Here is a 56,749-nt window from a genome sequence, read left to right on the forward strand (position 1 = left end):
CAGGGCGCTGGCCTACGAGCCCCTCTCCATTCGCCACCAGCTGGGCACCACGGTCATCCGGCGTCTGCCGCAGCGTGTGGCGGCGCTGGAGATGAACGAGGTGGACTTTCTCGACCAGCTGGGGGTGCCCGTCGCGGGCATGGTGAAGGACTATGTGCCGCATTTCCTGGCCAGGTACAAGGGCGACGCCAAGGTGCAGGACCTCGGTGCCATCGTGCAGCCCAATCTGGAGCGTGTGCACGCGCTGCGGCCGGATCTCATCCTGATGACCTCGCTGCAGGCCGGTCACTACGCCGATCTGACCGAAATTGCACCGGCGCTGTACTACGAAGTGGACTTCAAGAACAGCGAGAAGGGCCATCTCGAGGTGGTCCGCAACCACCTGCTGATCTTGGGCCGCATCTTCCAGAAGGATGCGCTTGCACAGACCAGGGCTGACGCGCTGGATGCCGAGGTCCAGCAGCTGCGGCGCACCACGCAAGGCCGGCCCGAGAAGGCGCTGATCGTGCTGCACAACAACGGCGCGTTCAGCTCCTTCGGCCCGCAATCGCGCTACGGCTTTGTGTTCAGCGCGCTGGGCGTGAAGCCCGCAAGCGCTGCGTTGGAAACCAGTCTGCATGGGCAGCCCATCTCCAGCGAGTTCATCCAGCAGGCGGATCCGGACATCCTGTACGTGGTGGACCGCACCGCGGTGATGGAGCGCCGCCCCGTTCTGCAGGCCGATGGCATTGCCAACCCGCTGCTGCGCCAGACCAAGGCGTGGAAGAACGGGCGCGTGGTGTTTGCCGACGCAGACGCCTGGTACACCACCGGCGCCAGTCCCACATCGCTGAGCCTGCTGATGCGCGATGTGCTCAAGGGCTATCTGCGCTGAGCACGCGACTTCCTCTTTATTTCTTTCTTTCTCATCCGTAGCCAGGTTCGCGCCCAGCCAGACCACACAACTGAAGACATGAACGCACCGTCGTTGCATGCACATTCACAAGGAAATTGGCATGGCCAAACATCTCCCTCCACCCTGCGCTGCCAGCGCGGCCTCTCTGGCCCTGCCACGCCCTCTGCCATTTGCGCTGCGGCGCAGCGTGGTGGCCCCATCCACCCTGCTTGGCGTGGGCATGGGGGTGTTGCTGGCAGGCGTCGCGCATGCCCAGGCGCAGAAGGCACCCGGCACCGATGCCGAGGCGGCACTCCCCCAGGTGACCGTGCAGGAAAAGGCCAACGGGGCCGTGGTGCCCTACGCCGGGGGGCAGGTCACCACGGGCGGTCGCCTGGGCATGCTGGGTGAGAAGGACTTCATGGACACGCCCTTCAACACCATCAGCTACACCGACCAGTTCGTACAGGACCGCCAGGCGCAAACGATCACCGATGTGATTGCGGCAACCGATCCCACCGTGTTCAGCAACGGCGTATCGGGGGCGTGGAGCGAGAATTATTCGATCCGCGGCTTCTCGTCGAACACCTACGACATGACCCTGGGCGGCCTGTATGGCATGGCGCCGTACTACCGCACCACGCCGGAAATGTTTGAGCGCATCGATGTGCTCAAAGGCCCCTCGGCCTTGCTCAACGGCATGCCTCCGGGCGGCTCGGTGGGCGGTACCGTGAATCTGGTGCCCAAGCGTGCAACCAACGAGCCCATCAACCGCCTGACGACCACCTATATGTCGGACGCCCAGTGGGGCGGACACATCGATCTGGGGCGCCGGTTTGGTGCTGACAAGCAGTTCGGCATCCGCTTCAACGGCGTGTACCGCAACGGGGATGGCGCGGTGAAAGACCAGGAGAAGAAGTCGCAGCTGGCGTCGCTGGGTCTGGACTGGCGCGGTGACGGTGTGCGCCTGTCCGCAGATTTCTACAGCAGCGATGACCGCGTCAACGGCGTGACCCGCGGCATCGGCCTGGCACCCGGTGTGGCCATTCCCAAGGCGCCGCGTGCAGACACCTTGCTGAACCCCGACTGGTCCCATGTGCGCAACAAGGACAAGGCCGCCATGGTCCGTGGCGAAATCGACCTGAATGACCAGCTCATGGCCTATGCCGCATTCGGCACGAGCAAAACGAACTACCAGTACAACGGTGCGATGTCGTCCCAGGTGCTGAATGCCGCAGGTGATTTCAAGACGACGATGGGGCAGCTGGCGTTCGAGCAGAAGAAGCAGTCCGCCGAGATCGGGCTCCAAGGCAAGCTGCAGACCGGTGCTGTCCGGCACCAATGGACCTTGAATGCCACGCACTATACGCACAAGCAGGATGACTATGGCCGCCGCAGCGTACCCGGCGCGGACTGGATCACGAATATCTACCACCCGGTGTGGGGGCCTGCCGCGCCGTTTGTGGCGCCCCATATCTCGCACACCGAGCTGAGCATGACCAGCTATGGGCTGGCCGACACCATGTCCTTTGCCGAAGACCGGGTGCAGCTCACCCTGGGTCTGCGCCGCCAGCAGGTGGTCAGCGATACGTACAGCGTCGCGACGGGCGCGCGGACCGCCCGCTACGATTCCGGCGCTACTTCCCCTGCTGCGGCGCTGCTGGTCAAGGCCACCCAGCATGTCTCGCTCTATGCCAACTACATCGAAGGCTTGAGCCAGGGCGCCACAGCCCCCCTGACAGCAGACAACCGGGGCGAGGTCTTCCCTCCGTACAAGACCAAGCAAAAGGAGATCGGTGCCAAGTTCGATCTGGGCGAGTTCGCACACACCGTCAGCCTGTTTGAAATCACACGCCCCAGCAGTTATACGGACCCGGTCACCAATATCTATTCGTTTGGTGGCGAGCAGCGCAACCGGGGTGTGGAGTGGAGCTTCTGGGGCTCCCCCCTGCGCGGTGTGCGTCTGATGGGCGGTATTGCCTATACCACGCCCAAGCTGACGCAAACCCAAGGTGGGGTGAACCAGGGCAAGCTTGCAACCGGGGTGCCCAGGCTGCAAGGCAAGCTGGGTGCGGAATGGGATGTGCCTGCCGTGCAGGGCTTGACGCTGTCGGGCAATGCGACGGCGGTGTCCAAGCAGTACATCAGCGCAGACAACAGCCTCTGGGTGTCAGGCCGCGTGACCTATGACCTGGGTGCGCGCTATGCCACCCGCATTTCCAGCAGGCCCGTCACCTTCCGTGCGACGGTGCTCAACGTGACCAACAAGGCCTACTGGGGCATGCCCCTGCTGTCCAGCCTGGCCCTGGGCGCGCCTCGGACTCTGGCCTTGTCAGCCACCATGGACTTCTGAGCCCAGACCTGCGCCGGGCGCAGCGGTTGCCACCCGATCGCTGCGCCCGCAGGGGGAGGCCTGCTCCAGAAGGCGGGAGGCGCCAGGAAATGGCGGGCTTCACCCTCCACGGGCGGCGGCCATGTGCCGGCGCACCACGGGCTGTGGGGTGGATTCAACACTAATGAGATTTATTCTCATTTTTTGATACAGTCGCCCCTTTCTTCCGCCGCAGAGGTCGTGTGCGCCGTCACCAATGCCCCCACCCTGGCGGCATGCCCCGCCAGCGGGCCGAGGTGTTTCCTGTGGTTGCGCACTATTACGCAGAACTCATCAGTTTCTTTGCCCGCTCGCTCAGAGACCGGGATGCCGCGGCCGACGTCGTGCAGGAAAGCTACGCCAGGGTGCTGGCACTGCAGGCGCGGGAGGTGGCCGTGCGCGATCTGCGCGCCCTGTTGTTCCGTACCGGGAAAAACATCGTGATCGATGATGCCCGCCGTCGCCAGGCCGAGGCCCACATGCTGCAGACGCTGGCCGTGGTGGGAAGTGACGAGGCACCATCGGCCGAGCGGCAGGTGGCAGGGCGCCAGCAGCTGGAGCTGCTGTCACGGCGTCTGCACGCCATGCCGCGAAAGCGCCGTGAAGTGTTCGTGCTGGTGCGCATCTATGGTTTCAGTCACGCCGAAGCGGCGGTGCACATGGGCATCAGCGAAGCGGCCATTGAAAAGCATGTCGTGCGTGCCGTGTGCGATGGCATGGGGTTGCAACCATGACTCCGACACAGAGCGCCGTCCATGCTGCCACGCCGCCGGAGCGCAAGCGCCTGGAGCATGCGCTGCTGCTGATCGCACGCCAGCACGGCGGCAATGCACAGACGGCCCAGGTCGCGGCCGAAGACCTGGCCCGCTGGCGCCGGCAGGAGCCCGCCAACGAGCAGGCCGCGCTGGCTGCGCTGGCCGGATGGTCCGCCACCGATGCAGTGGCGCTGCGGGGGGCTGTGCCCTTGCCGAGCAGCCAGAACGAGCGTGCGCGCACCACCCGCAGGCGGGCGCTGTCGGTGCTGGGGGTGGCCGGGCTGGCCGGCATGCTGGGACGCTGGCATTGGCAGCAGCCGCTGGAAAAGCTGGCATTGCACACCGGACACGGGCAGCAACTGGGGCAGGATCTGTCCGATGGCAGCCGGATCGATCTGGCACCTGCCACCGAAGTGCTGGTGGTGCTCTACCGCCAGCGCCGTGAAGTACACCTGTCCCAGGGCGAAGTCCGCCTGGAGGTCACCCACGATGCCGCCCGCCCCCTGGACGTTGTGACGCCGCGAGGGCGTGTGCGGGTGCTGGGCACCGTGTTCTCGGTCGCACTGCACGGCAGCGATCTGGTGGTGCGCGTGGCCAAGGGGAGGGTGGCGGTCTGGGCGCCAGAGGCCGCCGCGGATGCGCCTGCGGAATGCGTGCTTGGGGCTGGCGAGGCCGTGCGCCTGACGGCCGAAACCGGTGCACAGCCATTTTCCATCAACCCCCAGGACGTGGGTGCCTGGCGGGAAGGCTGGCTGGTGTTCGACCAGACCCCGCTGGCGGAGGTGGTGGCCCGGTGGAACGACTATCTGGCCCGGCCGATGCAGCTGGCGGGGGACAGCCGCCTGCACGCCATGCGGCTGACGGGGAGCTTCAAGCTGCGCGAGCCCGCCACGTTTCTGGCCAGCCTGCCGCGTTCGTTGCCGGTGAGGGTGGAGCCCTTGCCCAATGGCAGCCTGCTCATCCACCGGCGTTGAGGCGTGCTGAATCCGGCATAAAAAAATGTCCGGTATTTCGCGCCTGGTGCGTCTTCACTGTGAAAAAGCATTTGGATAGGCAGTTCACAGGACGCATTGGCATGAAACGTTATCACTCTCATTTTTTATCACTGGGTTTATCACTGCGCCAAGGTGCGGCACGGCCTCACGCCGTGGCTCTGGCATGTGCCATGGCGCTGGGGCTGGTGGCCGTGGCACCGGTCCGGGCCCAGTCGGAGGCAGGGCAGGCCGCCATGGTGCGTGCGCACAGCCTGAGCCTGCCCGCCCAGCCATTGGGCCAGGCGTTGAATGCGCTGGCCCGCACCTGGGGGGTGGCCATCTCGGTGGATGCCGCGTTGGTGGAAGGGCGCATGGCGCCGGCCTTGCAGGGGGCGCTGCGGCTGAATGACGCTCTGGACCGGATCCTGGACGGCAGCGGGCTGGAGGCCCGGGCGTCCGGCTCCGCCATCACGGTGCAGCGCCGCAGCAGCCGCTCCACGACGCTGGGCGAAGTGACGGTCAAAGCGCAGGCGCAGCGCGCCGAAGCCACCGAGGGGAGCGGCTCCTACGCAGCCTCGCGGGTGTCCCTGGGCAAAGGCCAGGACGTGCGCGAAGTGCCCCAGTCCATTTCGATCGTGACGCGCCAGCGCATTGAAGACCAGGCCTTGGGTTCCGTGGGCGAGGTGATGCAGCAAACCACCGGGGTGACGGTGGACTATGGCGGCGCAGGCGGACTGGGAGGGGCGGCCACCAGCTTTCTGTCGCGGGGTTTCCAGATCAGCAACGTGCAGATTGACGGCGCCAGTGTGGACGCTTTCAGCCAGCAGCTGTTCGATCCGAACCTGGCCATGTACGACAGCGTGCAGGTGGTACGGGGTGCCAACGGGCTGTTCAGCGGCAACGGCGAGCCGGGCGGGGCCATCAACCTGGTGCGCAAGCGCCCCACGGAGCAAAAGCAATTGCTGGCATCGGCGGCCCTGGGCAGCTGGAACCGCAAGCAGCTGGAGTTGGATGTCGCGGGCCCGCTGAATGCCGATGGCAGCGTGCGTGGCCGGGCCGTGGTGGCACACACTAGCAAGGATTTCTTCTATCGTGGTGCGGACTCCAAGGACAGTCTGCTGTACGGGATTGTGGAGGCCGATGTGAGCCGTTCCACGATGGTCACGCTGGGCGCGAGCTACGACAAGCTCCAATCCACGCCCTGGCGTGAAGGTATTCCCCGCGCGCCCAACGGAGACGATCTGGGGTTGCCCCGCAGCACGGCGCTGATGGCCGGCTGGAGCCACTATGACAAGAACGTCAAGGAGGTGTTTGCGCAGGTCGACCAGCAGCTGGCGGGCGACTGGAAAGCCAAGGTTCAGCTGAATTACCAGAAGGTGGACAGCGATTCGCGGCTGGCCAACCTGGGCGGCGCTGTCGATCCCGCCACAGGGCTGGGCATGGAATGGACCGGGTTCTCCAACGACTTCCGTTCAGAGAAGAAAAGCCTCGACGTCCATGCCAGCGGCCCCTTTTCCCTGCTGGGGCGCAAGCACCAGTTGCTGATCGGTGCCGACTGGACGAAGGTGAGTGACGACCAGGACACCTATTACTCCGAGATGGGGTCGTCGCTTCCGCCGGTCAATGTGTATGACTTCGATCCGTCCAAGGTGCCGTTGGCGCAGAGCGTGCGCAAGACGCGCAGCTATCCGGGCTATGGCGCCACGCAAAAAGGCCTCTATGGCCGCGTGAACCTGAGCCTGACAGACAGCCTCACGGCCATTGCCGGAGGCCGCTATGCCAGCTACGCCTACAACACCCCCTACATCAACTACAACGCCGATGGCAGCATCCGCGCCAGCGGTCGCGAGTACTACAGCGAAAACGGCATCTTCACGCCCTATGTCGGCTTGGTGTACGACCTCGACCCGCAGTGGACCGCCTATGGCAGCGTGACCGAAATCCACAAATCGCAGGCGAACATGCTGGCGGGTCCCCAGCCGGGTACGGCGCTGGACCCCATCAAGGGCCGCAGCCTGGAGCTGGGCATGAAGGGCGAGCTGGCAGATGGCAAGCTCCAGACGGCGTTTGCGCTGTATCGCATTGAGCGCAAGGGGGAGGCCGCACTGGATCCGCGCTACCCCGAAGCTGCCGTGGGCAACCTGGGCCTGACCTGCTGCTATGTGGCACAGGGCAAGATCGTCAGCCAGGGCGTGGACATGGAGGTGTCGGGCCAGTTGGCGCGCGGTTGGCAGCTGTTTGCGGGCTATACCTACAACCACAACCGCAACAAGACCGATCCGCAGAAGCTGGTCTACAGCTCCATCACGCCCAAGCACCTGTTCAAGCTGTGGAGCACCTACCAGCTGCCGGGCGATCTCTCTCCCTGGACGCTGGGTGGCGGCATGACGCTGCAAAGCACCACCTACGTCAGCGGAACGGTCAACGCATTCAACCCTGGATCCGGCCAGTTCGATGGGCCGAGCACGCCTTTCCGCTTCACGCAGGCCGGGTATGCCGTCTGGAATGCCAGCGTGCAGTACCGCATCAACCGCAACTGGTCCGCCACGCTGAATCTCAACAACGTGTTTGACAAGACCTACTACAAGACGGTGGGAACCTCGAACGGTGGCAACTGGTATGGGGACCCGCGCAATGTCCTGCTAACGCTGCGCGGGGCATTCTGAACTGGTGGCATGACGTTGTTGCTGAGTCGCTGTAGCTCCGTCCCCACCGCAGCGCATGCCGGCTGCGGTGGGGATGCAGATCGGGCGCGCGCGCCTTGGCGCGGTGTGCGCCGGTGGCACACTGCCATGGAGGGCGGCGGTGGCGCATAGGGACCCTTCCTCTCCCGGCCTGCGCCAGACCATGTCATGGCTGCACACCTGGTGCGGGCTGGTGTGCGGCTGGCTGCTGTGCGCCATTTTTCTGACCGGCACCCTCAGTGTGTTCCGCGGGCCCATCACGCGCTGGATGGAAGCCGCTCCGGTGACGCACGAGGCCACGCGCATGCTGGCACCCACAGAGCGCTGGCAGGCGTTGCGCGTTGCGCAAGCGCATCTCGTGCAGCATGCGCCGGATGGCGGCTTGTGGCGCATCAGCCTGCCCTTCAGCGGGGCGGAACCCTTGCAGGTTTTTTTCCGCACCGGTGACGCGGAGCGGCTGGTCACCTTGCACCCTGTCACCGGGGAGGCCGTGGCCGGTGCGGAGCATCGCAGCACCGAGGGCGGGCGCCATTTCATGTCCTTCCACTACTCCCTGCAGGGCGGCATGGCGGGGTTCTGGGTGGTGGGGCTGGTGTCCATGTGCATGCTGGTGGCGCTGGTGTCAGGCGTCATCGTGCACCGGCGCATCTTCCAGGATTTCTTCACCTTTCGGCCCGGCAAGGGCCAGCGTTCCTGGCTGGATGCCCACAACGCATCAGCGGTGCTCACGCTGCCTTTTCTTTTCATGATCGTCTACACCGGGTTGGCCCATTTCTATACGAGCTACATGCCGTGGCCGTTGGATTCGGTGTACGGGCAGGACAAAGCGGCCTACAGCCGCTATCAGGCCGAGTTGAATGCCGCGCCCGGCACCCAGCCGGCGGGCGATGAAGCTGCCGCGGCAGGTCGTGATCTGGTCGGCCTGGTACAGCATGCCCAGCAGTGGCTGCAGGAGCCTGTGGCCGGTGTGGTGGTGCAGCGACCGGAACAGGGGGCCGCGATCGTGCGTGTCACGGCACGCAGCCCGGATACCGGGGAGAGCCGCCGCATGCTCAACAGCGCAGAGTCCATGACCCTGGATGCGGTCACCGGCCGCGTGCTGCAGGCGCCCCACCGGGAGGCGACGGGCAGCGTGGCGAGCAAGGTCCATCCGGTGATCAGCGCCCTGCATCTCGTCACCTATGGGGGCTGGACTGCCAAGTGGCTGTACTTTGTTTGTGGTCTGATCGGTACGGCCATGGTGGCCACCGGCTTGCTGCTGTTTTCCATCAAGCGCAGGACCCGCAGCGGCCAAGAATGGGGAGCGGCCACGCCGCAGATGTACCGCTGCATCGATGCGCTGAATGTGGCCGCGCTTGCGGGCACGGCGCTGGCATCCATCGGCTATCTGTATGGAAACCGTTTGCTGCCGCAAAGCCTGGAAGCGCGCAGCGCATGGGAAATCCGCGTCTTCTTTGCCCTGTGGGCCGTCAGCCTGCTGCACGCGCTGCTGCGCGCGCCGCACCAGGCCTGGCGTGAGCAGCTGTGGGCCGTGGCCTTTCTGTGTCTGGCGCTGCCGTGCTTGAACATCGCCACCACCGGCCAGCATCTGGGCCAGTACCTCGCCCACGGCGATGGTCAGCGCGCAGGGGTCGAGCTGACGTGTGCGGCCATGGGCCTGCTGGCGTGGTGGGCCGCATGGCGCCATGTGCAATCCGGCCGGAAAACTGCACGCCCCTCCCGGCGTGCCTTGCCCGGAGGCACGCCATGAAATCAGGCGCCATGACCGCGGTGCAGACCAGAAGATACCGCTGGTGCGTGCTCCTGCGCGTGGTGTTGGCCGGAGCCGGCGGGTATGCCATCACGGCACTGGCGTGTGCCGCCATGGCCCATGGGCTGGTGGCCCTGGGGGTGATGGACCGTGCGCAAGCGGTGCTGCTGGCGACGCTGCTCAGCTTTGTGTTCTACACCGCCCTGGCGCTCTGGGTGTTCCATGTGCGCAGTGTGTGGCGTGTCGCTGTCGTACAGGCCGCCAGCGCGGCGCTGCTGGGGGCGGTGTGGCTGGCGCTGAAAGGCTGGACATGACCGCGGTCTGGAGCGTGATGTCGTGCGCTCTGGCGCTGTGCCTGGCGGCCATGCTGCTGTTGAGCCGGGCCATGGACCGGCATTGCGCGCAAATCCTTCCGCGGGGTGAGCCCGGCCCGGTGCTGAGCGGCGTGCTGCGGGGGGCGGGCCTGGTGTGCCTGTCCCTGGCGCTGTGGCAGTGCATACGCTGGTGGGGGCCTGCGGTCGGCACCGTGCTGTGGCTGGGCTGGCTGAGTGCGGCGGCGCTGCTGGTGGCCGCTCTGCTGACCTATGCCCCGCGCAGTGGAGCGGCCGCGGTGGCGGTGGCAGGGCTGTTCGCTCTGGCGTGGACACTGGCGCACGGCGTGGCGGCCTAGCCTGGAGCGTGGGTCGGCCCATGGTGCGCCAGAAAAGGCGCTCTGCCCAGGGGAATCGGTGGCGTGTGTGGAGGCAAAGTCAACATATTGAAATCAATTTTCGATAGTTTGGCCGTGTTTCCCGCCGGGTAAGGCATCTGCACCCAGGCGTCCGGTCATCCCGCAGGCCGCTCTGCCATGGGGCTGGCGGCGGGCTGGTTGGACAGCCTGGAACAGGGCGTCGCAGGGACGAAAGTGCCGTGACCGTGCTGTTGCATCGGAGATAGCCCTTCTTTTCAAGCAACCTTGGCACTTGAAAGCTTCCGATTTCGCCTTATTATTAGCACTCGTAGGGGTTGAGTGCTAACAAGCCCGGTCCCTCGCCTGTTTAGCCACGCTGACCTTGCGCAGCGTGGAACGGATAAATCCACTTTGTTGATTTCTAGGAGAAGTGAATGAACCTGCGTCCTCTGCACGACCGCGTGATCGTCAAGCGCCTTGAGAACGAAACCAAGACGGCTTCGGGCATTTATATCCCTGACAACGCCGCCGAAAAGCCTGACCAAGGCGAAGTGCTGGCAGTGGGCCCTGGCAAGCGCAACGACAAGGGCGAACAGATCGCTCTGAACGTGAAGGTCGGCGACCGCGTGCTGTTCGGCAAGTACTCCGGCCAGACCGTCAAGATCGACGGCAACGAGCTGCTGGTGATGAAGGAAGACGACCTGTTCGCAGTCGTCGAGAAGTAAATCACCCAGTGATTTACCGGTGCCGAAGGCCCGCGCCCCAGGCACCCGTTCCCCAGCATCCAAACTTTCAAATTCATAGCTGTCTCAGCCCACAGGATGCGCTGAGGCAGCCACATTGAACCCATTTGTAGGAGCCAAACATGGCAGCAAAAGACGTAGTTTTCGGTGGTGAAGCACGTGCACGCATGGTCGAAGGCGTGAACATTCTGGCCAATGCCGTCAAAGTGACCCTGGGCCCCAAGGGCCGCAACGTGGTGCTGGAGCGCTCCTTTGGCGCCCCCACCGTGACCAAGGACGGCGTGTCCGTGGCCAAGGAAGTGGAACTGAAGGACAAGCTGCAGAACATGGGCGCCCAGCTCGTGAAGGAAGTGGCTTCCAAGACCAACGACATCGCCGGTGACGGCACCACCACCGCCACCGTGCTGGCCCAGGCCATCGTGCGCGAAGGCTCCAAGTACGTCGCCGCCGGTCTGAACCCCATGGATCTGAAGCGCGGTATCGACAAGGCTGTCGCTGCCCTGGTGGAAGAGCTGAAGAAGCAATCCAAGGCCACCACCACTTCCAAGGAAATTGCCCAAGTCGGCACCATTTCCGCCAACTCCGACTCCGACGTGGGCGAAATCATTGCCCAAGCCATGGACAAGGTCGGCAAGGAAGGCGTGATCACCGTGGAAGAGGGCAAGTCCCTGGCCAACGAACTGGATGTCGTGGAAGGCATGCAATTCGACCGCGGCTACCTGTCGCCCTACTTCATCAACAACCCCGAAAAGCAAGCTGCGATTCTGGACAACCCCTTCGTGCTGCTGTTCGACAAGAAGATCAGCAACATCCGTGACCTGCTGCCCACGCTGGAGCAAGTTGCCAAGGCTGGCCGTCCCCTGCTGATCATTGCCGAAGACGTCGAAGGCGAAGCCCTGGCGACCCTGGTGGTGAACACCATCCGCGGCATCCTGAAGGTTGTGGCTGTGAAGGCTCCTGGCTTCGGCGACCGCCGCAAGGCCATGCTGGAAGACATCGCCATCCTGACGGGCGGCAAGGTGATCGCCGAGGAAGTCGGCCTGACCCTGGACAAGGTGACCCTGGAAGACCTGGGCCAAGCCCAACGCGTCGAAATCGGCAAGGAAAACACCACCATCATCGACGGTGCTGGCCAAGCTGCTGAAATCGAAGCCCGCGTCAAGCAAATCCGCCTGCAGATCGAAGAAGCGACCAGCGACTACGACCGTGAAAAGCTGCAAGAACGCGTGGCCAAGCTGGCCGGCGGCGTGGCAGTGATCAAGGTCGGCGCTGCGACCGAAGTCGAAATGAAGGAAAAGAAGGCCCGCGTGGAAGACGCCCTGCACGCTACCCGCGCTGCTGTGGAAGAAGGCATCGTGGCTGGTGGCGGCGTGGCCCTGCTGCGCGCCAAGCAAGCCGTGGGCGCTCTGTCCACCGGCAATGCCGAGCAAGACGCCGGTATCAAGCTGGTGCTGAAGGCTGTGGAAGCCCCTCTGCGCGAAATCGTGTCCAACGCCGGTGGCGAACCTTCGGTGGTGGTGGACTCGGTGCTGAAGGGCCAAGGCAACTTCGGTTTCAACGCTGCCAACGACACCTACGGCGACATGCTGGAAATGGGTATCCTGGATCCCACCAAGGTGACCCGTACCGCGCTGCAAAACGCTGCTTCCGTGGCTTCGCTGCTGCTGACCACCGAGTGCATGATCGCTGACGCCCCCAAGGCCGAAGGCGCTGGTGCTCCCGACATGGGCGGCATGGGCGGCATGGGTGGCATGGGCGGCATGGGCATGTAATTGCCTGTTGGCCGCTGTGACAAGGGTGGAGCCCAGGCTCTGCCCGCTCCCAGACCGACACAACCCGCACGCCGCAAGGCCTGCGGGTTTTTTCATGTCCGCACGCGACCATCGCCTCTGCCGTGGGTGTACCACCCGGTCCGCGATGCCTCGGCCTGCCGGCTGCCCTACACTTGGGCGCAGACCTTTCCCGACTTCTGACTTTCTGCCCGCATGACCTCCGCTGCCCCGCTTGTCCCTTTCGCCTCTGCCACGGCCGACCAGGCCACCGTGCACATTGATCTTGGAGAGCGCAGCTACCCGATCCGCATTGCCGCCGGTCTGCTGGGCGATGCCGCCACCTATGCCGCGCTGCCCAAGGCGGCCAGTGCGCTGGTTGTGACCAACACCACCGTGGCGCCGCTGTACCTGCAGCAGGTGCGTGCCGCGCTGGCGGGCCGCTACCCGCAGGTGCATGTGGTGGAGCTGCCGGATGGCGAGGCCTACAAGGACTGGCAGACGCTGAACCTGATTTTTGACGCCCTGCTGCAGCATGGCTGCGACCGCAAGACCGTGCTGTTTGCCTTGGGCGGCGGTGTGATTGGCGATATGACGGGGTTTGCCGCTGCCAGCTATATGCGTGGCGTGCCCTTTGTGCAACTGCCCACCACGCTGCTGTCGCAGGTGGATTCCAGCGTGGGCGGCAAAACCGCCATCAACCACCCGCTGGGCAAGAACATGGTCGGCGCCTTCTACCAGCCGCAGCTGGTGGTGTGCGATCTGGCGTCGCTCGACAGCCTGCCGCCGCGCGAGCTGTCGGCCGGGCTGGCCGAGGTCATCAAGTACGGCCCGATTGCCGATATGGCGTTCTTCGAGTGGCTGGAGTTGCACATCGACCGTCTGCGTGCCGGTGACCGCACGGCCATGGCGCAGGCGGTCAAGCGCAGCGTGGAGATCAAGGCCTGGGTGGTCAGCCAGGACGAGAAGGAAGCGGGTTTGCGCGCAGTGCTGAATTTTGGCCACACCTTTGGCCACGCCATCGAGGCCGGTATGGGCTACGGCAACTGGCTGCACGGCGAAGGCGTGGGTGCCGGCATGGTGATGGCGGCCCATCTGTCGCAGGAACTGGGCATGGTGGACGCGGCCTTTGTGGCACGCCTGACCCGGCTGATCGAACGCGCCGGCCTGCCCACGCGCGGCGCCGTGCTGGACGCGCAGGACAACGCCGGCGCCTACCTGGAACACATGCGGGTGGACAAAAAGGCCGAAGCGGGCGAGATCCGCTTCGTGCTGATCGACGGCCCGGGCAAAGCCACCATGCGTGGCGCACCGGATGCCCTGGTGCGCCAGGTCATTGACTGCTTCTGCGCACCCGCCTGACACGCTGGGGGGAAGGTGTCTGTGCCGCGACGGGGTGTGCCGTGCGCGGCGGTGGTGTCTCTGAAGTGTCTTTGAACAGAGGAGTGGTGGATGGCGATGCAGGCACTGGCCCCTTGGGCATGCGACCCGGCACAGACCCGGGGCAGGCGTTTTGCGGAGGTGGCGGCGCCCACGCGCAGCGACCACCAGCGGGACCGGGACCGCATCGTCCACTCCAGCGCCTTTCGCCGCCTCGTCTACAAGACCCAGGTGTTTCTGAACCACGAAGGGGATCTGTTCCGCACGCGGCTCACCCATTCGCTGGAGGTGGCGCAGCTGGGCCGCTCCATCGCCCGGCCGCTGGGCCTGAATGAAGACCTGGTGGAAGCCATCTGCCTGGCCCATGACCTGGGCCACACACCGTTTGGCCATGCCGGGCAGGACATGCTCAACGCCTGCATGCGACCCTGGGGGGGCTTTGAGCACAATCTGCAGAGCCTGCGCGTGGTGGACCAGCTCGAAGAGCGCTATCCCGAGTTCGACGGCCTGAACCTGACCTTCGAGGCCCGCGAAGGCATCCTCAAGCACTGTTCCCAGGCCAATGCCCAGAAACTGGAGGCACAGGAGCCCGGCGGCGTGGCCGCGCGTTTTCTGCAGGGCGGTCAGCCTTCGCTGGAGGCCCAGCTGTGCAATCTGGCCGATGCCATTGCCTACAACGCACACGATGTGGACGACGGTCTGCGTTCCGGCTACCTCACTTGGGAGCAGCTGCTGACGGTCCCTCTGGTGGCGCGCTACCACGCCCAGGCACTGGCCCAGCACCCGCAGCTGGCCCAGGCCGAGCACCAGCGCCGCCTGCTGTACGAAACCATCCGCCGCATGCTCAGCGACCAGGTGTACGACGTGATTGCCACCACGCGGCAGCGCATTGCGGCCGCAGGGGTGGACAGCGTGGCCGCGGTGCGTGCCTATCCGGACAAGTTGGTGGCCTTCAGCGCGGACATGGCCAGGGAAAGCCAGGCGCTGAAACAGTTTCTGTTTCGCAATCTCTACCGTCACGCCGAAGTCACACAGACCATGGACCATGCGCAGACGGTGGTCCAGGACCTGTTCTCCCTCTACCTGGTCCGCCCGCAGGAAATGAAGCCGCGCCATGCGGCCAAGGCCCAGGCGGCCGCCAGCGAGGCCGGGCGTGCCCGCGCCGTGGCGGATTTCGTGGCCGGCATGACCGACCGCTATGCCGCCCATGAGCACGAACGGCTGACCGGAAAACGCCTGCTGGTCTGAAACGCTGCAAAGCGTTACGCTTGCAGCTGGAGGAGTCACAGATACGCCGCTGCCACCAGAATCCGGCAGCCGATACCGGGTGCCGCATGCTGGCGTGGTCGGGCTTTGCGCCAGCGCAAAGTCCGCACCGTGCACGCAAGAGCGGCAGCCCGATAGAATTCGCGCCACAGAATCGATGAGAGAGAGGGGGCGTTGCGCCCCCATTTGCTTTTTGGGGCCCACATGACCGATACCACCATCCAGACCGACGCAGACCAACCATCCTTTCCCGAAGACATGGTGATCGCCGACACCGTGCGCTGGCTGGAGCGGGCCGTGATTGGCCTGAACCTGTGCCCCTTTGCCAAGGGCGTGCATGTGAAGGGCCAGATCCACTACGTCGTCAGCCAGGCCACGGATGCCGAAGGTGTGGCCAATGACCTGCATCGCGAGCTGGAAGCCCTGGCTGAGACCAACCCCGAAAAGCGCGACACCACGCTGCTGATGCTGCCCGAGGCGCTGCAGGATTTTCTGGACTTCAACGATTTTCTGGAAATCGCTGATGCCATGGTGGAAGAGCTGGATCTGGGCGGCATTCTGCAAGTGGCCTCCTTCCATCCACGCTTTCAGTTCGAAGGCACGGATGTGGACGATGTGACCAACTGCACCAACCGCTCGCCCTACCCCACGCTGCACCTGATCCGCGAGGAAAGCATCGACAAGGCGGTGGAGGCCTTCCCCGAGGCCGAGATGATTTTCGAGCGCAACATGGAAGTGCTGGAAGACATCGGCCTGGAAGGCTGGCTGGATCTGGACGTGGGCGCGCGCTGCCCGGTGACCGGCCATGGCGAACCCCAGAAGGCAGGCAACTGATGGCCAAGCACGACAAGAAAGGCCAGGGCGCTGCGAACGCCGGCCAAGCGGCCAAGCCGGCGGCCCAGGACATTGCGGCCCAGCTGGAGCTGAAACCCGGCCAGAGCATTGCCTTGCTCAAGGCCTTGCACATCCTCACGCGCGACGGCAAGCTCAACCAGGATTCGCGCCGCAAGCTCAAGCAGGTCTACCACCTGTACCAGTTCATCGAGCCCATCCTCAAGGAGCTGGGTGCCGACGGCCACGCCGTGACGCTGGCCGACCATGGCGCGGGCAAATCGTATCTGGGCTTCATCCTGTACGACCTGTACTTCAAGGCCCAGGGGCTGGGCCGCATTTACGGCATCGAAACCCGCGCACCGCTGGTCGAGGCGTCGCAGAAGCTGGCAGCCGATCTGGGCTTCGAGCGCATGGAGTTTCTGAACATGTCGGTGGCCGAATCCACCCAGGCCGACTTCATGCCCGAGCGCTTTGACGTGGTCACGGCCCTGCATGCCTGCGATACCGCCACCGACGATGCGATTGCCTTCGGCCTGGAGAAAAAGGCCAAGGCCATGGTGCTGGTGCCCTGCTGCCAGGCCGAAGTCGCGGCCTGCCTGCGCCAGACCAAGGCCTTGAGCCTGGCGCGCACGCCGCTTGCCGAACTGTGGCGCCACCCCATCCACACGCGCGAGATCGGCAGCCAGGTCACCAATGTGCTGCGCTGCCTGTACCTGGAAGCCAGCGGCTACCAGGTGACGGTGACCGAGCTGGTGGGCTGGGAGCACAGCATGAAGAACGAGCTGATCGTGGCCCGCTACACCGGCCACAAGAAACGCGCGGCGGCCGAGCGCCTGCAACAGCTGCTGGCCGAGTTCGGCCTGGAAGCATTGGCGCAGAGCCGTTTCAAGCTGCCGCAAGCCCCGGTGGCGGCGGCCGCACCGGTCCCGCCAGCGGCGGCCGTTGCCGCGGAAAACGCCGCCTGAAGTGGTGTCGCCGAGGGCGCGGATGGTCTGCGCCTGAACGCCGGCAGTCTCGAACACGGTTCAGCCCTGCTTGGCGTTGTTTTCAGCAGCGGGGCATATTCGCAGCGGCGGCGAGCCCGCTCACGGCGTGGGCATTTGCGGCATAGGCAGGGGCGCCGATGTACGGGGGGCGGGCAGAGGTGCTGCAGCGCCCTGGTCCGCCAGCGGCAGGCAGGCTTCGATCACAGTTTGGCCCGGGCGGGAGCGGACATGCAGCGCGCCACCCATGCGTTCCATGCGCGCCCGCATGCTGGACATGCCGATGCCCAGGCCGGCGCGCAGCGCGATCGGCGCGTCGAAGCCGATGCCGTCATCCTCGATGCGCAGCACCAACTGCCTGGCATCCGGATACCGCAGGTTGACCCGCACCATGCGGGCCTGGCTGTGTTTGACGATATTTGTCAGCGCTTCCTCGGCCACCCGGGCCAGCAGCATGCACTGCAGGGCGCTGGGCGGGGTTTCCCAGTGCGCTGGGGCCAGCCATTCGGAGGACATGTCCAGGTCGTCGAACAGGGTGACAAAGCGATAGCGCAGCGGAATGGTCCATTCCTCCGGGGTGGTCGGCGCGTTGGCGCCGATGCTGCCGTCGCTGTCCACCACCTGGCGCAGGTCATCGCGCAGCAGCTTGAGCATGGACAGATAGCGTTCCTTGGAGGGGGGCGCGTCGCTTTGCTCCACCAGCATGATGGAGCGCACGATCTGTCCGCCCAGGCCGTCGTGCAGGTCTTGTGCCAGCTGCAGGCGTTCCTGCAGATGGGCATTGGCCAGGGCCAGGGCATGTTCCTGGGAGAGCGTGGTGTTCAGCTCGTCACAGGCGCGGGCCACGGTTTCGCTCAGTTCCTGGTTGAAGCGCTCGATGCGCTGGGCATCCTGCAGAATGCGCCGGCGCATCAGCACGGCCGACAGCAGCATGAACAGCAGGGCGGTGTAGGCGCTGTAGAAGTTGCGACTGGGCCAGATTTCCGCCACCACCAGCAGGTCGCGCACGCCCATGGACACCATCAGCAGCAGATAGACGGCCACCAGCTGGTGCTGCAGCGCACGCGTGCGCCAGGCATGCCGGATCACCAGCGCGGTATTGCCCAGGAAGATCAAGGTGTAGAGGTCGGCCGCCCGCTGCATGGGGAACCACCCCAGGGTGGCCACCACGACCACGCCGGCCACCAGGGTCAGTCCGCCCAGGCGTTGCAGCTGGCGGCGTGACAAAGGGCTTTCAATCAGCTGCCAGCAGAACACCGCGAAGCTGGCGATGTAGCCGATATAGGCCAGGTGGTTGACGCGGGCCATGGCCAGGCTGTCTGGGAAGGGCCAGGTCTCGGTCAGCAGCACATTGCTGCCGAACAGCACCCAGCACAGCGACACCAGGGCATACCAACCCAGCAGAGGCTGCTTGCGCCGGGGCAGCCACACCACCAGCGCCATGATGCCCAGGGTGGCGGACAGGGTGAGGTTCAGCTGGAACAGGGTGCGCGTGTTCCAGTCATGGTGGCGCTGGCTGGCGAGCATGGCTTCGGGGGTGCCCACCTCCACGATGCCCAGACCGGGGCGCAGCTCCGGCACACCGACCACGCGCAGCCAGATGGTGTTCGGCCCCTGGGGCTGCAAGGAGGATTGCGGCAGCACCCAGGAACGGGCGGTGGTCCAGGAGCGGGACAGGGGCTCCTGCAGATGGTGGTCGCGCCAGATCAGGTCCTGGTTGCTGTAGACCTCCCCGGCCATGTTGATGGAGTCCACGGTCATGGCCACGGGGCTGGTCAGCGGACAGTCCGTGCTCCAGGTGATGCGGTACCAGACCGGGCCGCGGTGTCCGGGCCAACGGCGCGACCAGTTGTCCGGCAGCGTCACAGCTTCCCAGCCCTGGGTCGGTGCCTGGGTGGCTGCTGCATCCGCACGGGCCGCCATGGTGCTGTCGATGCGGGCGCTGCATGCCAGGGCTGCCGTGCTGGCATGGGCTGCGGGCATCCAGCACAGCCAGGCCAGCAGCAGACTGCACAGCCACCAGGGGCTGCGTGCCAGGCGGTGCCCGCCGAACCTTGTCATCGCGTCAGCAGTCCCCGGGCACGGGCTTCGCTGACGGCACGCATGCGCGAGCTGACGGCCAGTTTGCGGTAGATGTTGCGCACATGGGCTTCCACGGTGTGGCGCGAGATGAACATGCGCTCGGCAATCTCGCGGTGGGTCAGGCCGCTGGCCACCTGGTTGAGGATGTCGATTTCGCGCGCGCTCAGCACGGCATCGGAGTCGGTGGCGGCCGGCGGCTCGGTGGGCGCCTGCTGCTGCTGGAATTCGGTGATGACGCGGCGTGCGATAAAAGGGTCGATGGGCGCACCGCCGCGCAGCACGCTGCGGATGGAGAGGGTGACTTCCAGGTCGTCGCGTTCCTTGAGCACATAGCCGGTGGCCCCGGCGCGCAGGGCGTTCAGGATGGCCTCCTTGGTGCTCCAGGCGGAGATCACCAGAATGCCCATGACGGGGTCGCTGCTGCGCAGCTCGCCAATCAGTTCCGTGCCATTGCCGTCCGGCAGGCCCAGATCGACCAGGGCCAGGGCAAAGCTTTGCTGCGCCGCCAGCTGGCGGGCCGGGCCCAGGGCCGAGGCAAAGTGCAGCATGTCGGCCTGGTAGCCCAGGCTGGCCAGGATCTGCCGCAGCCGTTGCTGGATCAGGGCATCGTCTTCCACCACCAGCACAGGGGTTGGCAAAGGGGCGGGTGTGGTGGGAGGAATGGCGGACATGGTGTTCAAAGAGTGCGCACAAGGCGTGTTGCGCGCACTATCGCTGCTGGAGCCGGTGTTGCCAATCCCGAAACATAGGTAATTGCAGGCCGGCGCCGGGCGCTCAGTACTGGTAGCGCAGCGTGGCCTGCCAGCTGCGCGGTGGTCCATAGGCGGTGAACATGGGCGCTTCGATGCTGCGGTAATAGCGCTTGTCCAGCAGATTGTGCACGTTCAGCTGCAGCTGCCAGTGTGGCGTGATCTGGCGCGCCGCCATCAGCCCCACCAGGGTGTAGGCGGGCTGGTGGATGCGGTACTGGTAGCCGCTCAGGGTGTCCAGCCCCGTATTTCCGGTGCTGCTTTGGCGGTAGAGGCTGCCGCCCACGCGCCAGGCGCTGTCCGGCAGGCGGTAGACCGTGCTCAGCTGCCACTGCAGGCGGGGCAGTTGCGGCTCGTAGCGCTGGCCTTGTTTCTGCGGGTCCTGGGTATAGCGGCTGCTGACCAGGGTGGTGCTGGCCGACAGCTGCCAGCCCGGGGTGATCTGCCCCTGCAACTGCAGCGTCACGCCGCGGCTGCGCACCTGCTCGATGCTGCGGTAGCACGCCACGCCGGGATAGCTGGGGCAGGTGAATTGCTGGTATTCCTGCTCCAGCGCATGGCGCTGGGTGGCCTGGAACAGGTGGATGCCGGCCTGCAGGCGCTGGTCCAGGTAGCGGCCTTGCAGGCCGGCGCCATAGGTGCGCCCGGTGGTCGATGGCAGCACCTGGCCCGCCATGTCGCGTTCGGTGCGGGGCTGGAAGATGTCCGAGGTCTGCAGGTAGGCGCTGTGCCGGGCATCCAGTTCCCACACCAGACCGGCGTAGCGGCTGAAGTGCTGCAGGCGGTCCTGGTCGGTGCGCTGCATGGGCATGCGGAAATTGTCGGCCACCAGTCCGGCATGGCGGTAGCGGTCCCAGCGTCCGCCCAGGGTCAGCTGCAGCCGCTCGTGCAGCTGCAGTTGCGTGGCCAGCCAGACCCCCGTCTGGGTGGGGTCCAGCGTCTGGCGGTAGCGGTAGGCGTAGGTCGACAGCAGGCCCAGGTTCGGCGCCGCGACGGGGGCCATGGGGGCATAGACATTCAGGTCGGTGATCCAGTTGGGGGCCGTCCAGCCCTGGCCGGAGGTGTCGCCCCGGCGGTGGCTCAGGCCCAGCGCCAGTTGGTGGGTGCGCCCGGCAAAGCGCCAGGGGCCGCGCAGCGAGACGGCGTAACTGTTTTCCTCCTGGCTGGAGCTGTACTGACCCAGGCTCTGCCGCATGGCCGTGGGGGTGCCGCCGTTCAGGTAGGTGCCCAGGTATTCCAGCTGGGAGTGCAGGTGCAGCAGGTCGGCGCGCAGGCGCCAGCCGCTGTCCCATTCATGTTCCAGCTGGGCAAAGGCGGTGTCGGTCTGCTGCCGCCAGTATTCCCAGTCGTAGCCCAGGTAGGTGGAGCGGGGCAGGTGCAGGTCGCCGCCGTCGGGGGCGGTGGGGATCTCGCTGAGCGAGTCGCGGTGGATGTTGCGCTGCTGGCTGGCCCCCAGGCGCAGCGTGGTCTGGGGGGCAATGTCGGCCTCGACCACGCCGTAGTAGCTGCGCTTGCGGCTGGCCATGCGGTCCATATAGCTGTGGTGGTTGTTGGCATCCACCACGGCGCGGGCACGCAAGCTGCCGGCGGCATTCAGCGGGCCGGAGGCGTCGACCATGGCTTCGCGCTGGTTCCAGCGGCCGGCACGCAGCTGCAGTTCCACGCGCGGCTGGGCCGTGGGCAGCTTGCGCACCAGGTTCAGCGCGGCAGAGGGGGTGCCCATGCCGCTCATCAGGCCCGAGGCGCCCTGGACCACTTCCACCCGGTCGTACAGGGCCAGACTCTGGCTCAGATCGAAATTCTTGTCGGAGCTGACGCTCATGCCATCCACCATCCAGTGGCTGAGCGCAAAACCCCGGGCGTACAACTGCCCGCGTGATGCGCTCAGGCCGGCCGAGAGCACGGCCAGATCCCGCACCGACTGGGCATCCTGGTCGTTGAGCAGGCTGCGGGTCAGCACCTGCACGGGCTGGGGGGTGGCCTGGCTGCGCAGTGCCAGGCCGGTGGCCGTGGCACTGGGGGCGGTGCTCAGGTACTGGTCGCTGCCCTCGGTGGTGGCGGAGACCGGGGCGGTGACATCGACCGTGCCCAGCGTGGCCGCCGCGGGGGCAGTGCCTTCTGCCGCCTGGGTGGGCAGTGCCGCAACCAGGCAGGCCAGCGCCAGGGCAGTGCGTGCGCACACGGGCCGGCCCACAGCAGGAAAAGACAAGGCGGAGGGCAAGGCAACGCAGAACACGGCAAGGGACGCAAAGACGCTGGGACAGCAGGAAAGGAGGGATGTTAGGTGACGATTGATGACAATTCGTCACTTTGTGATGCAAAAAGCACGCCTGCTCTTTTCTTTGCGTGGCTGACCTCTCCGTACTTGTCTTGCGGTCCTGTTTTGTATACAGGGTTGGGGAGCGCCCATAAAAAACGCGCCTGCACAGCCCGCTACAGGCCGTGACAGACGCGCAAAGGAGGAGATATGTCGACGTCGCGGGACGTCGACGGCAGCGCAACCCGGGCGCTGCCGCGTCGGCGATCAGACTTGAGCGCCAGACTCCTTGACGACCTTGCCCCACTTGGCGGCTTCGGACTTGATATAGGCATCGAACTGGGCCTGGGTGTCGATCACCACGTCACCACCCTGGTCTTCGATCTTCTTGATCACGGCGGGGTTCTTCAGCACCTTGACCAGCGCGGCGTGGAGCTTTTGCTGCACATCGGCGGGGGTCTTGACCGGGGCCCACAGGCCGAACCAGGAGGTGGCCTCGTAGCCGGGCACGCCGGCTTCGGCGATGGTCGGTACATCTGGCAGTTCACGCGAGCGCTTGGCCGTGGTCACGGCGATGGGGCGCAGCTTGCCAGAGCGCACGTGCTGGATGGCGGAGGGCATGTTGTCGAACATCACCGAGATCTGGTTGCCCAGCAGGTCGGTCATGGCGGGGGCGCTGCCCTTGTAGGGCACGTGCACCATGTCCACCTTGGTCATGGACTTGAACAGTTCGCCCGACAGGTGCACGGAGGAGCCGCTGCCCGAGGAGCCGAAGTTCACCTTGCCCGGATTGGCCTTGGCGTAGGCGATCAGTTCCTTCACGTTCTTGAACGGCTGGGCAGGGTTGGCCACCAGCAGGTTGGGCACGGTGGCCACGCGGCTCAGCGGTGCAAAGTCTTTGATCGGGTCGAAGGGCATCTTGCTGTAGAGCGACTGGTTGATGGCGTGCGTGCCCACCGTGCCCATGAACAAGGTGTAGCCGTCGGCGGGCGAACGGGAGGCCGCCATGCCGCCGATGTTGCCGCCGGCGCCGGGGCGGTTGTCGATGATCACGGGCTGGCCCAGTTCTTCACCCAGGTACTGGCCGACGATGCGGGCCAGGATGTCGGTGGTACCACCGGCCGAGAAGGGGACGATGATGTTGATGGGCTTGCTGGGGAAGGCGCCCTGGGCAGCCGCACCGCCAGCCACGGCCAGGGTGGCCGCGGCGGCCAGCAGCTTCAGACCATGGCGGCGCGAGAAAGAGCGGGTGGATTCAAACATCAAAGTCTCCAGTACACGAGGAAAAGGCCCCTGCGCACCCTGCTGGCCAGGGCCAGGCGCGCACGCCGGGGGTGGTGGCCGTGCATGCATGGCACGGCCATCCGGGGGAATCGGGAAAGTGAAACGGGTGGCGGGTGGTCAGACCGGGGCCACGCCCAGCGTGGTTCCGCCGCACACATACAGCACCTGACCGGTGACAAAACCGTTGTCGGGCGACAGGAAGAACAGCGCCGCGCGGGCCACGTCTTCGGGCGTGCCCATGCGACCCACGGCGATGCTGTTCAGAATGCGCTGCGTCTGCGGCGCACCATCCGGGTTGCTGTTCTTGAACAGCTCGGTGGCAATGGGGCCGGGGCCGATGGCGTTGACCGTGATGCGGTCGCGGCCCAGCTCCATGGCCAGGGTGCGCGTCATGCCGATCAGGCCGGCCTTGGTGGCCGAGTACACGATGCGCTCGCCCTTGCCCAGTGCGGCACGCGACGACATGTTGACGATGCGGCCTTCGCCGCAGGCGCGCAGCGTGGGCAAAAAGGCCTGCACCAGCAGCATGGGGGCACGCAGGTGCAGACCCACCACATCGTCGAGCTGGGCCGAGGTGGCCGTGTCGATGGTGCCGGGGCGGGTGGCGCCGGCGTTGTTCACCAGCGCGGTCACGTTGTGCGCTGCGGCAATCTTCTCGGCCGCGGCCTGGGTGGACTCGGCGTTGGTCAGGTCGGCCTGGTAGGACACCAGGCGTTCATGGCTCCAGCTGGGCAGCACATAGTCCAGGTTGACCACGGTGCGACCCTGGGCCAGCAAGGCTTCGGCGATGGAACGGCCGATGCCGTTGCTGGCGCCGGTCACCACGGTGCAGGCGGCGGATTGGGGGGCTTGGCTCATGCAAGGTCTCCTGAGCGGTGATGGGGACAGGTTCCGGTCCGTGGGAAAAGGTTCAGACCTTTTCCAGGATCACGGCAATGCCCTGGCCCACGCCGATGCACATGGTGCACAGCGCGTAACGGCCGCCCAGCGTGTGCAGCTGGTTCACGGCGGTGGTGGCCAGGCGGGCGCCGGATGCACCCAGGGGGTGGCCCAGAGCGATGGCGCCGCCCCACTGGTTGACGCGCTGGTCGTCATCGGCAATGCCCAGGTCGCGCAGCACGGCCAGGCCTTGGGCGGCAAAGGCTTCGTTCAGCTCGATCACATCCATGTCGGCCAGCGTCAGGCCGGTCTGGGCCAGCACCTTGCGCACCGCAGGGGCGGGGCCGAAACCCATGATGCGGGGAGCGACACCGGCGGTGGCCATGCCCACCACGCGGGCGCGGGGCACCAGGTTGTATTGCTGGGCGGCTTCTTCGTTGGCCAGCAGCAGGGCGCAGGCGCCGTCGTTCACGCCGCTGGCATTGCCGGCGGACACCGTGCCGTCGGGACGGACCACGCCCTTCAGCTTGGCCAGCGCTTCCAGCGTGGTGGCGCGGGGGTGTTCGTCCTGGCTCACCACGATGGCATCACCCTTCTTCTGGGGGATGACCACGTTGACGATTTCCTTGGCCAGGTAGCCGGCAGCGATGGCCGCGGCCGCCTTTTGCTGGGAAGCCAGCGCCATGCGGTCCTGGGCTTCGCGTTCGATCTTGAAGTCGTCGGCCACGTTCTCGGCGGTTTCGGGCATGGAGTCCACGCCGTACTGCTGCTTCATCAGCTTGTTGATGAAGCGCCAGCCGATGGTGGTGTCATACACAGCATTGCTGCGGCTGAAGGCGCTTTCGGCCTTGGGCATGACAAACGGGGCACGGCTCATGGATTCCACGCCGCCGGCAATCATCAGGCGGGCTTCGCCGGACTTGATGGCGCGGGCGGCAGAGCCCACGGCGTCCAGGCCGGAGCCGCACAGGCGGTTGATGGTGGAGCCGGGCACATCGATGGGCAGACCCGCCAGCAGGCTGGACATGCGGGCCACGTTGCGGTTGTCTTCACCGGCCTGGTTGGCATTGCCGTACAGCACATCGTCCACGGCCTTCCAGTCCACACCGGGGTTGCGCTCCATCAGCGCCTTGATGGGCAGGGCGCCCAGGTCGTCGGTGCGCACGCTGGACAGTGCACCGCCGTAGCGGCCGAAGGGGGTGCGGATGGCGTCGCAGATGAAGGCTTGGGGGGTGTTGCTCATGGTGTTGTCTCCGATGTGCGGTGGCCGGTGGGCCGGTCGATGTTCAAGAAATGGGGTGTCCTGTGCGCCTCTCCCGTCGCGGGAAGGGCGCAGAGGAGGGGGCGTTCAGGCTGCGACGGCGGCGGCCGGTGCGGCGATGGGCAGGCCGACGATGCGTTCCAGTTCGGCGTGGCTGAGACCGTCCACGGTGTCCACCAGGCGCAGACCCGAAGGCGTGCATTCCAGCGTGCACAGGTCGGTGTAGATGCGCTTGACGCAGCCCAGGCCGGTCAGCGGGTAGCTGCAAGCGGACACGACCTTGCATTCGCCGGTCTTGGTCAGCAGGTCCATCATCACCCAGGTGGCCTTGGCGCCCACGGCCAGGTCCATGGCGCCGCCCACGGCGGGAATGGCGCCAGGCTCGCCCGTGCTCCAGTTGGCCAGGTCGCCCGTGGCCGAGACCTGGAAGGCACCCAGCACGCAGATGTCCAGGTGGCCGCCGCGCATCATGGCGAAGCTGTCGGCGTGGTGGAAGAAGCTGCCGCCAGCCAGCAGCGTGACGGGCTGCTTGCCTGCGTTGATCAGGTCATAGTCTTCCTGGCCTTCGGCTGGGGCCGGGCCCATGCCGAGGATGCCGTTTTCCGACTGCAGCACCACCTCGCGGTCGGCGGGGATGTAGTTGCCGACCAGCGTGGGCTGGCCGATGCCCAGGTTCACATAGGCACCGTCGAAGATGTCTTGGGCGACGCGGGCGGCGAGTTCGTTCTTGCTGCGCTTTTGGTAGCTGCTCATGAGGTATCTCCTTGATTCGCGGCTTAGGCGGCTTGTTTGAAACCACCGGCCTGGGTGGCCACGAACGGGATCTGGACGATGGAGTTCACATAGATGCCGGGAGTGACCACGGCTTCGGGGTCCAGCTGGCCCAGTTCCACGATCTCGTGCACGGTGGCGATGGTGTGCTTGGCAGCCACGGCGCACACCGGGCCGAAGTTGCGGGCGGCCATGCGGTAGGTCAGATTGCCCCAACGATCGCCCTGCTCGGCCTTGACCAGTGCCACATCACCGTAGATGGGGTACTCCAGCACATAGTGCTTGCCGTTGATTTCGCGGGTTTCCTTGCCGTTGGCCAGTTCGGTGCCGTAGGCGGTGGGGCAGAAGAAGGCGCCGATGCCGGCGCCGGCGGCGCGCATGCGCTCGGCCAGCGTGCCCTGGGGCACCAGTTCCAGCTCGATCTTGCCGGCGCGGTACAGGTCGTTGAACACCCAGCTGTCCGCTGTGCGGGGGAAGCTGCAGATGATCTTCTGCACCAGACCGCTTTGCAGCAGTGCGGCCAGACCGGTGTAACCGTTGCCGGCGTTGTTGTTGACCACGGTGAGATTGCGGGCGCCATGGGCAATCAGACCGTCGATCAGCTCATTGGGGTTGCCAGCGGTGCCAAAGCCGCCGATGAGGACCACGTCCCCGTCTTTGACGACCGAAACGGCTTCGGCAATGGTGTCGGTGATTTTGTTGATCATGTGTTGTCTCCTGCTGACATGACCCCTTCGCGGTGTGGGCGAAGGCGTTAAAATGTTCGCATATAGAACAAAAGTTCGCTAAAAGAATTATAGGAAGAGGCTTTGCCTTTCCGCGCCTGTAGAAACCACATCAGGGAAAACCCTTGTAGCTATGGAAAACGAAGCACAAAAACCAAGCGACAGCTACGTTCAGTCGTTTGCGCGGGGGCTGGAGGTGATCCGCTCCTTCAGCGCACAAGCACCGGTGCAGACACTCAGCGAGGTGGCCGCACGCACTGGCATGACGCGTGCCGGCGCCCGCCGCATCCTGCTGACCTTGCAGACCCTGGGCTATGTGCACAGCGACGGCAAACACTTCCGGCTGACGCCGCGCATCCTGGACCTGGGCTTTGCCTACCTCAGCTCCATGCCGCTGTGGAGCCTGGCCGGCCCGGCCATGGAAGGCCTGGTGGATGCGGTGGGCGAGTCGTGTTCGGCCGCCGTGCTCGACGGGCTGGATGTGGTCTATGTGCTGCGCGTGCACACCCACAAGATCATGAGCACCAACCTGGGCGTGGGCTCGCGCCTGCCGGCGTTCTGGACCTCGCTGGGTCGCGTGCTGCTGGCGGCCCAGCCCGATGCGCAGGTGCAGGCGCTGATGGACCGCTGCCCGCGCAGCCAGTTCACCCAGCTGACGCAGACCAGTGACGAGGCGCTGTGGGCCGCCATCCGCCAGACGCGCAGCCAGGGCTGGTGCCTGCTGAACCAGGAGCTGGAGGAAGGGCTGATCTCCATCGCTGCGCCGGTGCGCAACAGCCTGGGCCAGACGGTGGCAGCGCTGAATATCAGCGGTCAGGCCAACCGCACCAGCGCCGAGATGATGCAGAACCAGTTGCTGCCGCAGCTGCTGCGCACCTGCGACACCATCTCGCAACTGCTGCGGGCGGCGGGGCGCTGAACAGCAGGGGCACCCGGCATTCTGTGCGGGTCTGCGGCACAAGGACCTCCCGGCCCATCTGACCCGTCTGACTTGCCTGTTTGTTTGGCCGACGGGCCAGCAATTCGATTGTGCTGCGCCCTGTGGATGGTGCGCTGGAGCTGCCCTCGCGCCGCGTGCGCGCCGGCCTCCGGCATGCCCTGGAGCAGGCGGCGCCTGCACGCCGATCCGGTGTGGGGCTGCTCCATGTGGCGCGTTGCCCGCAGCGCCGAGGTACAGGATGCTCCTGTTTTGATAGAGTGCAGCCAGGCTGTGCCGTGCGCTGTGGCGGCGAGGCCGCCATCCAGACGATGGGCTTGTGCCAGTCCCACGGTGTGTGGACGTCGTATGGAGACAGGAACTCCTCCGACAAATGGTCGCTGGTACGCTGCGCATAATGTATTTCAACCTTGTGCACTGCTGTTGATAGCCAAAACCTATTCTGGTCGGCGCACAGCGATGTGGTGTGCCTCCTCTTCAACCTGTGACGCTCCATGGCCCGCTTGCCCCGACTGACACTGCCTGGAATGGCCCATTACGTGATCCAGCGTGGGAACAATCTGCAGCCCATTTTTGAGGACGTGCAGGACTACGAGACCATGAAGGATCTGATGCGCGAGATGGCGCGGCGCTTCCAGATCGATCTGCATGCCTATGTGCTGCTGCCGGCGCAGTTCCATGTGCTGGCCACGCCCGAGACGGAAGAGGGGCTGCCTCTGTTCATGCAGTCGGTGGGGCGCAGCTATGTGCGCTACTTCAATAACCGCCATGGCCGCAGCGGCACCCTGTGGGAAGGACGCTACCGTTCCACCGTGCTGGAGGCCTCGGCCTATCTGCTGCCCTGCATGGTGGTGCTGGAAACCCAGCCGGTGGCGGAAGGCCTGGTAGGGCGCCCGCAGGACTACCTATGGTCCAGCTATGCGCACAACGCAGGTGTGCAGCAGGACAGCCTGGTGCGCTCCCATGCCCAGTACTGGGCCCTGGCCAATACCCCGTTCGCCCGGGAAGCTGCTTACCAGCGCACGGTGGAGCATGGGGTGTCGGCAGCCGTGGCGGAAGAGGTGCTGGCGGCGGCCAGCAAAGGCTGGGCCCTGGGCTCACCGGATTTTGTGGCGCAACTGCAGCACCAGACCCAGCGGCGCCTGACCCGGCGGCGTCCGGGGCGGCCGGCGCAGCGGCCGGTTGAGGCCAGTCCGCCACAGGGTGGTGAGGCGAGTTCGTCACCATCTGCAACGGCTGCAGATGCGGTGTTTGCACCATATCAGGGCAATTGATCCTTCCTGGTTATTGCATTTGCACTCTGTTGGTGCGTTTTGGTGCGTGAGTAGGCACTCGCGTGCCGCGTGGCTTTCTTTTGGTGCATTTGATATGTCCCTAATTAAAATGAAAATGCGGATTTTTATTTTTAATTAGTATCTGACCCCAATTAAATTTTCTTGCATAGGTTTATGCGGTGTCGTACTCTCGCGTTCCCTGCGATAGACAAATAGAGGAAAACCCCATGACTACGGCTGCCGAAATTGCCCACTTGCAAGAGCACGGGCTGTACGCCAAGAGCAATGAACACGACGCCTGCGGTCTGGGCTTCGTGGCCCATATCAAGGGGCAGAAGCGCCACGACATCGTCCTGGGTGCGCTGAAGATCCTCGAGAACATCGACCACCGTGGCGCCGTGGGTGCCGACCCGCTGATGGGTGACGGTGCCGGTATCCTGATCCAGATTCCCGACCAGCTCTACCGCGAAGAGATGGCCAAGCAGGGCGTGGAACTGCCCCCCGCCGGCGAATACGGCGTGGGCATGATCTTCCTGCCCAAGGAACACGCTTCCCGTCTGGCCTGCGAACAGGAGATGGAACGCGCCATCAAGGCCGAAGGCCAGGTGCTGCTGGGCTGGCGCGATGTGCCGGTGAACCGCGACATGCCCATGTCGCCCACCGTGCGCGAAAAGGAACCCATCCTGCGCCAGGTCTTCATCGGCCGTGGCTCCGACGTGATCGTCCAGGACGCGCTGGAACGCAAGCTGTATGTGATCCGCAAGACCGCATCGGCCGCCATCCAGAACCTGGGCCTCAAGCACAGCAAGGAATACTACGTTCCCAGCATGAGCAGCCGCACCGTGGTCTACAAGGGCCTGCTGCTGGCCGACCAGGTGGGCGTGTACTACAAGGACCTGGCCGATGAGCGCTGCGTCTCGGCCATCGGCCTGGTGCACCAGCGCTTCTCCACCAACACCTTCCCCGAATGGCCGCTGGCCCACCCCTATCGTTACGTGGCCCACAACGGTGAAATCAACACCGTGCGCGGCAACTACAACTGGATGGTGGCCCGCGAAGGCGTGATGGCCTCGCCCGTGCTGGCCGACGACCTGCAGAAGCTCTACCCCATCAGCTTTGCCGGCCAGTCCGACACTGCCACCTTCGACAACTGCCTGGAACTGCTGACCATGGCCGGCTACCCCATCAGCCAGGCCGTGATGATGATGATTCCCGAGCCCTGGGAACAGCACGAAGCCATGGACGAGCGCCGCCGCGCCTTCTATGAATACCACGCCGCGATGATGGAGCCCTGGGACGGTCCCGCCTCCATCGTGTTCACCGATGGCCGCCAGATCGGCGCTACGCTGGACCGCAACGGCCTGCGTCCTTCGCGCTATGTGGTGACCGAAGACGATCTGGTCATCCTGGCCTCCGAAGCCGGCGTGCTGCCCGTGCCCGACAGCAAGATCGTGCGCAAATGGCGTCTGCAGCCCGGCAAGATGCTGCTGATCGACCTGGAACAAGGCCGCATGATCGAGGACGACGAGCTCAAGGCCAACGTCGTCAACACCAAGCCCTACAAGCAGTGGATCGAGAACCTGCGCATCAAGCTCGACCAGGTGCAGGTGCCGGCCGACTTTGTCGCGCCCGCCAAGCCCGCGCTGACGCTGCTGGACCGCCAGCAGGCCTTCGGCTTCACCCAGGAAGACGTCAAGTTCCTGCTGACCCCCATGGCCAAGAACGGCGAAGAGGGCGTGGGCTCCATGGGCAACGACAGCCCGCTGGCCGTGCTGTCGGACAAGAACAAGCCGCTGTACAACTACTTCCGCCAGATGTTCGCGCAGGTGACCAACCCGCCGATCGACCCCATCCGCGAAGCCATCGTGATGTCGCTGGTGTCCTTTGTGGGCCCCAAGCCCAATCTGCTGGACATCAACCAGGTCAACCCGCCGATGCGCCTCGAGCTGCAGCAGCCCATCCTCGACTTCGAGGGCATGGCCAAGCTGCGCGAGATCGAGAAGTACACCCACGGCAAGTTCAAGAGCGCCACCATCGACATCACCTACCCGCTGTCGTGGGGCCGTGAAGGGGTGGAAGCCAAGCTGGCTTCGCTGTGCGCCCACGCCGTGGACGAGATCAAGGGCGGCGCCAACATCCTGATCATCAGCGACCGCAACGTGAGCGCCACCCAGGTGGCCATCCCCGCGCTGCTGGCACTGTCGGCCATCCACCAGCACCTGGTGCGGGAAGGCCTGCGCACCACCGCCGGTCTGGTGGTGGAAACCGGCTCGGCCCGTGAAATCCACCATTTCGCCGTGCTGGCCGGCTACGGTGCCGAAGCCGTGCACCCCTATCTGGCCCTGGAGACCCTGGCCGACCTGTACCAGGAACCCGTGGACGGTCTGGATGCCGACAAGGCCATCTACCACTACGTCAAGGCGATCGGCAAGGGCCTGTCCAAGATCATGTCCAAGATGGGCGTGTCCACCTACATGTCCTACTGCGGCGCGCAGCTGTTCGAGGCCGTGGGCCTGAACACCGCCACCGTGGACAAGTACTTCACCGGCACCGCCAGCCGTGTGGAAGGCATCGGCGTGTTCGAGATCGCCGAGGAAACCATCCGCAACCACGTGGCCGCCTTCAGCGACGACCCGGTGCTGGAAACCATGCTGGACGCCGGTGGCGAGTACGCCTGGCGCGCCCGTGGCGAAGCCCACATGTGGACGCCCGATGCGATTGCCAAGCTGCAGCATTCCACCCGTGCCAACAACTTCAGCACCTACAAGGAATACGCCCAGCTGATCAACGACCAGAGCAAGCAGCACATGACGCTGCGCGGTCTGTTCGAGTTCAAGTGCGATCCCGCCACGGCCATTCCGGTGGACGAAGTGGAATCCGCTGCCGAGATCGTCAAGCGTTTTGCCACCGGCGCCATGTCGCTGGGCTCGATCTCCACCGAAGCCCACGCCACCCTGGCCGTGGCCATGAACCGCATTGGCGGCAAGAGCAACACCGGTGAAGGCGGCGAAGATCCCAAGCGCTACCGCAACGAGCTCAAGGGCATCCCCATCAAGCAGGGCGAAACCCTGGCTTCCATCATCGGCAAGGCCCAGGTCGAGTCCGATATCGAGCTGCGCGAAGGCGACAGCCTGCGCTCCAAGATCAAGCAGGTCGCTTCCGGCCGCTTTGGTGTGACGGCTGAGTACCTGGTGTCCTCCGACCAGATCCAGATCAAGATGGCCCAGGGCGCCAAGCCCGGTGAAGGCGGTCAGCTGCCCGGCGGCAAGGTGTCCGAATACATCGGCATGCAGCGTTACTCGGTGCCCGGCGTGGGCCTGATTTCGCCTCCGCCCCACCACGACATCTACTCCATCGAGGATCTGGCCCAGCTGATCCACGATCTGAAGAACGTGGCCCCGCACGCCGACATCTCGGTGAAGCTGGTGTCCGAAGTCGGTGTGGGCACGATTGCCGCCGGCGTTGCCAAGTGCAAGAGCGACCACGTGGTGATCGCCGGTCACGACGGCGGCACGGGCGCTTCGCCGCTGTCGTCCATCAAGCATGCCGGCGGTCCCTGGGAAATCGGCCTGGCCGAAACCCAGCAGACCCTGGTGCTGAACCGCCTGCGCGGCCGTATCCGCGTGCAGGCCGACGGCCAGATGAAGACCGGCCGCGACGTGGTCATCGGCGCCCTGCTGGGTGCCGACGAGTTCGGCTTTGCCACCGCACCGCTGGTGGTGGAAGGCTGCATCATGATGCGCAAGTGCCACCTGAACACCTGCCCCGTGGGCGTGGCCACGCAGGACCCCGTCCTGCGTGCCAAGTTCACCGGCAAGCCCGAGCATGTGGTGAACTACTTCTTCTTCATCGCCGAAGAAGTGCGCCAGATCATGGCCCAGCTGGGTCTGCGCAAGTTCGACGAACTGGTGGGCCGTTCCGACCTGCTGGACACCCGCAAGGGCGTGGAACACTGGAAGGCCCAGGGCCTGGACTTCAGCCGCCTGTTCTACCAGCCAAACGTGCCCGCCGATGTGCCGCGCTTCCATGTCGACAAGCAGGACCACCTGCTGGACAAGGCGCTGGACGTGAAGCTGATCGAACGCTGCAAGCCCGCGATCGAGCACGGCGAGAAGGTGCGCATCATGGAAGTGGCGCGCAACGTGAACCGTTCCGTGGGGGCCATGCTCTCCGGCGCGGTGACCCGTGCGCACGCCGAAGGCCTGCCAGACGACACCATCCGCATCCATTTCGAAGGTACGGGCGGCCAGTCTTTCGGTGCCTTCCTGTGCAAGGGCGTGACGCTGAACCTTACCGGTGAAGCCAACGACTACACCGGCAAGGGCCTGTCCGGCGGCCGCGTGGTGGTGCGCCCCAGCCATGAATTCCGTGGCAACTCGGTGAGCAACACCATCGTGGGCAACACCGTGATGTTCGGTGCTACCCGCGGTGAAGCCTTCTTCAGCGGCGTGGCCGGCGAACGCTTTGCTGTGCGCCTGTCCGGTGCCACGGCGGTGGTCGAAGGCGTGGGTGACCACGGCTGCGAATATATGACCGGCGGCACCGTGGTGGTGCTGGGTAAGACCGGCCGCAACTTTGCCGCCGGCATGAGCGGTGGCGTGGCCTATGTGTACGACGAAGACGGCAAGTTCGCCGAGCGTTGCAACACCGCGTCCGTCAAGCTGGACAAGGTGCTGCCGCACGAAGAATTCGTCAGCAGCATCGACCCCGGTGTGTGGCACAACGGCCAGAGCGACGAGCAACAGCTGCGCGCCATGGTCGAGGCCCACAGCCGCTGGACCGGTTCGCAGCGCGCCCGTGACCTGCTGGACAACTGGGCCGCAGCGCGTGCCAAGTTCGTCAAGGTCTTCCCGACCGAGTACAAGCGTGCACTCGGCGAAATCTATGAACGCAAACAGAAGGAAAAGCAAGCTGCATCTGCGCAAGCCACTCCCAAAAAAGAAGCGGTAGCGGCCAAGTAAACACGGCCCGAACGCGGCGGCCCGGGCGGGTCGTCGCACCGCCAGCGAACACAGATTTCAAGGAATACACACCATGGGTAAGACCACCGGCTTTATGGAATACGACCGCATCGAAGAGGGCTACGCCCCGGTTGCGGAACGTCTGAAGAACTACAAGGAATTCGTCATTGCACTGACGCCCGAGCAGGCCAAGATCCAGGGCGCACGCTGCATGGACTGCGGCACCCCGTTCTGCAACAACGGCTGCCCGGTCAACAACATCATTCCGGATTTCAACGATCTGGTGTACCGCGGTGACTGGGAGAACGCGATCAAGGTGCTGCACAGCACCAACAACTTCCCCGAGTTCACCGGCCGCATCTGCCCCGCGCCCTGCGAAGCCGCCTGCGTGGCCAACATCAATGGCGATGCCATCGGCATCAAGTCCATCGAGCACGCCATCATCGACCGCGCCTGGGATGAAGGCTGGGTCACGGCCCAGAAGCCCAAGCTGCTGACCGGCAAGAAGGTGGCCGTGGTTGGCGCCGGCCCTGCGGGCCTGGCTGCCGCCCAGCAACTGGTGCGTGCGGGCCACGATGTGACCCTGTTCGAGAAGAACGACCAGGTCGGCGGTCTGCTGCGCTACGGCATCCCCGACTTCAAGCTGAACAAGTCCAACATCGACCGCCGCGTCGAGCAACTGGTGGCCGAAGGCCTGAAGATCCGCACCGGCGTGCTGGTGGCGGGCAAGGATGGCCTGGGCAAGGACAGCAAGGTCACCAACTGGGCCAAGGAAACCATCGCCCCCGAAACGCTGATGGCCGAATTCGACGCCGTGCTGCTGACCGGCGGTGCCGAGCAGTCGCGTGACCTGCCCGTGCCCGGCCGTGATCTGAAGGGCGTGCATTTCGCCATGGAGTTCCTGCCCCAGCAGAACAAGGCCACGGCCGAAGGCAAGTACAAGGGCCAGATCCGCGCCGATGGCAAGCACGTCGTGGTGATCGGCGGCGGTGACACCGGTTCCGATTGCGTGGGCACCTCCAACCGCCATGGCGCCACCAGCGTGACCCAGCTGGAACTGATGCCCATGCCCCCCGAGCAGGAAAACAAGCCCCTGGTGTGGCCGTACTGGCCGCTGAAGCTGCGCACCAGCTCCAGCCACCAGGAAGGCTGCGAGCGCGAGTTCGCCATCGGCACCAAGGAATTCATCGGTGAAAAGGGCCAGCTGACGGCCGTGAAGACCGTGCGCCTGGAGTGGAAGGACGGCAAGATGGCCGAGGTCGCCGGCTCCGAGCAGATCATCAAGGCCGATCTGGTGTTCCTGGCCATGGGCTTTGTCTCGCCGGTGCAGACCGTGCTGGACGCTTTTGGTGTGGACAAGGACCAGCGCGGCAACGTCAAGGCTACGACCGATCTGATCGGCGGCTACGCCACCAGCGTGCCCAAGCTGTTCGCCGCAGGCGACATCCGCCGCGGCCAGTCGCTGGTCGTCTGGGCCATCCGTGAAGGCCGCCAGGCGGCCCGCGCCGTGGACGAGTTCCTGGTGGGCGCCAGCCAGCTGCCCCGCTGAGCCCGGTCTGGTCTGTGTGGCGGCCCCAGGGCCGCTGTGCGGGCCGACGCCGTACACCTCCGAGCCTTTGCGATGTCTGTCGCAAAGGCTTTTTGCATTCCGGGCCCGCCCCCCGGGGCGGGGTGCGGGAACGGAGGATCAGGCCGCGCCCTGTGCCGTCAGCGCAGCAGCAGCAACCGGGGGATGGCGTCGCTGCCCACCGTCAGCACGGCGTTCTGCTCCCAGTGCCGGCCCCAGGCGCGGGATTGGGTGGGGGCCATGTGCCAGACCAGCAGGCTGTCTTCGCCCGGCCACTGGCCCTGGGGGTCGTGGCCCAGGACGGGGGCCCAGCTCCAGCCGTCCTGCTGCAGTGCCGCACGCAGCGCCTGCATGCGGCGTTCGTTGTCCGTGGGCGACAGTGCGGCGCCCAGCGGGTTGCAGGCCGTCAGCAGACAGGCCTGCCGGGCGCCGCACTGTCGCATGGCCTGCTGCAGGGCAGGCGAGTGCACGTCCACTTGCAGCCGGGAGGCGGTGGCACGGGCGGGCAGCGCCACGTCGTACCAGGCCTGGCGGTAGGCCTGTACCAGGGCTGCGGGCAGCAGGGTGGGGTGGCCGTCGGCACACAGGGGCGCGGGCTGGGCGGTGGATGCAGGACGAAGTGGCATGGGCTTGCAGGAAATGGGGTGCGCGCCATGGCGCTCTGGGCGACAATAGCGGATTCGTCCGGCAGCGGAACAGCCTGGAGGCGTGCACCACGCTTCCAGCAGCCAGTTCCGGTCGCGCCGTTTGCAGGTCTTTCATCACCTTTTCTTTCGACACCATGAAGAAACGCACCCTCCTGGCCACGGTGGCCCTGACTGCTTTGCTGGCCGCCTGCGGCAAGAATGAACCTGCCTCCACGGCAGCGGCCCCCGAAGCCGCCCCCGCACCGGCTGCCGTGACCAAGCTGGTCGTCGGTCTGGACGACAACTTCCCGCCCATGGGTTTCCGTGACGAAAAGAACGAGCTGGTCGGTTTCGACATCGACATGGCCAAGGAAGTCGCCAAGCGCGCCAACATCGAAGTGGAATTCAAGCCCATCGACTGGAACGCCAAGGAAGCCGAGCTGCTGGGCAAGCGCGTGGACGCCCTGTGGAACGGTCTGACCATTCTGGAAGAGCGCAAGGAAAAGATCCTGTTCTCCGACCCCTACATGGTGAACAAGCAGATCATCATCGTGAAGGCCGGTTCGGACATCAAGGGCAAGCCTGACATGGCTGGCAAGACCGTGGGCGCCCAGGAAGGCTCCAGCGCCGTGACCGCCATGGCCAAGGACAAGGAACTGTCGGACAAGTTCAAGGAAACCAAGCTGTTCGGCGACAACATCGCTGCCCTGATGGACCTGGAGGCCGGCCGCCTGGACGTGGTGGTGGTGGATGAGGTGGTGGGCCGTTACCTGGTCAACAAGAAGCCCGACAACTACACCGTGCTGGCCGACGACTTCGGTACCGAAGACTACGGTGTGGGCTTCCGCAAGGACGACGAAGCCACCCGCAACAAGGTCAACGACGTGATCGCCGAGATGAAGAAGGACGGCAAGGCCGCTGAAATCGCCAAGAAGTGGTTCGGCGCTGACGTCATCAAGCACTGAGTCTGACCGACCGTGCTGTACCGGCAATGCCTGGCATTGCCGGTTTTTTTTGCTTTGCGACGACAATCGCGTCCTGGCATGCGGGTTGCACCCGCCATGTCCGGCGCCTGTGCCTGTGGCAGCTGCCCTTCACCCAAGCGCCACCTTGAAGGCCATCGATGGATTATGTAATTTCGCTTTTGGGCCCCATGTCTGCCGGGGCCCTGGTAACGCTTAAGCTCTTTGTCATCACGCTGATCCTGTCCATCCCGCTGGGATTGGCATTGGCGTTGATGCGTATTTCCCGTTTCAAGGCGCTCAGCAGCCTGGTGGGCGGCTATATCTGGCTGATGCGCGGCACGCCGCTGATGTTGCAGCTGCTGTTCATCTACTTTGCCCTGCCGTTTGTGCCGGTGGTCGGCGTGCGCCTGCCGGACTTCCCGGCCGCCGTGGTGGCGTTCGCGCTGAACTACGCGGCCTACTTCGCTGAAATCTTCCGCGCCGGTATCCAGTCGGTGGACCGGGGCCAGTATGAAGGCGCCAAGGTGCTGGGCATGAGCTATGGCCAGACCATGCGCCGCATCGTGCTGCCGCAAATGTGGTCGCGCATTCTGCCGCCGGTCAGCAACGAGACCATCACCCTGGTGAAAGACACCTCGCTGATCTACGTGCTGGCGCTGAACGACCTGCTGCGCGTGGCGCGCGGCGTGGTGCAGCGTGACTTCACGTTCACGCCCTTCATTGTGGCGGCCTGTTTCTATCTGGTGATGACGCTGGTACTGACCTGGATCTTCCAATACCTCGAAAACCGCCATGCAAAGTACGAAGCCTGAAGCCATGTCCGAAGTGATGATTTCTGCCCAGGGCATCCACAAAGGCTTTGGCGGCACGCCGGTGCTCAAGGGCGTGTCGCTGGAACTGGCGCGCGGCGAGGTGGTGGCCATCATCGGCCCCTCGGGCTCGGGCAAGAGCACGTTCCTGCGCTGCCTGAACCACCTGGAGACCATCGACCGCGGCACCATCACCATCGAAGGCGAGGTGCTGGCGCGTTCAGAAGGCGAGGCCAGGGCCCAGTATGTGAGCGAAGCCGAAATCCGCCAGATCGGCCGCAAGATGGGCATGGTGTTCCAGTCCTTCAATCTGTTCCCGCACCTGACGGTGCTGGAGAACATCATCGAAGCGCCGATCATCGTCAAAGGCATGAAGCGCGATGCCATCGTGCCCAAGGCCGAGGCGCTGCTGCAGAAGGTGGGCCTGCTGGAAAAGCGCGATGCCTATCCCAACCGCCTGTCGGGCGGGCAGAAGCAGCGCGTGGCCATTGCCCGTGCGCTGGCCATGGACCCGGACATTCTGCTGTTCGATGAACCCACGTCGGCCTTGGACCCGGAGCTGACCGGCGAAGTGCTGCGCACCATGCGCGAGCTGGCCGAGGAGCGAATGACCATGCTGGTGGTCACGCACGAAATGGGCTTTGCCCGCGAAGTGGCCAACCGCGTGATTTTCATGGACGGCGGCCACATCGTGGAGCAGGGGCCGGCGGCCGCGTTCTTCGCCAACCCGCAGCAGGCCCGCACCCGCGCCTTTCTGCAAAATATGTTGTGATACAGCAACACTCTGCCCCGTGACTGTCATAGCGCAGCCACAGGGCGGATACCGTTGGCTATGCTGCGCCGCAGCGTGACAGGGCCGCCCCGTGCTGCCACTGTCGCTGCGAATAAACATACACTGGTGTATGTTTATTCGCCAAATTGCAGCCAAGCCGGGCGCTTGTTTGCACAATATGCCCCTTTGGGCCGTGGAAAACTTCAATCCCCATGTCTGATTCCCCTTCATTGGTAGAGTTGCGCAATGTCACGTTCGGCTATGGCGAACGGGTGATCCTGCGCGACCTCTCGCTGTCCGTGCCACGTGGCAAAGTGACGGCGCTGATGGGGGCTTCCGGCGGTGGCAAGACCACGGTGCTGCGCCTGATCGGCGGGCAGAACCGCGCCCAGCAGGGCCAGGTGCTGTTCGATGGCCAGGACGTGGGTAGCATGGACCAGACCCAGCTGTACGCCGCACGCCGGCGCATGGGCATGCTGTTCCAGTTCGGGGCCTTGTTCACCGACATGAATGTGTTCGACAACGTGGCTTTTCCGCTGCGCGAGCACAGCCAGCTGCCGCCGTCCATGGTGCGCGACATCGTGCTGATGAAGCTGCAGGCCGTGGGCCTGCGCGGCGCACGCGACCTGATGCCCAGCCAGATTTCCGGCGGCATGGCCCGCCGGGTGGCCCTGGCCCGTGCCATGGCCCTGGATCCGGAACTGATCATGTATGACGAGCCGTTTGCCGGGCTGGACCCGATTTCGCTGGGCACGTCGGCGCGCCTGATCCGCATCCTGAACGATGCCATGGGCCTGACCACGATCCTGGTCTCCCACGATGTGGAAGAAACCTTCCGCGTGGCGGACCATGTGGTGATTCTGGGCGCTGGCGGCGTGGCCGCACAGGGCACGCCACAGGAAGTGATGGACTGCCCCGATCCGCTGGTGCAGCAGTTTGTCCATGCCCGGCCCACGGGTCCGGTGCCTTTCCACTATGCCGCCCCTTCGCTGGAGGCCGATTTTGGCACCGCACACGGTGACGGAGGTGCACGATGAACTGGCTGCATCCCGCACGCATCGGTCTGGCCGTGCGTTCCAAGCTGGCCGACATGGGCTATGGCGCCCGCCTGTTCGGACGTCTGCTGGCCCTGCTGCCGGAAGCGCTGCGGCGCTTTCGCCTGACGGGCGACCAGATCCATTTTCTGGGCAATTATTCGCTGGCCATCATCGGGGTGTCCGGTCTGTTCGTGGGCTTTGTGCTGGGCCTGCAGGGCTATTACATCCTGCAGCGCTACGGCTCGGCCGAGGCCCTGGGCATGATGGTGACGCTCAGTCTGCTGCGCGAGCTGGGTCCGGTGGTGACGGCCTTGCTGTTCGCCGGCCGCGCCGGCACGGCGCTGACGGCAGAAATCGGCCTGATGAAGGCTGGCGAGCAGCTGTCGGCGATGGAAATGATGGCGGTGGACCCGATCAAACGCATTCTCGCGCCCCGTTTCTGGGCGGGGGTGGTGGCCATGCCCCTGCTGGCGGCGGTGTTCAGTGCCGTCGGCGTGCTGGGCGGCTGGATCGTGGGCGTGCTGCTGATCGGCGTGGATGCGGGGGCCTTCTGGGGCCAGATGCAGTCCGGCGTGGATTGGTGGAACGATCTGGGCAACGGCGTCATCAAGAGCACGGTATTTGGGGTGGCAGTGACCTTTGTGGCACTGCTGCAGGGCTATGTGGCCAAGCCCACGCCGGAAGGCGTGTCGCGCGCCACCACCCGCACGGTGGTGATGGCTTCGCTGGCGGTGCTGGGACTGGACTTCCTGATGACCGCATCGATGTTCAGCATCTGAGGCACGGCGCCCAGGCAAACAAGGAATAGATCAAAAATGCAGCAATCCAAAAATGACATCTGGGTCGGCATGTTCGTGCTGATCGGGGCTGCCGCGCTGGTGTTTCTGGCGTTGCAGGCAGCCAATCTGCTGAGCCTGAACTTTCAGAAAGGCTACCCGGTGACCGCCCGCTTCGACAACATCGGTGGGCTCAAGCCCAAGGCGGCGGTCAAGAGCGCCGGCGTGGTGGTGGGACGCGTGGAATCCATCACGTTTGACGACCAGACCTTCCAGGCCAGCGTGAACCTGGTGATGGAAGAGCGTTACAAATTCCCCAAGGACAGTTCGCTGAAGATCCTGACCAGCGGCCTGCTGGGAGACCAGTACATCGGCATCGAAGCCGGCGCCGACGAGGAAAACCTCAAAGCCGGTGATCGCATCAGCTCGACCCAGTCGGCTGTGGTGCTGGAGAATCTGATCGGCCAATTCCTCTACAACAAGGCCGAAGAGGGGGCCGCCACGCCTGCGCCCGCAACCAACGGAAACTGACCATGATGCAGAAGAACAAGACATCCCCCATCGTGCGCTGGAGCGCCATTGCCGCCGTGTCGGCCAGTGCCCTGGTGCTGGGCGGTTGTGCGGCGACCGGCAGCAACCCGCAGGACCCGTACGAGTCGTTCAACCGCAAGGTGCAGTCGTTCAACGACGGGGTCGATGACGCGGTGCTCAAGCCCGTGGCCACGGCCTACCAGACCGTGACGCCCCAGCCGGTGCGCACCGGTGTGGGCAACTTCTTCGGCAACGTGGGCGATCTGTGGTCCATGGTGAACCATTTGCTGCAAGGCAATGGTCTGCAGGCCTACAACCACATGGTGCGCTTCACCACCAACACGGTGCTGGGCATCGGCGGTCTGCTGGACATTGCGACCGAAATGGGCGTGGACCGCCAGAAGCAGGACTTCGGCCGCACCCTGGGTGCCTGGGGCATCAAGCCCGGTCCCTACCTGGTGCTGCCTTTCCTGGGTCCGTCCACCGTGCGGGACACGGTGGCCCTGCCTGCGGACTGGCGCGGCAATGTTCTGACCGAGCTGCGTCCGATTTCGCACCGCAACGCCCTGGTGGGCCTGAAGGTGGTGGATGACCGTGCACGCCTGCTGAAGGCCGGCGACATTGTGGATTCGGTGGCGCTGGACCGCTACTCGCTGCTGCGCGATGTGTATCTGCAGTCGCGCCAGCCCAAGGGCGATGGTCGCGTCGAAGACCTGGACGCCGGCAAGCTGCCGCCCGAAGAATGACGTTTCCCGGGCATGGCCCGCGCTGGTGCGGATGCATGGTGTTGCAAGACTTTACGCACGCCTTGCATGCTGTTGACCAGAATGCGGCACGCTGTGCCCAGGTGTGTTGCCCAGGCGCACACCCCCCACGGGCTGCGGCCCGTTGCTGAAAAGGATTACCCATGAAGATGAATCGACGTACCTCTGTGCACTCCCTGGTGGCCCTGGCCGCTGCTGCCTGCCTGCCGCTGGCGGCCCTGGCGGCCGAGGAAGCGCCGGATGCGCTGATCAAGCGCCTGTCGACCGACGTGCTGACCACCATCAAGGCGGATCCGGCCCTCAAGGGTGGAGACATGGCCAAGATCAATGCCCTGGTGGACCAGGTGGTGCTGCCGCATGTGAACTTCCGCCGCATGACGTCGGCGGCCGTTGGTCCCAAGTGGCGCCAGGCCACGCCGGCCCAGCAGGAACGCCTGCAAACCGAATTCAAGCAGTTGCTGATGCGCACCTATTCCGGCGCGCTGGCCCAGGTGAGCGACCAGACCGTGGTGGTCAAGCCGCTGCGCATGGCGGCCGGTGACACCGATGTGCTGGTGCGCACCGAAGTGCGTGGCAAGGGTGAGCCCGTGCCGCTGGACTTCCGTCTGGAAAAGAAGGACGGCGCCTGGAAGGTTTACAACTTCAACGTGCTGGGCGTCTGGCTGGTGGAAACCTACCGCACCCAGTTCGCCGAAGAGCTGAACAAGACCGGCATCGACGGCCTGATCCAGACCCTGGCCAGCCGCAGCGCCATGCCGGCCAAGGCCGCCAACGCCAAATGAGCGTGATTGCACTGCCCGCCGATCTGGATGGCGACCAGGCCGCAGCCCTGCTGCCGCAGCTGCGCCGCCAGATCGCTGGTGGCGGCACCGGCGCCGTAGTGCTGGATGCCGCTGCGGTGCGGCGTTTTGATTCTGCCGCACTGGCGTTGTTGCTGGAATGCCGCCGTCTGGCCCAGGCCAGCCAGCGCACCTTGGAAGTGCAGCATCTTCCCGCCGGCCTGCAGTCTATGGCCCATGTCTACGGCGTGGACGGTGTGCTGGGCTTGCCGGTGAGCGCCAGCGCGGGCACAGACCCCCTGGTCTGACACCCGCGGCGGCAGCACCATGCCAGTGGTGCGGACCGCTGTGCGGGCGCAGGTATCGGCGCTGGTGCGGGGTTGCAGCAGCTCCGATAAGGTTTATCGCCCAGCCCCCCGGGCACACAGCAGTGGACTGCCTTTAAAATGACCGGCTGCCATGCCAGCTGTCTCATTCCAATCCATCTCCAAGACCTACCGCACGCCCAAGGGCGAGTTCCAGGCCCTGCAACAGGTCAGCCTGGACATCGGTGAGGGCGAATTCTTCGGCCTGCTCGGTCCCAACGGCGCGGGCAAGACCACGCTGATCAGCATTCTGGCGGGATTGGCCAAGGCCACTTCCGGCCGTGTCACCGTCCAGGGCCATGACGTGCAAAGCGACTTTGCTGCAGCACGTCGTCAGCTGGGCGTGGTGCCCCAGGAGCTGGTGTTCGACCCCTTCTTCAATGTGCGCGAGACGCTGCGCCTGCAGTCCGGCTACTTTGGCGTGAAGCACAACGACGACTGGATCGATGAATTGCTGGACAGCCTGGGCCTGGCCGACAAGGCCACGGCCAATATGCGCCAGCTGTCGGGCGGCATGAAGCGCCGCGTGCTGGTGGCCCAGGCCCTGGTGCACAAGCCGCCCATCATCGTGCTGGACGAACCCACGGCCGGGGTGGATGTGGAGCTGCGCCAGGCCCTCTGGCATTTCATTGCCAAGCTCAACAAGCAGGGCCATACGGTGCTGCTGACCACCCACTACCTGGAAGAGGCCGAAGCGCTGTGCAACCGCATCGCCATGCTCAAGCACGGCCAGATCGTGGCGCTGGACGATACCTCCAACCTGCTCAAGACGGCTTCGGCCAATGTGCTGCAGTTCAAGAGCGACCAGGCCCTGCCCGAGGTGCTGCTGCCCATTGCCCGCGTCACCGGCCGGGTGGTGCAGCTGCCGGCCCAGGGGCCCAACGACATCGAACGCTATCTGGCCACCTTGCGCGAAGCGGGTGTGGCCATGGAAGACATGGAAATCCGCCGTGCCGACCTGGAGGATGTGTTTCTGCAGGTGATGAAAGGAGCGGCATGATGCAAGGCTGGCAGTCGCTGTTCTACAAGGAAATCCTGCGGTTCTGGAAGGTGAGCTTCCAGACCGTGGCCGCGCCGGTGCTGACGGCCGTGCTGTACCTGCTGATCTTCGGCCATGTGCTGGACGGGCATGTGAAGGTCTATGGCAGTCTGAGCTATACCGCCTTCCTGGTGCCCGGCCTGGTGATGATGAGCGTGCTGCAGAATGCGTTCGCCAACAGTTCGTCCAGTCTGGTGCAAAGCAAGATCATGGGCAGCGTGGTGTTCATCCTGCTCACCCCGCTGTCGCACTGGGCCTGGTTTGTGGCTTTTGTCGGTGCGTCGGTGGTGCGCGGTCTGGCCGTGGGGCTGGGGGTGTACATCGTCACGCTGTTCTTCACGCCTCCCGTCGCGGTGGCGCCGCTGTGGATTCTGGCCTTTGCCTTCCTGGGCGCTGCGCTGCTGGGCACGCTGGGCCTGATTGCCGGGCTGTGGGCCGACAAGTTCGACCAGATGGCGGCCTTCCAGAACTTCCTGATCATGCCCATGACGTTTCTGTCCGGCGTGTTCTATTCCATCCACTCGCTGCCGCCGTTCTGGCAGCAGGTGAGCCACCTCAACCCCTTCTTCTACATGATCGATGGCTTTCGCTACGGCTTCTTCGGCCTGAGCGACGTGTCCCCCTGGACCAGCCTGGCCATCGTGGGCGGCGCCTGGCTGCTGGTCAGCGCCCTGGCCGTGCGCCTGCTGCGCACCGGCTACAAGATGCGCCACTGAGCGGCACCGCCACCATGTGCAAGATTTCCACTTTCTCTGTCGCCCGCGCTGCGGGTGCTTTGGCCCATGACCGCTGACCAACTCCAAGCCATCATCTCTGCCGGCCTGCCTTGCGAACACATCGCGCTCGAAGGCGATGGCCGGCATTGGTATGCCACCATCGTCTCGGCCGCATTCGAAGGCCAGCGCCTTGTCGGCCGCCAGCGCCTGGTCTATGCCACGCTGGGCAACCGCATGGCCACCGACGAGGTGCATGCGCTGTCCATGAAGACCTACACGCCCGCCGAATGGGCGCAGCAGGCGGCCCAGTAAGCCGCCGCATTCATTCATTACTCACTCGCTGTGGGGGCGCATTCAGAGCGCGCCACAGCCTGATTGGACCCATAAGGCAGTTTTGCGATGGACAAACTCAAGATCCGTGGTGGCCGTTCGCTGAAGGGCGAAGTTTTGATTTCCGGCGCCAAGAACGCAGCCCTGCCCGAGATGTGCGCGGCGCTGCTGACCGCCGAGCCCGTGCACCTGCACAATGTGCCGCGCCTGCACGATGTGGCCACCATGCGCAAGCTGCTGGCCAATATGGGCGTGCAGACCGAGACCCACGGCGAGCGTGGCGGCATGAGCTTTGTCGCCCCCGACAGCCTGACGCCCGAAGCCCCGTACGAGCTGGTCAAGACCATGCGCGCCTCGGTACTGGCGCTGGGCCCGCTGCTGGCCCGCTTCGGCCGTGCCAAGGTGTCGCTGCCCGGCGGTTGCGCCATCGGCTCGCGTCCGGTGGACCAGCACATCAAGGGCCTGCAGGCCATGGGTGCGATCATCACCGTGGAAAACGGCTACATGCATGCCAGCCTGCCCGCCGGCTGGACGCGCCTGAAGGGCGCGCGCATCACCACCGACATGGTGACCGTGACGGGCACCGAGAACTTCCTGATGGCCGCTGCGCTGGCCGACGGCGAGACCGTGCTGGAAAACGCCGCCATGGAGCCTGAAATCCCCGATCTGGCCGAGATGCTGATCAAGATGGGCGCCAAGATCACCGGCCACGGCACCAGCCGCATCGTGATCCAGGGGGTGGACCGGCTGCACGGCTGCACCCACGACGTGGTGGCGGACCGCATCGAGGCCGGGACCTTCCTGTGCGCGGTGGCCGCCACCGGCGGCGAGGCCTTGCTGCACCACGCACGCGCCGACCACCTGGGTGCCGTGATCGACAAGCTCAAGGAAGCGGGTGTGATCGTGGAATCCGTGGAGGCCGGCCTGAAGGTCCGCTCCAACGGCAAGCTCAAGGCCCAGAGCTTCCGCACCACCGAATATCCCGGCTTTCCCACTGACATGCAGGCGCAGTTCATGGCGCTGAATCTGGTGGCCGAAGGCGCCAGCGTGGTGACCGAGACGATTTTTGAAAACCGCTTCATGCACGTCAACGAGATGCGCCGCCTGGGTGCGCATATCTCCACCGACGGCCGCGTGGCGTCCATCGAAGGCGGCAAGCGCCTGTCCGGCGCCACCGTGATGGCCACCGACCTGCGTGCCTCGGCCAGCCTGGTGATTGCCGGTCTGGTGGCCGAGGGCGAGACCCTGGTAGACCGTATTTACCACCTGGACCGTGGCTACGACCGCATGGAAGAAAAGCTGCGGGGCCTGGGTGCAGATATCGAAAGAGTGTCGGAATGACGATCGCAACCCCTGTGACGATTGCCCTGTCCAAGGGCCGTATCTTTGAAGAAACCGTGCCCCTGCTGGCGGCTGCCGGCATTGCGGTGACGGAAGACGTGGAAAAGTCGCGCAAGCTGATTTTTGACACCAACCAGCCCCATGTGCGTGTGGTGCTGGTGCGGGCTTCGGACGTGCCGGTGTATGTGCAGTACGGCGGCGCCGATCTGGGCGTGTCCGGACTGGATTCGCTGATCGAGCATGGTGGCCAGGGCCTGTACCAGCCCCTGGACCTGCAGATTGCCCGCTGCCGCGTGAGCGTGGCCGTGCGCAACGGCTTTGACTATGCGCATGCGGTCAAGCAGGGCGCGCGCCTGCGCATCGCCACCAAGTACCCCGAGATCGCACGCCATTTCTTCGCCAAGAAGGGGGTGCACGTGGATATGGTCAAGCTCTACGGTTCCATGGAGCTGGCGCCGCTGACCGGCATGGCCGATGCCATCGTCGACCTGGTGTCCACCGGCAACACCCTCAAGGCCAATGACCTGGTCGAGGTCGAGCCCATCATGGACATCAGCTCGCGTCTGGTGGTCAACCAGGCGTCGCTCAAGCTCAAGCAGGCCCCGCTGCGCCACATCATCGATGCGTTCGCTCAGGCCGTTGCGGCCAAGAACAACTGATTTTCTCCACTGGTAAATACTATGGAATTCGTAGCTGCTCCCGTCCGTCTATCAACCGCAGATGCCCAGTTTGAGCATGATTTTGCTGCGCGTCTGCATTGGTCGGCGGACACGGACGCCGCCATCGAACAGCGTGTGGCCGACATCCTGGCCGATGTGCAAAAGCGCGGCGATGCCGCCGTGCTGGAGTACACCGCCCGCTTTGACGGCCTGAGCGCCGACTCCATGGCCGCGCTGGAGCTGACCAAGGAAGAACTCAAGGCCGCCTTCGACAGCCTGCCTGCAGACCAGCGCGAAGCACTGGAATCTGCCGCGCGCCGTGTGCGCAGCTACCACGAGGCACAGAAGAAGGCCAATGGCGAAAGCTGGAGCTACCGTGACGAAGACGGCACCCTGCTGGGCCAGAAGGTCACGCCGCTGGACCGCGTGGGCATTTACGTGCCCGGCGGCAAGGCGGCGTATCCCAGCAGCGTGCTGATGAATGCCATTCCGGCCCAGGTGGCGGGTGTGGAGGACATCATCATGGTGGTGCCCACGCCGCAAGGCGCCAAGAATCCGCTGGTGCTGGCCGCCGCCTATGTGGCCGGTGTGCACCGCGCCTTCACCGTGGGCGGTGCGCAGGCCGTGGCTGCCTTGGCCTACGGTACGGCGACCATCCCCAAGGTAGACAAGATCACCGGCCCCGGCAACGCCTATGTGGCCAGTGCCAAGAAGCGGGTCTTCGGTCTGGTGGGCATCGACATGATTGCCGGCCCCAGCGAAATCCTGGTGCTGGCCGACGGCACGACACCGCCCGCCTGGGTGGCAATGGACCTGTTCAGCCAGGCCGAGCACGATGAGCTGGCGCAGTCCATCCTGCTGTGCCCGGATGCGGCCTATATCGATGCCGTCCAGGCCGAGATCGATCGCCTGCTGCCCGAGATGCCCCGCAAGGCCATCATCGCCAAAAGCCTGAGCGACCGTGGCGCGCTGATCCTGACCAAGGACATGGAAGAGGCCTGTGCCATCAGCAACCGCATTGCGCCGGAGCACCTGGAAGTCTCCAGCCGGGATCCGCACCGCTGGGAGCCGCTGCTCAAGCACGCCGGCGCCATCTTCCTGGGTGCGTACACCTCGGAAAGCCTGGGGGACTACTGCGCCGGCCCCAACCACGTGCTGCCCACCAGCGGCACGGCGCGTTTCAGCTCTCCGCTGGGGGTGTACGACTTCCAGAAGCGCAGCAGCCTGATCGAGGTCAGCGAAGCCGGTGCCCAGATCCTGGGCAAGACCGCTGCCGTGCTGGCCTATGGCGAGGGCCTGCAAGGCCATGCCCGTGCGGCCGAGATGCGTCTGAAATAAAGCGGCATCGCACGCGTGTGCAAGCCGTGGCGGGTCCACGGCTTTTTTCTGCACGCGTGGCTGCGGTGGCTGCCCCATACGGGCCGCACCCGGGCCGAGCCCGCCGCACCGGGGTGCGGTGCATCCAGATTCCAACCACCAGGGAGTGTGAACATGAACCCCACCACCACATCCGGGCTGCGGCGCTGCTGGCAGACCCTGTGTGCCCTGCTGCTGGCCGCCGGTCTGGCGGCGTGCGGCGCCCCGCAGTCCGGTCCCGACCCCCTTGCCGCAGTGGCCCAGCGTGGCCCCCAGGTGGAATCCACCTTGGGCACCCAGTGGGGGGAGGGGCGGGAGTCCGTGACCTACGACGTGGAAGCCACGCGCTTGCATCCCGAACATGCACAGGCGCTGTCGCAACTGCGCTATTCCGATGAAGCCAGCATCCGCCGTGCCCTGGGCGGCAGTGCCGACCGGCAGCTGAATGTGCTGCTGGCCGACGGTGCGGTGGAATGGTCCGTGCTGGATGGGCAGGGCCAAGCGCTGCCGGTGTACAGCCAGCGCGGCAGCAGCGGCTACCAGCTGGCGGGCCGCCATGGCGAGCGTTATGTGCTGGTGTTCACCAACCGCAGCAGCCGCAACTACGAGGTGGTGGCCACGGTGGACGGCCTGGACGTGCTGTCCGGCCAGGCGGGCAGCCTGCAGAACGCCGGCTACCTGCTGCGCGCGGGCCAGACCCTGCACATCGAGGGCTTTCGCAAGAACAGCCGCGAGGTGGCGGCCTTCCGCTTTGCCACCAAGGACCGGGCCTATGCGGCCCACACGGCCGCCGGGGATGCACGCAACATCGGCGTGATCGGAGCGGCACTGTTCGAGGTGCAACTGGCCGGCAGCCCCGCGGCGCAGCCGCCCCGCAACGGCGCTGGTGCACCAGCGCCCCAGGCTTTCCCCGGCGACGCCGGCCGCAGCGGCTATGCGCCGCCGCCCCAGTACCGCTGAGGGGTGCCCTGGGGGCCAGCGCCCGCCTGCCGGGATGGCTTAGGCCGGTGCATGGCTGCCCCGGGGCAGCAGCACCCAGCGCACCAGGGCTGGCGCATTGCCTTGCGCACCCAGGTACAGCCGGGCAGGGCCGGGGCAGTACAGGCGCTGGCCGGCTTCGGCAAACTGGTCCTTCAGCAGGTCCTGTTGCGTGAGCCACAGGCGGCCCTGCTGGCATTCCAGCACCGCCATCCGGCCTTTGGGTACGTGCACAGCCTGCACCGTGCCGGCCGCGTCCAGGGACAGTGGCTTCCAGGGGGGCGGTGGTGTGCCGAGTTCGGCTCTCCACCGACCCTCTGCACCGTGTGCGGAGGCCATGGTGGAAGCGTGTGGGAGCGCATGGGGGGAGGGGTGGATTGCGTACATGGCCCCACTGTCGGGCAATGCTGCGGGCGGCGACAGCGGCAGTCCGGTGTGAACCGAACCGGTACAGCCGCAGCGCCTCGGGCTTCTGTGCTGTATGGCTGGCCGGGTATCTGTACTGAAGGTGAAAGGCCTGGGTAGTACAGAATGCCGGCATGGATTCCGTTTCCTCTCTTCCTCTGTATCTGCAGATTGCCGAACCCCTGGCCCAGTGCATACGCCAGGGCACCCTGGCGCGCGGCGACAAGCTGCCTTCGGTGCGGGCGCTGGCCCGCCAGCATGGCGTGGCACAGACCACGGTGGTACAGGCATTTCACTGGCTGGAAGATGCGCAGCTGATCACGGCCCGCCCGCGCTCGGGCTTCTATGTGGCGGCGCGCCCGGCACAGCTGCCGGAGCCCAGCACGGTCCAGCCCCTGCGCCGGCCCCGCGCGCTGTCCAAGGACTGGCTGGGCCAGCGTGTGCTGGGGCGCAAGCAGCCCGAGGGCATGCTGTCGTTCAGCAGCGGCACACCGGGGCCGGACCTGCTGCATACCGACCGCGTGCGCCGGGCCGTCACGCGTGCCGTGCAGCAGCACCGCCATCTGCTGTCCACCTATCCGGATGCCAGCGGCCATGAAGACGCACGCCGCGCCCTGGCCCGCTATGCGGTGGGCCTGGGGTGCAGCCTGGATCCGGAGCGCATCGTCATCACCGGGGGCTGCATGGACAGCGTGGCCCTGTGCCTGCGTGCGGTGACCCAGCCAGGCGATGTGGTGGCACTGGAGTCCCCCACGCATTTCTCGTTTCTGGAGGTGCTGCAGGCGCTGCAGCTCAAGGCGCTGGAGATTCCCACACACCCACGCCATGGCCTGTCGGTGGATGCGTTGCAATTGGCGCTCGATACCCAGCCGGTCAAGGCCCTGCTGCTGGTGCCCACCCTCAGCAATCCGCTGGGCTGCTGCATGCCGCAGGCCGAGCGCAAACGCCTGGTGCAACTGGCGGCGCAGCATGGGCTCCCCGTGATCGAAGATGCCATCTATGCCGACCTGGCCGAGGGCGATGCCATGCGCCGCACGCTCAAATCCTATGACAGCAGCGGCCAGGTGATGCTGTGCCATTCCTTTTCCAAGACGCTGGCGCCGGGTCTGCGTCTGGGCTGGCTGGAGGCCGGCCGCTGGACGGCGCAGGTGCGCCACATCAAGGAAATGCAGGCCGGAGGGCAGTCTGCCGTGCTGGAGCTGGCGTTGGCCGATCTGATCACCCAGACCGGCCACCATGCCGCCATGCGCCAGTTGCGCGCAGCCATTGCGGTGCGGGTGGACCAGGCGCGGCAGGTGATTGCCGGGCATTTTCCGGCGGGAACGCGCGTCAGCGATCCACCGGGCGGGCTGCTGCTGTGGCTGGAGCTGCCGCAGGGCGTGGGGGCTGTGCAGCTGCACGAAGCCTGCCTGGCCGAGCAGATCCTGATCCCGCCCGGGCGGTTGTTCGGTGCGGCAGGGCGCTTTCCGCAGGGGGTGCGCATCGGTCTGGGAGGGGACTGGACCGCGCAGCATCTGGATGCCTTGCGGCGGGTGGGTGAGATTGCCCGGCAGCTGCTGCACAGAACCGGGACGGTGTGACACGGATGTAGTGCGACACGAATTTCGTGTTGCACGAATTTCGTGTACGATGGGCGGCATGAAGAACCTCACCATCACCGTTGACGACAGCGTGCTCGAATGGGCGCGGGTGGAAGCGGCCCGGCGCGGCACCAGCGTTTCGCGCATGGTGGGCGACTTCATGGCCGAGATGATGCAGCGCGAGGATGCATACGAACGGGCCTACCTGGCCTGGCGCACGGACGAGCGCAGCTGGCAGGCCGGTCCGGCAGCGGTGGCCGCAGCCAGCGCCCAGGCGCACCGTGCCAGTGCCCGGCGCGCCGGTGACCCCCAGGACCTGAATTCCGGAGCGGCGGCATGAACCCGGTGTTTGTCGATACCTCGGTGCTGATTGCCGCCGAAGACGTGGCTGGCGGCCCGTTGTACGCGGCCACGCTGGCCTGGCTGGACGTGCTGTGGCGCACGCGCAGCGGTCGTACCGGCAACCAGGCCCTGGTCGAGTTCTATGACCAGGTCACCACCGCCGCCGTGCCACTGCCCCAGGGCGATGCGCGTGCCGCCATCCGCCGCTACCAGACCTGGACGCCATGGAAAACCGATGCGGCCACGCTGGAAACGGCCTGGGCCGTGCAGGCCCGCCACCAACTGGATTTCGGCGATTGCCTGGCCGTGGCCTGTGCCCAGCACAGCGGCTGCAGCCAGATGCTGAGTCTGCACCTGCCCCATGGTGCTGAATTTGGCGGCGTGACCGTGGTGCACCCGCTGCGGCAACCCGCTCCCGGATTGGAAGGAGCCTGAGCGCCCACACCATTGCAGCCGTGCAATGCAGGCCAACGCAGGCATCCCGTGGAAAGACGACCATGACCCCACCAGACAACCAAACCCGTGCCCTGCAGCGCATCCGTGCCGATGTGCGTGCCATGTCGGCCTACCATGTCCAGCCCGCCCAAGGCCTGCTGAAGATGGACACCATGGAGAACCCCTACCGTCTGCCAGCCGCGCTGCAGCAGCAACTGGGGGCGCACCTGGGCAGCCTGGAGATCAACCGCTATCCGGGCGAGCGCCTGGAGGTGCTCAAGCAGATGCTGGCCGACTACGCCGGTGCCCCGGCCGGAACGGCGGTGCTGCTGGGCAATGGCTCGGATGAAATCATCACCTTGCTGGCGCTGGCCACGGCCCAGCCGAGCGAAGGTGGTCGCGCCACCATGCTGGCGCCAATGCCCGGCTTTGTGATGTACCCCCTGAGTGCCAAGCTGCAAGGGCTGGACTTTGTCGGCGTGGACCTGACGGCAGACTTTGACCTGGATGTGCCCGCGATGCTGCAGGCCATTGCCGCCCACCGGCCCGCCATCACCTATATCGCCTACCCCAACAACCCGACGGCCACGCTGTGGGCCGAGGACCAGGTCCAGGCCGTCATCGACGCCGTGGCCGCCGTGGGCGGCCTGGTGGTGATGGACGAGGCTTACCAGCCTTTTGCCAGCCGCAGCTGGATCACGCGCATGCAGGCCGAGCCGGAGCGCAACGCCCATGTGCTGCTGATGCGCACGCTCAGCAAGTTCGGTCTGGCCGGCGCGCGCCTGGGCTATCTGATCGGCCCGTCCGCCCTGGTGAACGAGATCGACAAGGTGCGCCCGCCCTACAACATCAGCGTGCTCAACTGCGAAACAGCGATTTTTGCGTTGCAGCACGAATCGCTCTATGCCGAACAGGCGGCGGCCATCCGCGCCGAACGCCAGCCGCTGATCGATGCCCTGGCGGCGTTGCCCGGCGTAGCCAAGGTCTGGCCGTCCGAAGCGAATATGGTGCTGCTGCGGGTGCGCGATGCCGCCCACGCCCAGGCCCAGATGAAGGCGCGGGGTGTGCTGGTGAAGAATGTCTCGGCCATGCACCCGCTGCTGGCCAACTGCCTGCGCCTGACCGTAGGTACCGCCCAAGAAAATGCCCAGATGCTGGCTGCCCTGAAGGAATCGCTATGAGCAACGCACTCGTCCCCTCCACCGTGCCTGACGATGGCACCGCCCGCATTGCGGAAGTGCAACGCAACACCGCCGAAACCCGCGTGCATGTGCGCGTCGATCTGGACGGCACGGGCAAGGCCAGCCTGCATTCGGGCATCGGCTTTCTGGACCACATGCTGGACCAGATTGCGCGCCACGCGCTGGTCGATCTGCACATCGAATGCGAAGGCGATCTGCACATCGACGGCCACCACACGGTGGAAGACATCGGCATCACCCTGGGCCAGGCCTTTGCCAAGGCCATTGGGGACAAGAAAGGCATCCGCCGCTACGGCCATGCCTATGTGCCGCTGGATGAAGCCTTGAGCCGTGTGGTGATCGACTTCTCCGGCCGTCCCGGCCTGCACATGGACTGCAAGTTCACCGCGGGCAGCATCGGCCAGCTCGATACCCAGTTGGTGTTCGAGTTTTTCCAGGGCTTTGTGAACCACGCCGGTGTCACACTGCACATCGACAATCTCAAGGGCTTCAATGCCCACCACCAGTGCGAGACCATCTTCAAGGCCTTTGCCCGGGCGCTGCGCTTTGCGCTGGAACGCGACCCGCGCATGGCCGGGGTGATTCCCTCCACCAAGGGATCGCTGTAAAAATGGGCGCTGCCTGTGCGTACAGCGTGTGCCACGGGCAGGAAGAGTATTTTGAAAACTGAGCTGCAAGCGCACAAGCTGCTATGAATGCTTTGAACAACACCGTGGCCGTGGTCGATTACGGCATGGGCAATCTGCGTTCCGTCTCGCAGGCGGTCATGGCCGCTGCGGCGGATTCCGCCGTGCGCGTGGTGGTGACCCAGGATCCGGCCGAAGTGCGCGCGGCCAGCCGCATCGTGCTGCCCGGTCAGGGCGCCATGCGCGATTGCATGGCGGCGCTGCGCGATTCGGGCATGGAGCAGGCCGTGCGCGAGGCCGCCGCCAGCAAGCCGCTGTTCGGCGTGTGCGTGGGCATGCAGATGCTGCTGGACCACAGCGAAGAGGGGGACACCCCGGGTCTGGGCCTGATTGCCGGCACCGTACAGCGCTTTGCGCTGGAAGGCCGCACCCAGGCCGACGGCAGCCGTTTCAAGGTGCCGCAGATGGGCTGGAACCAGGTCCAGCCCCAGGCCCCCGGAGGCCAGCGCCACCCCGTCTGGGGCGATACGCCCGACGGCGCCTACTTCTATTTTGTGCACAGTTTCTATGCCCGGCCGGCACAGACGGCGCATTGCGCATCGTTGACCGACTACGGTGGGCTTTTCGCATCGGCCGTGGCCCGCGATAATATTTTCGCCACCCAGTTCCATCCGGAAAAGAGCGCCGACCAGGGCCTGGCCCTGTACCGCAACTTCCTGGCCTGGAAGCCCTGAGGCATTTTTTGTTCCACCCCTGTCGGACCGCTTTTTGAGGCGGACCATTTTTTTCACCGCACACCATCATGCTGCTCATTCCTGCCATCGACCTCAAGGACGGCCACTGCGTACGCCTCATCCAGGGTGATATGGACCAATCCACCACGTTCGGGGAAGACCCCGCCGCCATGGCCGCCAAATGGCTGGAAGCGGGCGCGCGCCGCCTGCACCTGGTGGATTTGAATGGCGCGTTCGCGGGCCAGCCCAAGAACCTGGGGGCCATCAAGAGCATCCTGAAAGAGGTGAACGGTGAGATCCCGGTGCAGCTGGGCGGTGGTATCCGCGATCTGGACACCATCGAGCGCTACATCGATCTGGGCATCGAGTACCTGATCATTGGCACGGCAGCCGTGAAGAACCCCGGCTTCCTGCAGGACGCCTGCAGTGCCTTTGCGGGCCACATCATCGTGGGCCTGGACGCCAAGGACGGCAAGGTTGCCATCGACGGCTGGAGCAAGCTGACCGGCCAGGATGTGATCTCCACGGCCAAGCGCTTCGAAGACTGGGGTGTGGAATCCATCATCTACACCGACATCGGCCGGGACGGCATGCTGACCGGCATCAATGTGGATGCCACCGTCAAGCTGGCCCAGGCATTGAAGATTCCGGTCATCGCCTCCGGCGGTCTGGCCGGCATGGCCGACATCGAAGCCCTGTGCGCGGTCCAGAAGGAAGGTGTCGAAGGCGTGATCTGCGGCCGTGCCATCTATACCGGTGATCTGGACTTTGCCGCTGGGCAGGACCGTGCCGACGAACTGACCGACGCCCAGGACGCCTGAGCGCCATGAGCGAACTCCCGCGTGCCGAGCGCACGGTGTGGCGCGGGCTGGCCTGCACGCGCCTGGGCTTGCCCAACGGTGACAGTGCCGTGGTCTCGGACTTCGGCGCCCAGGTGCTGTCCTGGGAGGCGCAAGGGCAGGAGCGTCTGTTCCTCAGCCCTCTGGCCGTGCTGGACGGCAGTGCCCCCATCCGCGGCGGCATTCCGGTCTGCTTTCCCCAGTTCAACCAGCGTGGCCCCTTGCCCAAGCATGGCCTGGTGCGGCGGATCCCCTGGCACTACCTGGGCGCCGAAGTGCAAGAGGGCTCCATCTCTGCCAGCTGGTGCTGGGATGCGGAGCCGCCCCTGCACGCAGATTTTCCGCACGGCCTGCGTACCGTGCTACAGGTACAGCTGACGCCCGCCGGTCTGCGGGTGCAGCTGCAGGCCACCAATACCGGCTCCACGGCGTTGGCTTTCACCGGTGCATTGCACAGCTATCTGGCCGTGCACGACGCCGAGACGGCGCGGCTGCAAGGGCTGGAGGGCCAGGCGTTCTGGGATGCTGCACGCGGCTTTGCACCTGCGGTGCAGGCCGGCAGTGTGGTGCTGGGCGAAGAGGTGGACCGGGTCTATGCGCGCAGCAGTGCGGCATTGCAGCTGCATGGCCAGCACGGGGTGCTGGACATTGCCCAGGACGGAGCCTGGCCCGAAACCGTGGTCTGGAATCCCGGTCCGGCGCTGTGTGCCCAGCTCGGGGACATGGCGGCGGACAACTGGCGCCAGATGCTGTGTGTCGAGGCGGCCTTGGTCAACCAGCCGCAGGCTTTGGCACCGGGTGCCAGCTGGCAGGCCAGCCAGCAGTTTCAGGTGAGATAGGGCGCGACGGCGGTATGTCCGCTGCCCGCCGGGGCGGCATCGTTGTACGGTCCCGGCCACGCGCATCGGCAGGCTTTGCCGGGGGAGGCCGGGCTTGCGCGCCA

General features: G+C 65.4%; 52 protein-coding genes (1 of these 52 cut by a window edge). 42 read left to right on the forward strand and 10 right to left on the reverse strand.

Annotated elements, in window-relative coordinates:
• From QM470_RS13620 to QM470_RS13685, 14 genes are all read left to right on the forward strand, one after another.
• A protein-coding gene (locus tag QM470_RS13620; protein ID WP_283339654.1) for a siderophore ABC transporter substrate-binding protein crosses the window boundary here: on the forward strand, positions 1-874 show its 3' portion. Its footprint begins 68 nt before the window's first position; 874 of the gene's 942 nt are visible here — the last part of the coding sequence; the start codon falls outside the window, past its left edge; the stop codon is at positions 872-874.
• Positions 875-1,115: 241 nt separating this feature from the next.
• The gene (locus QM470_RS13625) at positions 1,116-3,227 is read left to right on the forward strand and encodes a TonB-dependent receptor (protein ID WP_283339773.1); all 2,112 of its coding nucleotides are present in this window, start codon (positions 1,116-1,118) and stop codon (positions 3,225-3,227) included.
• A gap of 254 nt (positions 3,228-3,481) precedes the next feature.
• Positions 3,482-3,979 (forward strand): sigma-70 family RNA polymerase sigma factor, encoded by a 498-nt coding sequence (locus tag QM470_RS13630; protein WP_283339655.1) that lies wholly within the window; start codon positions 3,482-3,484, stop codon positions 3,977-3,979.
• Entirely contained in the window at positions 3,976-4,974 is a 999-nt protein-coding gene (locus QM470_RS13635; RefSeq protein WP_283339656.1) for a FecR family protein, read from the forward strand. The genes QM470_RS13630 and QM470_RS13635 overlap by 4 nt, the downstream gene beginning before the upstream one ends.
• A gap of 101 nt (positions 4,975-5,075) precedes the next feature.
• A complete protein-coding gene (locus tag QM470_RS13640) occupies positions 5,076-7,640 on the forward strand; it encodes a TonB-dependent siderophore receptor (protein WP_283339657.1) in 2,565 nt (854 codons plus the stop codon).
• 181 nt (positions 7,641-7,821) lie between these two features.
• Positions 7,822-9,408 carry a PepSY-associated TM helix domain-containing protein gene (locus tag QM470_RS13645; RefSeq protein WP_283339658.1) on the forward strand — a complete coding sequence of 529 codons (1,587 nt, stop codon included), beginning with the start codon at positions 7,822-7,824 and terminating at the stop codon, positions 9,406-9,408.
• A complete protein-coding gene (locus QM470_RS13650; RefSeq protein WP_283339659.1) occupies positions 9,405-9,722 on the forward strand; it encodes a hypothetical protein in 318 nt (105 codons plus the stop codon). Before QM470_RS13645 ends, QM470_RS13650 begins: the two co-directional genes overlap by 4 nt.
• Entirely contained in the window at positions 9,719-10,078 is a 360-nt protein-coding gene (locus QM470_RS13655; protein ID WP_283339660.1) for a DUF3325 domain-containing protein, read from the forward strand. The genes QM470_RS13650 and QM470_RS13655 overlap by 4 nt, the downstream gene beginning before the upstream one ends.
• Positions 10,079-10,512: 434 nt before the next feature.
• Entirely contained in the window at positions 10,513-10,803 is a 291-nt protein-coding gene (gene groES, locus QM470_RS13660; RefSeq protein ID WP_066540317.1) for a co-chaperone GroES, read from the forward strand.
• 140 nt (positions 10,804-10,943) lie between these two features.
• Positions 10,944-12,593 (forward strand): chaperonin GroEL, encoded by a 1,650-nt coding sequence (groL, locus tag QM470_RS13665; protein ID WP_066540320.1) that lies wholly within the window; start codon positions 10,944-10,946, stop codon positions 12,591-12,593.
• Between the two features lie 213 nt (positions 12,594-12,806).
• Positions 12,807-13,952, forward strand: coding sequence for a 3-dehydroquinate synthase (gene aroB, locus QM470_RS13670; RefSeq protein ID WP_283339661.1), 1,146 nt, complete (start codon positions 12,807-12,809; stop codon positions 13,950-13,952).
• Positions 13,953-14,042: 90 nt separating this feature from the next.
• Positions 14,043-15,218: a deoxyguanosinetriphosphate triphosphohydrolase gene (locus QM470_RS13675; protein WP_283339662.1), complete on the forward strand. Its 1,176-nt coding sequence runs from the start codon at positions 14,043-14,045 to the stop codon at positions 15,216-15,218.
• Between the two features lie 222 nt (positions 15,219-15,440).
• Complete coding sequence (locus tag QM470_RS13680) at positions 15,441-16,070, forward strand: DUF1415 domain-containing protein (protein ID WP_272970877.1); 630 nt, start codon at positions 15,441-15,443, stop codon at positions 16,068-16,070.
• A complete protein-coding gene (locus QM470_RS13685) occupies positions 16,070-17,035 on the forward strand; it encodes a class I SAM-dependent methyltransferase (protein WP_283339663.1) in 966 nt (321 codons plus the stop codon). The genes QM470_RS13680 and QM470_RS13685 overlap by 1 nt, the downstream gene beginning before the upstream one ends.
• Positions 17,036-17,155: 120 nt before the next feature.
• On the opposite strand, the gene QM470_RS13690 is transcribed toward QM470_RS13685, so the two are convergent.
• From QM470_RS13690 to QM470_RS13725, 8 genes are all read right to left on the reverse strand, one after another.
• Positions 17,156-19,114, reverse strand: a complete 1,959-nt coding sequence (locus QM470_RS13690) for a sensor histidine kinase (RefSeq protein WP_283339664.1) — start codon at positions 19,112-19,114, stop codon at positions 17,156-17,158.
• Entirely contained in the window at positions 19,111-19,806 is a 696-nt protein-coding gene (locus QM470_RS13695) for a response regulator (protein ID WP_066540335.1), read from the reverse strand. The genes QM470_RS13690 and QM470_RS13695 overlap by 4 nt, the downstream gene beginning before the upstream one ends.
• A gap of 103 nt (positions 19,807-19,909) precedes the next feature.
• Entirely contained in the window at positions 19,910-22,093 is a 2,184-nt protein-coding gene (locus QM470_RS13700; protein ID WP_283339665.1) for a TonB-dependent siderophore receptor, read from the reverse strand.
• A 315-nt stretch (positions 22,094-22,408) separates the two neighbouring features.
• On the reverse strand, positions 22,409-23,404 hold the full coding sequence (locus QM470_RS13705; RefSeq protein WP_279998113.1) for a Bug family tripartite tricarboxylate transporter substrate binding protein: 996 nt from the start codon (positions 23,402-23,404) through the stop codon (positions 22,409-22,411).
• Positions 23,405-23,542: 138 nt separating this feature from the next.
• Positions 23,543-24,283 carry an SDR family NAD(P)-dependent oxidoreductase gene (locus QM470_RS13710; RefSeq protein ID WP_283339666.1) on the reverse strand — a complete coding sequence of 247 codons (741 nt, stop codon included), beginning with the start codon at positions 24,281-24,283 and terminating at the stop codon, positions 23,543-23,545.
• A 52-nt stretch (positions 24,284-24,335) separates the two neighbouring features.
• Positions 24,336-25,547 (reverse strand): 3-oxoadipyl-CoA thiolase, encoded by a 1,212-nt coding sequence (gene pcaF, locus QM470_RS13715; RefSeq protein WP_066540345.1) that lies wholly within the window; start codon positions 25,545-25,547, stop codon positions 24,336-24,338.
• 105 nt (positions 25,548-25,652) lie between these two features.
• Positions 25,653-26,318 carry a 3-oxoacid CoA-transferase subunit B gene (locus QM470_RS13720; protein WP_066540347.1) on the reverse strand — a complete coding sequence of 222 codons (666 nt, stop codon included), beginning with the start codon at positions 26,316-26,318 and terminating at the stop codon, positions 25,653-25,655.
• Between the two features lie 23 nt (positions 26,319-26,341).
• Positions 26,342-27,043: a 3-oxoacid CoA-transferase subunit A gene (locus tag QM470_RS13725; RefSeq protein WP_066540350.1), complete on the reverse strand. Its 702-nt coding sequence runs from the start codon at positions 27,041-27,043 to the stop codon at positions 26,342-26,344.
• Positions 27,044-27,194: 151 nt separating this feature from the next.
• Here QM470_RS13725 and QM470_RS13730 point away from each other — a divergent pair, with 151 nt between their 5' ends.
• The 4 genes from QM470_RS13730 (at position 27,195) to QM470_RS13745 (ending at position 35,782) form a co-directional block, all read left to right on the forward strand.
• Positions 27,195-27,980: an IclR family transcriptional regulator domain-containing protein gene (locus tag QM470_RS13730; protein ID WP_066540352.1), complete on the forward strand. Its 786-nt coding sequence runs from the start codon at positions 27,195-27,197 to the stop codon at positions 27,978-27,980.
• A gap of 512 nt (positions 27,981-28,492) precedes the next feature.
• Positions 28,493-29,272 (forward strand): transposase, encoded by a 780-nt coding sequence (locus tag QM470_RS13735; protein WP_283339667.1) that lies wholly within the window; start codon positions 28,493-28,495, stop codon positions 29,270-29,272.
• A gap of 227 nt (positions 29,273-29,499) precedes the next feature.
• Positions 29,500-34,233, forward strand: coding sequence for a glutamate synthase-related protein (locus QM470_RS13740; protein ID WP_280012306.1), 4,734 nt, complete (start codon positions 29,500-29,502; stop codon positions 34,231-34,233).
• Positions 34,234-34,306: 73 nt separating this feature from the next.
• Positions 34,307-35,782, forward strand: coding sequence for a glutamate synthase subunit beta (locus tag QM470_RS13745; RefSeq protein ID WP_280012307.1), 1,476 nt, complete (start codon positions 34,307-34,309; stop codon positions 35,780-35,782).
• A gap of 158 nt (positions 35,783-35,940) precedes the next feature.
• On the opposite strand, the gene QM470_RS13750 is transcribed toward QM470_RS13745, so the two are convergent.
• Positions 35,941-36,426, reverse strand: coding sequence for a DUF3293 domain-containing protein (locus QM470_RS13750; RefSeq protein WP_283339668.1), 486 nt, complete (start codon positions 36,424-36,426; stop codon positions 35,941-35,943).
• A gap of 155 nt (positions 36,427-36,581) precedes the next feature.
• Between QM470_RS13750 and QM470_RS13755 the strand changes: the two genes are divergently transcribed.
• The 16 genes from QM470_RS13755 (at position 36,582) to QM470_RS13830 (ending at position 49,625) form a co-directional block, all read left to right on the forward strand.
• Positions 36,582-37,391, forward strand: a complete 810-nt coding sequence (locus QM470_RS13755; protein WP_066540362.1) for an amino acid ABC transporter substrate-binding protein — start codon at positions 36,582-36,584, stop codon at positions 37,389-37,391.
• A 158-nt stretch (positions 37,392-37,549) separates the two neighbouring features.
• Positions 37,550-38,203, forward strand: a complete 654-nt coding sequence (locus tag QM470_RS13760) for an amino acid ABC transporter permease (RefSeq protein WP_066540365.1) — start codon at positions 37,550-37,552, stop codon at positions 38,201-38,203.
• Positions 38,204-38,219: 16 nt separating this feature from the next.
• Entirely contained in the window at positions 38,220-38,972 is a 753-nt protein-coding gene (locus tag QM470_RS13765) for an amino acid ABC transporter ATP-binding protein (protein ID WP_066540845.1), read from the forward strand.
• 212 nt (positions 38,973-39,184) lie between these two features.
• Positions 39,185-40,009 (forward strand): ABC transporter ATP-binding protein, encoded by an 825-nt coding sequence (locus tag QM470_RS13770; protein ID WP_283339669.1) that lies wholly within the window; start codon positions 39,185-39,187, stop codon positions 40,007-40,009.
• Complete coding sequence (gene mlaE / locus QM470_RS13775) at positions 40,006-40,788, forward strand: lipid asymmetry maintenance ABC transporter permease subunit MlaE (RefSeq protein ID WP_066540371.1); 783 nt, start codon at positions 40,006-40,008, stop codon at positions 40,786-40,788. Before QM470_RS13770 ends, mlaE begins: the two co-directional genes overlap by 4 nt.
• 36 nt (positions 40,789-40,824) lie before the next feature.
• The gene (mlaD, locus tag QM470_RS13780) at positions 40,825-41,316 is read left to right on the forward strand and encodes an outer membrane lipid asymmetry maintenance protein MlaD (protein WP_066540374.1); all 492 of its coding nucleotides are present in this window, start codon (positions 40,825-40,827) and stop codon (positions 41,314-41,316) included.
• A gap of 5 nt (positions 41,317-41,321) precedes the next feature.
• Entirely contained in the window at positions 41,322-42,062 is a 741-nt protein-coding gene (locus tag QM470_RS13785) for an MlaA family lipoprotein (protein ID WP_283339774.1), read from the forward strand.
• A 161-nt stretch (positions 42,063-42,223) separates the two neighbouring features.
• A complete protein-coding gene (locus QM470_RS13790) occupies positions 42,224-42,862 on the forward strand; it encodes an MlaC/ttg2D family ABC transporter substrate-binding protein (protein ID WP_502846845.1) in 639 nt (212 codons plus the stop codon).
• Positions 42,859-43,167 carry an STAS domain-containing protein gene (locus QM470_RS13795; protein ID WP_280012311.1) on the forward strand — a complete coding sequence of 103 codons (309 nt, stop codon included), beginning with the start codon at positions 42,859-42,861 and terminating at the stop codon, positions 43,165-43,167. The genes QM470_RS13790 and QM470_RS13795 overlap by 4 nt, the downstream gene beginning before the upstream one ends.
• 151 nt (positions 43,168-43,318) lie before the next feature.
• The gene (locus tag QM470_RS13800) at positions 43,319-44,224 is read left to right on the forward strand and encodes an ABC transporter ATP-binding protein (protein WP_066540381.1); all 906 of its coding nucleotides are present in this window, start codon (positions 43,319-43,321) and stop codon (positions 44,222-44,224) included.
• On the forward strand, positions 44,224-44,979 hold the full coding sequence (locus QM470_RS13805; protein WP_066540849.1) for an ABC transporter permease: 756 nt from the start codon (positions 44,224-44,226) through the stop codon (positions 44,977-44,979). The genes QM470_RS13800 and QM470_RS13805 overlap by 1 nt, the downstream gene beginning before the upstream one ends.
• Positions 44,980-45,045: 66 nt before the next feature.
• On the forward strand, positions 45,046-45,291 hold the full coding sequence (locus QM470_RS13810) for a BolA family protein (RefSeq protein WP_066540383.1): 246 nt from the start codon (positions 45,046-45,048) through the stop codon (positions 45,289-45,291).
• Between the two features lie 87 nt (positions 45,292-45,378).
• Entirely contained in the window at positions 45,379-46,650 is a 1,272-nt protein-coding gene (gene murA / locus QM470_RS13815) for a UDP-N-acetylglucosamine 1-carboxyvinyltransferase (RefSeq protein ID WP_283339670.1), read from the forward strand.
• On the forward strand, positions 46,647-47,309 hold the full coding sequence (gene hisG / locus QM470_RS13820; protein ID WP_066540386.1) for an ATP phosphoribosyltransferase: 663 nt from the start codon (positions 46,647-46,649) through the stop codon (positions 47,307-47,309). Before murA ends, hisG begins: the two co-directional genes overlap by 4 nt.
• Before the next feature lie 21 nt (positions 47,310-47,330).
• Positions 47,331-48,647: a histidinol dehydrogenase gene (hisD, locus tag QM470_RS13825; protein WP_283339671.1), complete on the forward strand. Its 1,317-nt coding sequence runs from the start codon at positions 47,331-47,333 to the stop codon at positions 48,645-48,647.
• Between the two features lie 153 nt (positions 48,648-48,800).
• Positions 48,801-49,625, forward strand: coding sequence for a hypothetical protein (locus QM470_RS13830; RefSeq protein ID WP_283339672.1), 825 nt, complete (start codon positions 48,801-48,803; stop codon positions 49,623-49,625).
• Between the two features lie 39 nt (positions 49,626-49,664).
• Here the strand turns inward: QM470_RS13830 and QM470_RS13835 are convergent, their stop codons facing one another.
• Complete coding sequence (locus QM470_RS13835) at positions 49,665-49,877, reverse strand: DUF2917 domain-containing protein (protein ID WP_283339673.1); 213 nt, start codon at positions 49,875-49,877, stop codon at positions 49,665-49,667.
• 305 nt (positions 49,878-50,182) lie between these two features.
• Between QM470_RS13835 and QM470_RS13840 the strand changes: the two genes are divergently transcribed.
• The 8 genes from QM470_RS13840 to QM470_RS13875 all read left to right on the forward strand — a co-directional run bounded on the left by QM470_RS13840 (position 50,183) and on the right by QM470_RS13875 (position 56,645).
• Positions 50,183-51,628, forward strand: a complete 1,446-nt coding sequence (locus tag QM470_RS13840) for an aminotransferase-like domain-containing protein (protein WP_283339674.1) — start codon at positions 50,183-50,185, stop codon at positions 51,626-51,628.
• Positions 51,629-51,686: 58 nt separating this feature from the next.
• Positions 51,687-51,968, forward strand: coding sequence for a DUF6364 family protein (locus QM470_RS13845; RefSeq protein WP_283339675.1), 282 nt, complete (start codon positions 51,687-51,689; stop codon positions 51,966-51,968).
• Positions 51,965-52,405: a PIN domain-containing protein gene (locus QM470_RS13850; RefSeq protein WP_066540402.1), complete on the forward strand. Its 441-nt coding sequence runs from the start codon at positions 51,965-51,967 to the stop codon at positions 52,403-52,405. Before QM470_RS13845 ends, QM470_RS13850 begins: the two co-directional genes overlap by 4 nt.
• A gap of 62 nt (positions 52,406-52,467) precedes the next feature.
• Complete coding sequence (gene hisC / locus QM470_RS13855) at positions 52,468-53,586, forward strand: histidinol-phosphate transaminase (RefSeq protein WP_283339676.1); 1,119 nt, start codon at positions 52,468-52,470, stop codon at positions 53,584-53,586.
• Complete coding sequence (gene hisB, locus QM470_RS13860) at positions 53,583-54,215, forward strand: imidazoleglycerol-phosphate dehydratase HisB (protein ID WP_280012320.1); 633 nt, start codon at positions 53,583-53,585, stop codon at positions 54,213-54,215. The genes hisC and hisB overlap by 4 nt, the downstream gene beginning before the upstream one ends.
• An 83-nt stretch (positions 54,216-54,298) precedes the next feature.
• Positions 54,299-54,967: an imidazole glycerol phosphate synthase subunit HisH gene (gene hisH / locus QM470_RS13865; RefSeq protein WP_283339678.1), complete on the forward strand. Its 669-nt coding sequence runs from the start codon at positions 54,299-54,301 to the stop codon at positions 54,965-54,967.
• A 68-nt stretch (positions 54,968-55,035) separates the two neighbouring features.
• Positions 55,036-55,788 (forward strand): 1-(5-phosphoribosyl)-5-[(5-phosphoribosylamino)methylideneamino]imidazole-4-carboxamide isomerase, encoded by a 753-nt coding sequence (gene hisA, locus QM470_RS13870; protein WP_066540413.1) that lies wholly within the window; start codon positions 55,036-55,038, stop codon positions 55,786-55,788.
• Positions 55,789-55,793: 5 nt separating this feature from the next.
• Complete coding sequence (locus tag QM470_RS13875; protein ID WP_283339679.1) at positions 55,794-56,645, forward strand: D-hexose-6-phosphate mutarotase; 852 nt, start codon at positions 55,794-55,796, stop codon at positions 56,643-56,645.
• Positions 56,646-56,749: the final 104 nt, after the last annotated feature.

Source organism: Comamonas sp. 17RB, from assembly GCF_030056555.1.
In the GTDB taxonomy this organism is placed as follows: Bacteria; Pseudomonadota; Gammaproteobacteria; order Burkholderiales; family Burkholderiaceae_C; genus Comamonas; species Comamonas terrigena.

Excerpts from the sequence above, each read along its gene's own strand:
- QM470_RS13645 (WP_283339658.1), top strand. The coding sequence starts at position 7,822 with ATGTCATGGCTGCACACCTGGTGCGGGCTGGTGTGCGGCTGGCTGCTG.
- QM470_RS13640 (WP_283339657.1), top strand. The coding sequence starts at position 5,076 with ATGAAACGTTATCACTCTCATTTTTTATCACTGGGTTTATCACTGCGC.
- QM470_RS13725 (WP_066540350.1), bottom strand. The coding sequence starts at position 27,043 with ATGATCAACAAAATCACCGACACCATTGCCGAAGCCGTTTCGGTCGTC.
- QM470_RS13675 (WP_283339662.1), top strand. The coding sequence starts at position 14,043 with ATGGCGATGCAGGCACTGGCCCCTTGGGCATGCGACCCGGCACAGACC.
- QM470_RS13650 (WP_283339659.1), top strand. The coding sequence starts at position 9,405 with ATGAAATCAGGCGCCATGACCGCGGTGCAGACCAGAAGATACCGCTGG.
- hisB (WP_280012320.1), top strand. The coding sequence starts at position 53,583 with ATGAGCAACGCACTCGTCCCCTCCACCGTGCCTGACGATGGCACCGCC.
- QM470_RS13755 (WP_066540362.1), top strand. The coding sequence starts at position 36,582 with ATGAAGAAACGCACCCTCCTGGCCACGGTGGCCCTGACTGCTTTGCTG.
- QM470_RS13875 (WP_283339679.1), top strand. The coding sequence starts at position 55,794 with ATGAGCGAACTCCCGCGTGCCGAGCGCACGGTGTGGCGCGGGCTGGCC.
- hisG (WP_066540386.1), top strand. The coding sequence starts at position 46,647 with ATGACGATCGCAACCCCTGTGACGATTGCCCTGTCCAAGGGCCGTATC.
- aroB (WP_283339661.1), top strand. The coding sequence starts at position 12,807 with ATGACCTCCGCTGCCCCGCTTGTCCCTTTCGCCTCTGCCACGGCCGAC.
- QM470_RS13685 (WP_283339663.1), top strand. The coding sequence starts at position 16,070 with ATGGCCAAGCACGACAAGAAAGGCCAGGGCGCTGCGAACGCCGGCCAA.
- QM470_RS13790 (WP_502846845.1), top strand. The coding sequence starts at position 42,224 with ATGAAGATGAATCGACGTACCTCTGTGCACTCCCTGGTGGCCCTGGCC.
- QM470_RS13830 (WP_283339672.1), top strand. The coding sequence starts at position 48,801 with ATGAACCCCACCACCACATCCGGGCTGCGGCGCTGCTGGCAGACCCTG.
- hisA (WP_066540413.1), top strand. The coding sequence starts at position 55,036 with ATGCTGCTCATTCCTGCCATCGACCTCAAGGACGGCCACTGCGTACGC.
- QM470_RS13730 (WP_066540352.1), top strand. The coding sequence starts at position 27,195 with ATGGAAAACGAAGCACAAAAACCAAGCGACAGCTACGTTCAGTCGTTT.
- QM470_RS13785 (WP_283339774.1), top strand. The coding sequence starts at position 41,322 with ATGCAGAAGAACAAGACATCCCCCATCGTGCGCTGGAGCGCCATTGCC.
- QM470_RS13765 (WP_066540845.1), top strand. The coding sequence starts at position 38,220 with ATGATTTCTGCCCAGGGCATCCACAAAGGCTTTGGCGGCACGCCGGTG.
- hisD (WP_283339671.1), top strand. The coding sequence starts at position 47,331 with ATGGAATTCGTAGCTGCTCCCGTCCGTCTATCAACCGCAGATGCCCAG.
- pcaF (WP_066540345.1), bottom strand. The coding sequence starts at position 25,547 with ATGAGCAACACCCCCCAAGCCTTCATCTGCGACGCCATCCGCACCCCC.
- QM470_RS13850 (WP_066540402.1), top strand. The coding sequence starts at position 51,965 with ATGAACCCGGTGTTTGTCGATACCTCGGTGCTGATTGCCGCCGAAGAC.
- QM470_RS13805 (WP_066540849.1), top strand. The coding sequence starts at position 44,224 with ATGCAAGGCTGGCAGTCGCTGTTCTACAAGGAAATCCTGCGGTTCTGG.
- QM470_RS13680 (WP_272970877.1), top strand. The coding sequence starts at position 15,441 with ATGACCGATACCACCATCCAGACCGACGCAGACCAACCATCCTTTCCC.
- hisH (WP_283339678.1), top strand. The coding sequence starts at position 54,299 with ATGAATGCTTTGAACAACACCGTGGCCGTGGTCGATTACGGCATGGGC.
- QM470_RS13740 (WP_280012306.1), top strand. The coding sequence starts at position 29,500 with ATGACTACGGCTGCCGAAATTGCCCACTTGCAAGAGCACGGGCTGTAC.
- QM470_RS13750 (WP_283339668.1), bottom strand. The coding sequence starts at position 36,426 with ATGCCACTTCGTCCTGCATCCACCGCCCAGCCCGCGCCCCTGTGTGCC.
- QM470_RS13635 (WP_283339656.1), top strand. The coding sequence starts at position 3,976 with ATGACTCCGACACAGAGCGCCGTCCATGCTGCCACGCCGCCGGAGCGC.
- QM470_RS13840 (WP_283339674.1), top strand. The coding sequence starts at position 50,183 with ATGGATTCCGTTTCCTCTCTTCCTCTGTATCTGCAGATTGCCGAACCC.
- QM470_RS13705 (WP_279998113.1), bottom strand. The coding sequence starts at position 23,404 with ATGTTTGAATCCACCCGCTCTTTCTCGCGCCGCCATGGTCTGAAGCTG.
- QM470_RS13795 (WP_280012311.1), top strand. The coding sequence starts at position 42,859 with ATGAGCGTGATTGCACTGCCCGCCGATCTGGATGGCGACCAGGCCGCA.
- QM470_RS13810 (WP_066540383.1), top strand. The coding sequence starts at position 45,046 with ATGACCGCTGACCAACTCCAAGCCATCATCTCTGCCGGCCTGCCTTGC.
- QM470_RS13735 (WP_283339667.1), top strand. The coding sequence starts at position 28,493 with ATGGCCCGCTTGCCCCGACTGACACTGCCTGGAATGGCCCATTACGTG.
- QM470_RS13630 (WP_283339655.1), top strand. The coding sequence starts at position 3,482 with ATGCCCCGCCAGCGGGCCGAGGTGTTTCCTGTGGTTGCGCACTATTAC.
- QM470_RS13695 (WP_066540335.1), bottom strand. The coding sequence starts at position 19,806 with ATGTCCGCCATTCCTCCCACCACACCCGCCCCTTTGCCAACCCCTGTG.
- QM470_RS13710 (WP_283339666.1), bottom strand. The coding sequence starts at position 24,283 with ATGAGCCAAGCCCCCCAATCCGCCGCCTGCACCGTGGTGACCGGCGCC.
- QM470_RS13720 (WP_066540347.1), bottom strand. The coding sequence starts at position 26,318 with ATGAGCAGCTACCAAAAGCGCAGCAAGAACGAACTCGCCGCCCGCGTC.
- groL (WP_066540320.1), top strand. The coding sequence starts at position 10,944 with ATGGCAGCAAAAGACGTAGTTTTCGGTGGTGAAGCACGTGCACGCATG.
- groES (WP_066540317.1), top strand. The coding sequence starts at position 10,513 with ATGAACCTGCGTCCTCTGCACGACCGCGTGATCGTCAAGCGCCTTGAG.
- QM470_RS13655 (WP_283339660.1), top strand. The coding sequence starts at position 9,719 with ATGACCGCGGTCTGGAGCGTGATGTCGTGCGCTCTGGCGCTGTGCCTG.
- QM470_RS13745 (WP_280012307.1), top strand. The coding sequence starts at position 34,307 with ATGGGTAAGACCACCGGCTTTATGGAATACGACCGCATCGAAGAGGGC.
- QM470_RS13690 (WP_283339664.1), bottom strand. The coding sequence starts at position 19,114 with ATGACAAGGTTCGGCGGGCACCGCCTGGCACGCAGCCCCTGGTGGCTG.
- mlaD (WP_066540374.1), top strand. The coding sequence starts at position 40,825 with ATGCAGCAATCCAAAAATGACATCTGGGTCGGCATGTTCGTGCTGATC.
- QM470_RS13625 (WP_283339773.1), top strand. The coding sequence starts at position 1,116 with ATGGGGGTGTTGCTGGCAGGCGTCGCGCATGCCCAGGCGCAGAAGGCA.
- QM470_RS13845 (WP_283339675.1), top strand. The coding sequence starts at position 51,687 with ATGAAGAACCTCACCATCACCGTTGACGACAGCGTGCTCGAATGGGCG.
- mlaE (WP_066540371.1), top strand. The coding sequence starts at position 40,006 with ATGAACTGGCTGCATCCCGCACGCATCGGTCTGGCCGTGCGTTCCAAG.
- hisC (WP_283339676.1), top strand. The coding sequence starts at position 52,468 with ATGACCCCACCAGACAACCAAACCCGTGCCCTGCAGCGCATCCGTGCC.
- murA (WP_283339670.1), top strand. The coding sequence starts at position 45,379 with ATGGACAAACTCAAGATCCGTGGTGGCCGTTCGCTGAAGGGCGAAGTT.
- QM470_RS13800 (WP_066540381.1), top strand. The coding sequence starts at position 43,319 with ATGCCAGCTGTCTCATTCCAATCCATCTCCAAGACCTACCGCACGCCC.
- QM470_RS13770 (WP_283339669.1), top strand. The coding sequence starts at position 39,185 with ATGTCTGATTCCCCTTCATTGGTAGAGTTGCGCAATGTCACGTTCGGC.
- QM470_RS13760 (WP_066540365.1), top strand. The coding sequence starts at position 37,550 with ATGGATTATGTAATTTCGCTTTTGGGCCCCATGTCTGCCGGGGCCCTG.